We start from the raw sequence: 57,671 nt of genomic DNA on the forward strand, positions 1-57,671 counted from the left end.
AAAAAGAAGCAAAAAGAAAGCTTCAACAATAATAACAACCTATATTATTTGTTGAAGCTAATCTAAAGGCAATGACGCAAAGAGAACAGGTGGGTCCCACCTGTTTTGTCATCCCAATAACACAGTCTTTTTTCCTGATTCTTGATTCTTATATCTTGCTTCTCCTTTCTTGACTCTTGCCTCTCTACCCCCATCTTCATTCACCGGATAAACCCATACTTTTACCGATTTCCCACAGGCTGTCCACCTATATCACCTTGCCCCGCTTTGTATACCGCTGTACCTTTAGGGTATAATATTAATACTTAAAGCGATGAACAACAATATAGAAACTACCATTACCCCCAATAATAGCAAAACTGCTGCAGGGGTGATTTTACTGATCATTGGTGGTATACTATTGATCAGAGAATTTGACCTTTTCCTTTTCCCCGACTGGCTGTTTAGCTGGCCGATGTGGGTAGTGGCCTGGGGCGTATATATGGGTGCCAAATACAATTTCCGCAAAGCATCCTGGATCCTGATCACTATGGTGGGTGTGGCTTTCCTGCTCGACGAGAACATAACCGATGCCGACCGCATTGTTTGGCCGATAGCCATTATGGGTTTTGGCGCCTGGGTAGCGTTTAAGCCCCGTAAACACAAAGAGGAATTTTATTTTGAAAAGCCTAAGGATACTTTTCATTTCGATAAAACAACCGAACCGGAAGTCTAATTTTTCATAGTTAATAGTTTTGTTTCAATTCAGGAGGGAGTACCGGTTTGCGGGCTCCCTTTTGTTGTGGATGTTTTTTAGTATCAAGTAGTTAGTATCAAATATCACGACACCTTTACTTGTACCTGTTTGTAATCACCGGTTTAAGAAAGATTGTTTTTGGGGCTAAAGCCAGTAAATACTGCTATTATCCGCCCCATAAATGGGACGGCAATGAATAAAAAACAATTGGTTTTATCTTTCGTTTCCGTTGGTTAAAACCAACGGAAACAAAGTATCAATTATTGGCTTTAGCCTAACCTTTCATTCAGCCTTTATTTTATTTCTTCCCGATACCGGTGATTATAAACGAGCGCAAATTCCCCCTTCAAAGTCTTGATACTTGATACTAGCTACTTGATACCATACCGAATAACAATGTCCTCAAACTTTTTCACCGACAAAACCTACCCCTCTACCGATTTCTTTAAATATATCGCCAGTTTTTGTTTGGCACATGTATAATGTTACCTTAGTTTTGGATATGATTTAATTTGCACACAAATGAACAACGATATAGAACATACAACCAACCCCAATAAAGGAAAAGCGATGGCTGGGGTTATACTACTTGCCGTAGGAGGAGTGCTGCTCCTAAGGCAATTTGCCGATTTTTTAATTCCCGATTGGATATTCAGCTGGCCCATGTGGATCATAGCATGCGGGCTTTATTTTGGAGCTAAACATAACTTCAGGAAAGCATCCTGGAGCATCATGATCATTTTAGGGATCATCTTTTTATTAAATGATAATATTGGCAACGCCGACCGCGTAGTTTGGCCCATAGCCATCATCGGTTTTGGTATATGGCTTATTTTAAGGCGCGGCAGGCACGATGGATGGAAGGACGGGAAATGGGAAAAACAAGATGGTAAATGGAGTAAACAGTCTGCTAACTTTGATTTTGGCAAAACTGATCCCGGAGCCGATTACGCGATAAAAGATGGCGATGATATACCACCCAAAGATCCTAATAGCCCGCCATTTGGTTACCATAACGGAGATGACTACCTGGATGCTGTTTCTATTTTTGGCGGGGTTAACAAAACCATACTATCCAAAAACTTTAAAGGCGGCGAAATAGTGAACATTTTTGGCGGTGCCGAGCTTGACTTTACCCAGGCCGACATTAACGGCAGGGTTTATATAGATATTACCCAGGTATTCGGCGGCACCAAGATTATTGTGCCATCCAACTGGCAGGTGGTATCGGACCTGGCCGCGGTTTTTGCTGGGGTCGACGATAAACGTATCCGCAGTACCGCGTCACCTAATAACGATAAGATACTGGTACTTAAAGGAACCTCCATTTTTGCCGGAGTTGATATACGCAGCTATTAACACTTTAGTATCAAGTAGCCAGTATCAAGTATCACGACTTTATCATCAAAGTTTTAATTCGATCTTGATACTTGATACTGGCTATTTGATACCATTTAAAAATAATAATCACTAATTCACTAAATCAATAATTCAATAATTGTTTTCGAATGAACTGGTACGTAGCAAAATTAGTTTTCAGGGTGATCAGCGGTGATGGTGATCACCAGGCACAGTTTGATGAGCAGTTACGCCTTATCAATGCCGATAATGAACTGAGCGCCTTTGAAAAAGCAAATAAAATTGGGCATGCCAATCAGGATAGCTTTAAAAACATCGAAAAACAAACCGTTAAATGGCAGTTTATTGATGTGGCCGAATTAAACCAGATAGGTGAACTTACCGATGGCGCCGAACTGTATTATAACATACATGAAACACCCGATGCCGACCTGTACATTGCCTGGGCGCATCACAAATCGGCATTATTGGGAGTGAGAAACTAACTTAGGTGGTATCAAGTAATTAGTATCAAGTATCACGACAGAACCGGAGCTTTGATACTAAAAACCTGATACTAAACGTAAAACATAAAAACAATGATAATCCGTATCAAGTAGCTATATCAAGTATCACGACTTTGTTGTCAAAGTTTTAATTCGGTCTTGATACTTGATACTAACTACTTGATACTAAAAAATAAATAAGTTTTGGCACTACCTTCTATATCAGCTTCAAAATTATACGGCGCATTTATCGTTTGCGGTCTGGTTTGGGGCGGCCTGCAAACTTATATTGTGCATACTTTTGGTTTTTCGTGGTTCACAGCCTCAACAGATGGATTCCTGAGCGCCATACTGCTTTCGGGCGCCTGCTGGCTCATCAACAACAATTTACGTTACTATCAACCCGGTAAGGGCAGTTATATTAACCTGTTTATCTGGTGTGTGGCGCTGGCCGGTATTTGTACCCTGGGCTGCCGTTACCTGCTGCCCCTCATTAACACCGATAAGGTGTTTGTTAATTTTGTACAGCAATCCTTAACCATTCGCTTTTTTACCAATTTCCTGGCTATTGGCTGGATGGCCATGATCAGTTTGCTCTGGTATTCGCAGCTCGACCAGAAAGAAACCATGAAGCGCAAAACCGAGGCCGAACAACTGGCCCGTGATGCCGAATTGTATAATCTGCGCCAGCAATTGCAACCTCACTTTTTGTTCAACAGCCTTAACTCCATCAATGCGCTTATCGGCTTTAAACCCGATGAGGCCCGCCGGATGATACACCAACTGTCTGACTTTTTACGGGGTACGCTCAAAAAAGACGATCAGCAGCAGGTACCGCTGAGCGAAGAATTGGCGCACCTGAACCTATATCTGGATATTGAAAAAGTACGTTTTGGCCATCGCCTGCAAACTGAAATAAGCTGCGACGATAAATGCGGCACCGCCGTAATGCCCTCCATGTTGTTACAACCCCTGGTAGAGAATGCCATAAAATTTGGATTATATGATACCACAGGCGAAGTAACCGTGAGCATCCGTGGCGAAATTGAAGATAATTACCTGGTGCTGATGGTGCAAAACCCATACGACCCGCAAACCTCGCGCCCGCAAAAAGGTACCGGTTTTGGCTTGCGTGGAGTACAGCGCCGGCTTTATTTACTTTTTGCCCGTAACGATTTGATGGAAACTCATGGAAATGATAATATATTTACAACCATTATAAAAATACCACAGTTATGAGGCGAGCCTTAATTATTGACGATGAACCTTTAGCACGAATGGTTGTAAAGGAATATCTGCAAAATTTTAGTGAAATTGAACTGCTGCAGGAATGCGGCGATGGCTTTGAAGGATTAAAAGCCATACAGCAGTACCAGCCCGATCTGATCTTTCTGGATGTGCAGATGCCTAAAATAAATGGCTTTGAAATGCTGGAGCTGGTGGAGCAGCAACCGGCCGTAATATTCACTACCGCTTTTGACGAGTATGCCATAAAAGCTTTTGAGGCACACGCGGTAGATTACCTGTTGAAACCCTTTAATAAAGACCGTTTTAACAAGGCCGTCGAAAAATTTCTGGCCACGGCGCCCGAAAAACAAGTGCCCAAGCAAACCGAAGAATTGCTGGAAACCGCCGCGTCACAATCGCCGGCTCAAAATGAGCGTATTGTGGTAAAAACAGGTACCAAGGTAAAGATAATCCCGGTGGCCGATGTGGAATACCTGCAAGCCGATGACGATTATGTAAGCGTGTTTACCAAAGAAGGATCATACCTGAAAAACAAAACGATGAACTTTTTTGAAAAAACGCTGGATGCTCGCCAGTTTGTACGCGTACACCGCTCCTACATCATCGCCATACAACAGATCACCCGTATCGATCCATACGAAAAAGACGCCCACCTGGCCATCCTCAAATCGGGCGCCAAAATACCCGTAAGCAAAACCGGCTACGTAAAGCTGAAACAAGTGCTGGGCATATAAAACAGGATTGAAGGATTTTATAGGATTGACAAGATTTTTGTAGAGACGCATTACATGCGTCTTTTTTGTGGCACAAATTCCAATTCTCCCCAAGGAGTGAAACTCACACGCGTCAATTGTGAGGTACGACGAAGCAATCGCGAAGAACGCAAGAAGACCCGGTATAGCATGCGATCAATACTTTTTAAAGTTTTAAAAACACATCAAAATCACGTTAAAATTTGTTAAAAAGTGTTAAAATGAGGTTTTTTCGAATGGTTTTCGATCCGTTTAATGCCGTTTTCGGGCCGAAAAGTGTTAAAATTTAAGGTTTAAAAAGTTTTCAGCGGCAAGAAATTTTTAAATCCGGGCAACATTATTTCCTGGATAGCTCCATGTAACTATAAATATAGTTATATTTACTTTTGTCAAAACCGATTAAACCCGATGCCTAAATTATTACAATTGCTGTTGTTATCCCTCCTGGTAATAACAAGCCCAAAAACCGAGCTCCCCGATAGCAAACGCGCCAGCGATGTACGTACTGTGGTATGGCCCAGGCTGGAAAAGGAGTTGAAGAATAAAGGCCTAAAAGCGGGTTCTGCCGTTTACCTGCGCATATTCAAATACCAGGACGCGCTGGAGGTATGGCTAAAAACAGGCACGAAGTATACCCTGTTCAAAACTTATAATATCTGCTATTATTCTGGTGGAATAGGTACCAAAACCCGCTCGGGTGACGGCAAAAGTCCGGAAGGTTTTTATGCCATTGAACCCAAGCAACTTAACCCGGTGAGCAACTATCACCTGGCCATTAATATAGGCTATCCCAATAAGTTGGAACAGCTAAAAGGCTATACCGGCAACGCGGTGATGATCCATGGGCATTGCGCCTCCATTGGCTGCTATGCCATGACCGACCCGCGGATCGAAGAGATCTACACCCTCATCTACAAGGCATTTGAAGGAGGCCAGCAAAAGATCAACCTGGATATATACCCTTTCCGGATGAATAAAAACTATATGGATATTTTCGCCCAGCAGCCCTATATGCCATTCTGGAAAACCCTGAAACCCGGTTACGATCTGTTTGAAAAAAATCACATTCCAACCGATTATCATATCAAGGGGAAGGATTACGCGTTTTGAGGATGGAATCAAGAAATAAGAGTCAAGAATTAAGAGAAACTTCAAAGTTTTGTTCTTGTCTTGATTCTTGATTCTAATATCTTGACTCTTTTTACTCCATGAGCAGCACCATCAGGGCCTCTTCTACCCTATCCTCATCCAGTAATTGTTTGGCTTTCAGGTGCAGTTGCAGTTCGCGGGTCTGGTTATCGCCTATGGTGGCGTCCAGTAGTTCTTTTATAGCGGGGTCTTGTTTATATAGCTCTACGGCATCATCAGTGGGCAGGGCTTCCAGGTTACCCAATTGCCCCAGATTATTGCCTGTAAGTACCCTGGAATTGCGTATGGCATGCGGCAGGCTATCAACCCCTATACCTATTTTGGCATTGGGCTTGGCTACCTTAAACAGGTTGTCCTGGGTTATGCGGCAATACCAGTCGCCACCAAGACGGGCTACAAGGTCCATTTTGCCCTGGTCAATTTTACCATCAGTGTCTAAAACATGGTCTTTGATGTGGATGATCTTGATCTCGGCCAGTACCAGGTTACCTGCGCCAGGAGTATCACCCAAGGAAATCACCTGGTTTACTACACATTCCAGTTGCACCGGGGCTTCGGCCACACGGGGTGGTTTAACCAGTTCAGATGCTACAGGGGTTAAACCCGACTTTACAAACTCATTTACCCCTTTAGGGTACATCACGCTGGAGAGCGAAACCTGCTGTACCATATCATAATCAACAATATTGATCACGCATTCGGGTACCTCTAAAATATTTTGCAGCGTATGTTTGGTGATATTATCCCGTACACTGCGCGAGGGAGAAAACACACAAACCGGCGGATTGGTGCTGAATACGTTAAAAAAACTGAAAGGGCTCAGGTTAACGTTACCATCCTTATCCACCGTACTGGCCAAGCAAATTGGTCGTGGTGCAATAGCATGGTTCAGATAGTTTTGCAGTTGAAAAATAGAAAGCTCGCTTACTTTTAGTGATAGCATCAATATTTAACTTATTTCTTCAATCCCAATATCGAAAAATTGCTGTCGGCCTTTTTAATGATATTGCCTAACATGCCCAGGCCAGTGATCTCCATTTCTACCAGATCGCCGGCTTGCAGCCATTGGGGTTTATAATTGTCATCATTGAGCAGACCGGTTCCGTTCAGTTCCAGGAAACAGCCTGTACCCACTGTACCTGAACCTATTACATCGCCGGGTAACACATCGCAGCCATAGGCGCAACGTTCAATGATCTCGGCAAAGGTCCAGTCCATATCAGCCATATTACCGGCCGATACTTGTTTGCCGTTCACCGCGCAGGTCATTTGCAGGTTATAGTTATTACCAGTATGTCCGGATTTAGGTGCTGTTTTATATTGCTCTAATTCATCAGGCGTCACCAGCCAGGGACCGATCACAGTTGAAAAGTCCTTGCCCTTGGCCGGACCAAGATTGAGCAGCATCTCTTCCATTTGCAGGGTGCGGGCGCTCATATCGTTCATGATCATATAGCCGGCAATAAAGCTATCCGCATCGGCAGCTTTAATGTTACGGCCCTTTTTGTTAAGTACAACAGCTACTTCCAGCTCAAAATCGAGCTTGTTAAAATGGTCGGGCATGCACTCAATTTCGCCGGGGCCCTGTATGGCGTTATGGTTAGTGAAATAAAATATTGGGTATTGGTCAAATTCGGGTATCATATCCACCTTGCGGTTGCGGCGGGCGGCGGCTACATGCTGCCTGAAGGCATAACCATCGCGGCATGATGTTGGATGAGGCACAGGAGCTATCAGCTCAAAAAACAACTCCTCCTTAGCCTCCATTTTTCCCGAACTGATGGCCTCATGAACGCGGCGGGCATGATCCATCAGCTCATCGCCTCCCCACAAAAACTCATTCATATTGTCGGGGATCAACTTATCGCAGGAGTTCAGGTTATAAATATGCTTGTTTATAAAAATACCTAAATGCTCACGGTCTTCGGTTTTATAGGATACTAATTTCATAAATGGCGGAATTGGTTGAGCCAAAACTAAACAATTTTAGTTGATTGGGTGAGTGGTTTATAAGTGATTCTGTTAGATAATGGTTTTCTTTAACTCGTTCAACCACTCACCTATTAACTTATTCAACCATTCACTAAAACTATGCTTGCATATTAAAAATATTACTTCTAATTTCGTACTGACCATGTTAAGCGTACAAAAACATTTTCTATTTTCACTGGGCCTCACCAGCATGAGCGATGCATCATCGTTCAGGGATGCTATGCTGGCTAAAATAGTACTGGCTCAATACTAAAATATTTTTGGGATAAAGACTATCGGGGTAAGGATAAGTAAGGCATGTTCCTGCTTTCTTCACAGTCCAATAGTCCCCAAATCCTTATTCCTTGCCCTCAAGAAAACTATCCTGATATTTTAAACGTTTTATTGTTAACCAATTAAAACATCATGCCTTTATATCATACATTAGGAGCTATCCCGCATAAGCGGCATACACAGTTCCGCAAACCCGATGGTTCGTTATACGCCGAAGAGCTGGTATCAACCGAAGGTTTTTCGAGCCTTTATTCCCTGGTATATCATGCCTATCCGCCTACTATTGTAAAAACCCTGGGCGAGCCATACAGTGTTGAGCCCAAAATAGCGCGCGAAAAACACCTGAAACATACCAGCCTGGTCGGTTTTAATATAAAACCCGAGGATGATTACCTGCAAAGCCGCAAGCCGGTTCTGGTAAACAGCGATCTGCATATTTCACTGGCCGCACCACGAAAATCCATGACGGATTACTTTTACAAAAACAGCCAGGCCGATGAGGTAGTTTTTATACATGAAGGCTCTGGCACCCTGAAAACAGGCTTCGGCAATATCAAATTTGTATATGGCGATTACTTGGTGATACCCCGTGGTACCATCTATCAACTGGAATTTGATACATCCGATAACCGGCTGTTCATTGTAGAAAGCTTTAGCCCGATAAGGCCTCCTAAGCGTTATCGTAACCAATACGGACAATTGATGGAGCATTCGCCTTATTGTGAACGTGATATTAAACGCCCTGCCAATCTGGAGACACACGATGAAAAGGGTGACTTTAAAATCCTGATCAAAAAACAAGGTTTGATATATCCGTATATCTATGGCACCCACCCTTTTGATTTTATTGGTTGGGACGGTTTTCATTACCCATGGGCACTCTCTATACATGATTTTGAACCGATAACCGGTCGCCTGCATCAACCACCGCCTGTGCACCAAACCTTTGAGGGCAGCAACTTTGTGATATGCTCCTTTGTACCCCGCAAATTTGATTACCATCCACTGTCGATCCCTGCCCCTTATAACCATAGCAATGTGGATAGTGATGAGGTTTTATATTATGTAGACGGCGATTTTATGAGCCGCAAAAGCGTAGTAAAAGGGCAGATCACCCTGCATCCTGGTGGCATTCCGCATGGCCCTCACCCAGGTTCGGTCGAAAAATCAATTGGTAAAGAATCAACAGATGAACTGGCGGTAATGATAGACCCCTTCCGTCCACTAATGCTGACCGAAGACGCTATAAAAATTGAAGACGAAAATTATTACAAGAGCTGGCAAATGTGAGCAAAAAGCTGAAAGCCAAAGGCCAAAAGCAATCACTAATTCAGTAATCCACTAATTCAATAATTAAAAATGCAAACACAAACTTTAGATAAAAAACCAACCTCTACAGATTTTTTACCCCTTAACGGTACCGATCATGTGGAGTTTTATGTAGGTAATGCCAAACAGGCTGCCCATTATTATAAAACCGCTTTTGGTTTCCAAAACCTGGCCTACTCCGGCCCCGAAACCGGCGTGCGCGATAAGGCATCGTACGTATTACAGCAAGGTAAGATCAGGATAGTATTAACCACTCCCCTACACTCCAGCCACCCTATTGCCGAGCATATTAAAAAGCATGGCGATGGCGTAAAAGTGCTGGCTCTTTGGGTTGATGATGCTTACGATGCTTTTGAGCAAACCACTAAACGGGGCGCTGTGCCTTATCAACAACCGCAAACCCTTAAAGATGAACATGGTGAGGTACGCACCAGCGGTATCATGCTTTATGGCGAAACCGTTCATATGTTCATTGAGCGTAAAAACTATAATGGTTTGTTTTTACCTGGCTATCAAAAATTGGAGAACAACTATAACCCACCTACCGCTGGCCTTCTATATATTGATCATTGCGTTGGCAACGTTGGCTGGCATAAAATGAACGACTGGGTTAATTTTTATGAAGATGTTATGGGCTTCCGGAACATTTTAACTTTCGACGATAAAATGATCAGCACCGAATACTCTGCCCTTATGAGTAAGGTAATGAGCAATGGCAACGGCTATGTAAAGTTCCCAATCAATGAGCCTGCCGAGGGTAAAAAGAAATCGCAGATTGAGGAATACCTGGAATTTTATGAGGACGAGGGCGTTCAACACCTTGCCCTGGCTACTGACAATATAGTGTCTACCGTAACCGATCTGCAGAGCCGCGGTGTAGAATTCCTGACCGTACCTACTACCTACTATGATGAATTAACAGACCGTGTAGGCCATATTGACGAAGATCTGGAACCATTAAAAAAACTGGGTATCCTGGTTGACCGTGACGACGAAGGTTATCTGCTGCAGATATTCACAAAACCAATTGAAGACAGGCCTACCTTGTTTTTTGAGATCATACAGCGTAAAGGCGCCAAATCATTCGGTGCTGGTAATTTTAAGGCCTTATTTGAGGCTATTGAGCGTGAACAAGAGATAAGAGGGAACCTTTAATTAAAGGCAAGATTCTATCTAAAATATTCTATTAACTATTAGCGATGTTTTAATTTGAGCCGGGCAAATTGCCCGGCTTTTTTGCCTTGTGATTTTTTATATTTGATAGAACCTAAATACAACCATAAATGAAAAAGCTCATCCTCCTCTTCGCAATGATCACTTTCGGTATTAACTGTTTTGCACAGAATACCGTCAAACCTGTTTATGATGCCGCATTGGCTAAAAAGCTGGGTGCCGACCAATATGGCATGAAAAAATATGTACTTGCCTTTTTAAAAGAAGGTCCAACTCAACTGAAAGATTCGGCAGCACGGATGCAGTTGCAAATGGCCCATTTAAAAAATATTACCCGCTTAGCTGCCGAAGGCAAACTGGTAGTAGCAGGCCCATTTCTGGATGATCAGCCTATCCGGGGGATATTTATTTTTAATGTAGAAACCCTTGAAGAAGCTAAGAAACTAACCGAAACCGATCCTGCTATAAAGGCCGGCAGTTTAGTTATGGAATTACATCCTTTTTACTGTTCAGCAGCCTTAGTGGAAGTGGTGAATATTCATAGTAAACTGCAAAGCAAAAGCATAACCGATTGATACATGGCTGTTCATGAGATCATTGATTTTTTAAAAGACAAGGCTGATGCTCATTACCTGACAGGTATGCAACGTTACGGCATCGACAATACAAATGCTATTGGCGTTCGCCTGCCTGAATTGCGAAAGCTGGCCAAAACCATCAAAAAAGATCACCAACTGGCACTTGATCTTTGGGATACGGGTTTGCACGAGGCCCGTCTGCTGGCATCGTTAATTGACGATCCGGCCCAGGTTACAGAAGAACAGATCGATAACTGGACAAAGGATTTCTATTCCTGGGATCTGTGAGACCAGGTATGCGGTAACCTGTTTGATCGCACCCCTTTTGCCTTGAGCAAGGCCCTTGAGTTTAGCGCTCATGAAGCAGAATTTATAAAACGGGCAGGTTTTGTGCTTATGGCTGAACACGCAGTGCATAATAAAAAAGCTGGTAATGAACTATTTATAGCGTTAATGCCCATTATTGAACGTGAGGCCTGGGACAACCGCAATTTTGTAAAAAAAGCAGTGAACTGGGCGCTCAGGCAGATAGGGAAAAGGAACGAGGTTTTAAAAGTAATAGCCATACAAACAGCTCAAAATATTTTAAAACAAGATCACAAAGCAGCCAAATGGATAGCCTTAAACGCGCTTGCCGAATTAACAATCAGATAACGATAAGCTCTTATTGGCTTAAAAAACGGATTAAAAACAGGACATTTACACTAAAAACACCGGGTTTTAGTACTTTTTTTTCTGTGAAAATATAATTATTACCTCTTTTTTAAAAAAATCACGGGCCAAATCATAATTGTAATATCTTTTACAATTAAATATCGACTAACTATGTATAAAGTCCACTCAAATCGATTATTTCGAGCTATGAATGTGTCAAAATGACAATGTTTTAATACGATAAATTTTATTTTGTAATCACCAGTATTAGAGTTGTTTATATAATTCCAAATACTATATTTGAAATTCGGTGAGTTAAACTTTAGGATTACCCATCAGAAAAACGCACACAACCAACGGTTGTAATTTTCGTGATTTTAAATTATGGCACATAATTTTCTTATAGAGAGCATGTCGTTACCAAAAAAATGAGTAGGTATTAATTTATATGAGTTTTTCTGAGGATAGGTTTTCTGATGACAGCAGGCTGCATCTTGCTCAAATAATTGATAATATTAATGCAGGTATTTGGGAATATAATATTAACACGAGGGTCATTAAATGGTCGGCAGGTTTTTACAGTATTTTGGGGTACGAAGCCAATGAAATTGAATGCTCCAATCATATATTTTTTGATCATCTTTTATATCACCAGGACAAGGCTGTTTTTCTAAACGCTTTAAATGATCAAAGCGCTAACTCAGCAAAACCGATTCAGATAAGGTTACTCACTAAATCATCCGGATATCATTGGTTTGAAAGCACCATCAAAAAGCAATATGATAAAAACGGGCAAATTATATATGGCTCTATTATCAATATCAACCAATATAAACAAGCCGAGTTAAAAGCAACACGTAATGATCAGCATTACGGCGACACCATCCGGATAGCCAAGTTAGGCAGTTGGGAAATTGATGCAGCTACTCTTAATTTAACTTTATCCAAACAGATCTACGATATTTTTGAACTGCAAACCGAAATAAAACTCAGCATTGAAGAAGGGGTAAGTTTTTTTGAACCGCCCTATCGCCCCGTTATACAAAACGCCATTAATAACGCGCTGGAGTTTTGCCAGCCATATGATCTGGAACTGCTATTCAGAACAGCCAAAAATCATGTGATATGGGTACGCGCCAAAGGTGTGCCCATCATTAATGAATACGGCAAATGTGTTACCATAAGGGGCATTTTACAGGATATCGACAGCAATAAACGCAAAGGGCTGAGCCTGGAATCATCACTCAATTTACTGACTGATCAAAACAGGCGCCTGCAAAATTTCGCTTATATTGTGTCACATAACCTGCGGTCGCATACCGGTAATTTACAGTTCATGGTAAATCTGTATGAAGAAACAGAATTGGCGGAAGATCGTACGGAGATCTTCTCGCATATTAAATCGATCAGCAGCAGCTTAAACGCTACTATCGAGCATTTGAACGAAATTGTTAAGATACAAACCGAAATTACCAACGAAAGAAGTATCATTAGCTTTGAAGCTATTTTCAACAACATTCAGTTGGCTATAAAAAGCAATATAGAAGCGTTTAATGCCCGTATAGAATATGATTTTAGTCAGTGTCCGCAAATAAGTTATATACCGGCTTATATGGAAAGTATTTTGCAAAATCTGCTCACCAACGCCTTAAAATACAGTCATCCAGACAGGCAACCGCACATCATTTGCCATACGATGAAAGAGCGAAACCATATATACCTCATATTTGAAGATAATGGCATTGGGATAGATCTTGAGCGGTACGGCGATAAGGTATTTGGCATGTACAAAACATTTCATCAAAACCCCGACGCCAAAGGCATAGGATTGTTTATCACCCGCAACCAGATAGAAGCGCTTGGTGGTACCATTAAAATTGAAAGCACCGTAAATATTGGCACTAAATTTACCATTAAACTGGTATAACTTAGTACTGATAAATGATTATAGCCGCTCCCTCTGTTAATACCTGCATAATTGATAATAACCAAATTTACGCTTACGGATTAAAAAAACTACTCAGCATAAAAGACCTATGTAAGCAGGTTACACACTTTAACAATGGCAGTGAAGCAATTGCTCATTTAAAAGACCCTGGCAATACTCAGAATTTACCTGATATTATATTTCTGGATATCATTATGCCTGTAATGGATGGCTGGGAATTCATGAAAGAATTTGAGGAAATAAAGTCCCAACTGGGAAAAAAAATCTCCGTTTATATCCTCAGCTCCTCCATTGACTTACACGACATTGACCGCGCGAAAAATATTCCTTCTATTTCAGATTATATTTTTAAACCGGTGGATGTTAAGCAGCTGCAGGAAATTTTTAAAAATTTGCAGGGAATAGCAAGACAATAAAAAAATTAGTACAGGCACTCTTAAATTATACCTGTACCAATTAGGCATATTATTCAATATAGCTTTCCAATATTTTAAAGCCGCCGGTTGTTTCCAGCTCCACCCGATCGATGCTTTTAGGCAGCAAAATACATTCACCCATTTTTACTGAGTATACTTCGCCGTTGTATTTTATAGAGTAAGCTCCCTCCACACATACATGGATCACAAAAGAATCAAGCGCTGAGTAATCTTTTGAAGTACTATGTGTAAAATCGAGCAGGTTAGTTGTGAAATAAGGACAAGAAACCAGCTTTACGGTTTCATCCTTTTTAGGCTGATAGCTGGTTTTATATTCCGGGTAGTGTTTATAATCAATAGCAGCAAGGGCTTCCTGGGTATGCAGTTCCCTTTTATTGCCTTTATCGTCAACCCGGTCAAAATCATATATGCGGTAAGTAATGTCAGATGTCTGCTGAATTTCGGCAATCAATAAGCCCTTACCTATAGTGTGTACCCTGCCGGCCGGTAAAAAGAACACATCACCTGCTGTCACATCTTCCTTATTCAAAATATCGGTAAGGTGTCCGCTGTTAAATTTATCCAGGTAGATCTGCTCGTTAAGCTCCTGATTAAAGCCGGCTATCAGGGTTGAACCCGGGTCAGCTTCAATTACATACCACATCTCGGTTTTTCCAAATGAATTATGACGCTTTTTGGCCAGTTCATCATTTGGGTGTACCTGGATAGACAGATCTTCATTGGCATCAATAAATTTCACCAGCAAGGGGAATATATTACCAAAATGCGCGTAAACTTTTTTGCCTACCAGTTCGTCTTGATATTTCTCCAGCAAATCGGCCAATGATTCACCAGCCAATTCACCATCGGCCACTACAGATACATCAGATTTTACACCTGATATTTCCCACGTTTCACCACAGTTAGGTAAATCACCAAAATCTTTATGTAAATAGGTTTTGATCTTTTGACCACCCCATATTTTGTCTTTATAAATAGTTTTAAATTTTAATGGATATAATGCTGACATCGGTTTTATTTTTATAGCGCTAAGTTAGGAGTTAAAAAAAGAAACAGATAAACCGCTTCAGCTTTTTTACCAAAAAATTAATGGGCACAAAAAACCCGCTTTTTGAAGCGGGCTTTTTGTATGAGGTTTGAGTTAGGGATTATTTACCTAATTTAACTTTCAGGTTTTCGTCAATAGCAGCCAAAAACTCTTCGGTGTAAAGGTAATCTGTACCATGTTCAACTTTTGGTTTAATGGTGATAGCCAAATCCTTGGTCATTTTTCCACTTTCTACAGTTTCTATACAAACTTGCTCTAAAGTTTTACAAAAGTTTACCAGTTCCTGGTTGTTATCCAACAAACCACGGAACTCTAATCCTCTTGTCCATGCAAAGATAGATGCAATTGGATTAGTTGAAGTTGGTTTACCAGCCTGGTGTTCGCGATAGTGACGGGTTACCGTACCATGTGCAGCTTCGGCTTCCATAACAGTACCATCTGGTGTAACCAAAGTGGAGGTCATTAAACCTAATGAACCAAAACCTTGTGCTACGGTATCTGATTGTACGTCGCCATCATAATTCTTACAAGCCCATACAAAGTTGCCGTTCCATTTTAATGCAGATGCAACCATATCGTCAATCAGGCGGTGTTCATAAGTAATGCCTGCTTCCGCAAACTTTTGTTTATAATCCTGCTGATAGATCTCTTCAAAAATATCTTTAAAACGACCATCATATTTTTTCAGGATGGTATTTTTGGTTGATAAATATAAAGGCCAGCCTTTCATTAATGCCTGGTTAAAGCAGGCATGTGCAAATCCTTTAATAGACTCATCGGTATTATACATAGTTAAAGCTACACCATCGCCCTTAAAATTATACACTTCGTATGATTGCTCGGCGCCGCCATCTTCGGGAGTAAAAGTTACTGTAAGCTTTCCTTTTCCTTTGGTTAAAAAATCGGTAGCACGGTACTGATCGCCAAACGCATGACGACCGATACATATAGGTGCGGTCCAGTTAGGAACCAAACGCGGAACGTTAGCCATTACAATGGGCTCACGGAAAACGGTACCGTCTAAAATGTTACGGATAGTTCCATTTGGTGATTTCCACATTTGTTTTAAGCCAAACTCTTCTACACGGGCCTCATCAGGTGTAATAGTGGCGCATTTAATACCTACACCATATTTTAAGATAGCGTTAGCGGCATCAACGGTCACCTGATCATTAGTTTCATCACGATACTCGATACCCAGATCATAATATTTGATATCAAGGTCCAGATAAGGAATTATCAACCTGTCTTTGATAAATTTCCAGATAATTCGGGTCATTTCATCGCCATCCAGTTCAACTACCGGATTTTCTACTTTAATTTTTGACATACCTGATGTTGTTGTTTTTTTATTTTAATGGCTTCAAATATATTAAATAGACTTTACCATTTTCATTAATAATTAAATGAAATTTGATTTATTTGGGCCCGAATGGTTGTAATGGCAAGTTTCTTGTGTTGGCAGGGGCGGATACTATTTTTATGAAATTAAACGTTAATTAAATAAAAACAGATTGCCAGTTAATAGCCCCCTAATGTCTATTTATGACAAAACTGATATTAAAAACAGCTCTCACAATTACTTTATGCACCAGTGCATTTTTAGCAAAAGCTCAATTAGGTTACGACTATGCACAATATGATGTTGGCGTAGGCCTTGGTCTTAACTATCCCATCAGTACAGATGTAACCAAAGCTTTAAAGTATACCCCATCGGCTCAATTTAACTTCAATTACAACCATGGCCCGTTTGTAAACTATGTTTTTGAAGGACAATTTGGTAGCCTTAAAGCCGGTGATGTCAATCAGGGATATGGCCGTACGTTTGAAAATCATTTCTGGGCCTTTGCCTTAAGGGTGCAACTGCAAGCCGGTGAGTTAATGGATTACTCTAAAAGCCCAATGGCTAATGCCTTTAAAGGGTTTTACCTTTCAACCGGCATCGGATACCTGGTGAACCATGTAAAAAGGGGCGGAGAAAATGGTCTGCCGGCTGGTGTTCAACCAGCAGGCGATAATAATAGCCAAATACCTTTTATACCTTTAAGAATAGGTTATGAGATAAAACTATTTAACCAGTATAATGATCCCGGCATTAAGATAGATCTGGGCTATCAATACAACAGGGTAATGGACGATAATCTTGATGGATACAAAGCCGGGCGCCACAATGATATATTTACACAGTTTATTCTGGGTATAAAAGTAGGTATTGGGGGTGTAACATCTTACCGCAAACAGATATATTATTAATTACTCTTTTTGAATTTTGGCAAGGTTTTTTGGTATATTTAATCAAAGCAAAAACTGATGAACAATCAAAATATAAACCCCGGATTTAATGATGATTATGAAGACGATGACGCTTTAAACGATAACAGCGCCGATCGGGACAGAACATTAAAAGATGAGTTAGGCGAAACCATTGACAAAGAGGATCTTAATTACAACTCCGATGATAATAGCTTTGAATATGATGTAAAGAGCGACAATCCGGATTACGACCATCCCGATCCTTATAATACTTCTGTCAAAAACGGCAACGACATGAATTCAACTTATGACGAAGCCAATCCTTATGATGATACAGATGAGGAATATGCCGGTAAAAGATCGATTGAAACTGATGTTGATGATCTTGGCATGCACATTGATGATGGCGATATTGTAGAGGTTGACCCTACAGATTCTGCATTAGCACACACTCCGGAAGATGACCGTGATGATCTGGATGAAGAAGGGTATCCTAAAAATGATTCGGAATTTTTAAAATAAATTAGTGAGCGGTGAGTTGTAAGTTTCTCATAACTACTCCTCACTCACCGCTCACCACTAACTAATTCCCTAATCAAAATCAAGATTAAAGCGATTGCGTAGGTCGACGAGCTGAGGGTTACGGGCAGCCAGGTACTGAAATTTTTCTATTGCTGTATATGGCTTTCTTACTACCTCCTGCTCATCTACACGTGCATTTACTTCAATAGTAAAGTTTTTTAACCGGCCTCGCAGGTAATTGTGTAAAGCTGCTCTTTCTTCTTTAAATAAGTTTTCCTGCAGTTTGGTACCCACCACAATCTCAAATTCATAGGGTTTAAGCATCCGGGGGGCGTTGGCAATAAAAATGGTTACCAGGTTCTTTTTACCTTCTCCCTTAATCTTTGCGGCAAAATCACTCCAGCACTGCAAAAAGTTGTCCATGGTAAAATCTTCCCGGTCATCCCCCTTTAAGTAAGGATCTTCTTCATCGGCTTCTTCTTCAGCAGTTTTACCCGTATCTGTAAGCGAAGGTATTTTTATGGATAACGAACCCAAGCTTGGCGATGGTATAAATATTTTAGGCTTTTCTGCAGGTGCTTGCTCTTTTGCTTCTGTTACTTGCTTATTTTCAATGCTTTGAGGTTTCGAAGTATTATAAGACAAGGGCGTATCGCTTAATACTGCCGCCTCATTATTGATCCTATTATTTTGTACCGGTGGTACTACTGTTGCGGTATCAGGTTTTTTTTTTAATGACCCGTCTTCTGCGGATGTTGCTGTAAGCGGTGAGGCTACCATACTAAATGCCGAGGGCAAATGGCACATTTTAAGCAATGCAAGCTCAACCTGGAGCCGCTGGTTTTTACTTAGCTTATAATTAATATCGCACTGGTTGGCAATATTCATAGCCGAAAGCAGAAACGATACCGGGCTGCTTTGTGATTGCTGCAGGTATTTATTTTTAATGCCCTCGCTTACTTCAAGTAATTTTAAGGTGGATTGATCTTTAGTCACCAGCAAATTGCGAAAATGTTCGCACAGCCCCGCTATAAAATGCGCACCATCAAATCCCCGGGATAATATTTCGTCAAAAAACAGCAGCACTTTACCTGTGTCTTCTTGTAGTAAGCTGTCGGTTATGTTAAAATAATAATCGTAATCAAGTATGTTCAGGTTATCAATTACCGAGCGGTAAGTAACCTTGCCACCAGAAAAGCTGACGATCTGGTCAAACATCGAGAGCGCATCACGCAAACCGCCATCGGCTTTTTGTGCTATAATGTGCAAACCATCAGGTTCATAGCTGATATTCTCTTTGCCCGCTATTGATGCCAGATGGCTGGCCATATCATCAACCCTGATACGATTAAAATCAAAGATCTGACAGCGGGAAAGTATGGTGGGCAGAATTTTATGCTTTTCGGTAGTGGCCAGTATAAATATGGCGTAGTGTGGTGGTTCTTCCAGCGTTTTCAAAAACGCGTTAAAAGCCGCCTGCGACAGCATGTGCACCTCATCAATAATATAAACTTTATACCGGGCTGCCTGTGGTGGTATGCGTACCTGGTCAATCAAACTCCTGATATCGTCAACCGAATTGTTTGACGCGGCATCCAGCTCATGTACGTTAAAGGAGTTACCATTCTCAAATGCCTTACATGAAGCACACTCACCGCAAGCCTCGCCGTTAGGCTGTAAATTGGTACAGTTGATAGTTTTGGCCAGGATACGCGCGCAGGTAGTTTTGCCTACGCCACGTGGCCCGCAGAATAAAAATGCCTGAGCCAGCTGATTATTTCTAATAGCGTTTTTAAGTGTGTTGGTTATATGTTGCTGACCAACAACAGTTTCAAAAGTAGCCGGGCGGTATTTACGAGCCGAAACAATAAAATTATCCACAGCTACGAAGTTAGCAAGAAAATGCCTGAAGTTAAAGTATCGATGAAATGATTATGTAATTAAACTACGCTACCCTATTCGTCATCATCGTCGGGTTGAGGGTAATCATCCTCCGGATCTGGTTCGCCCAAATCGTCATCTACCTGAATTTCATGCAGATCGTCCAATTGATTGTCCAGATCATCGTCTTCATCATTCCAGTCGCTTTCAAACTCGTCATCCTCCCCACCGGGAGCTAACATGGTGATGTTATTATCCGGCAATACTGCTTCTTGATATTCAGGGTTTACAAATTGCATAATGAATATTTAAGGGTGAAATAACCTATGTAAAGATAAGTTTTCAAAATCATGCTTTCACTGTGATCTATAAAATATCAATGCTTAAAATTTCCTTTACCTTATAGTAGCCTTTTGCCTGCGGAAGGTAAACCTCTAATTCCTGCCAGGTTATTTTTAACTTTTTCCCGATAAGCCCCGCTGCACCACCGATAAATCGCTCTGAATTAGGAAATTGCCTTAACCAAAGGAATGACCTTTCACTTTTGCCTGTTTCGGTTATAATAACGTAATTGAAGCCTTTTACATCTATCCGCTTAAATGTGCCAGTTATTGACCGATCTTCTTCTACTTCTTTGCTATTCATTTTTACAGCCAGCTTCAAAAAGTAATCACATTTTTGCTTCACAAGATTTTTGGCCAGATCAATACCTACTGCACGCATGGCACTTTGATCTGTCATATCTACCTTTCTTTCGGCAGCAAGGTCAGGTAACAAATCAGCATGGGCCATTACGCATTCAGTATAAGCCTTTACTGCCTCTTCTTTAGTACTTATTTTTGAAATATCAAGCCTGGCCAGGCTCTTGCAAAGACTATCGGTCATTCGCTGCTCAACCGGCCCGGGAGTTGCCATTTGCGCATTAACAGCGCCGCACATTATCATAAAAATAATGGTGAAAAGGAGTAGGTTTTTTTTCATGTGATATATTTTTGTCAAATATAAATGTTGACTGCTTATTTTATGGATTAAACAATTTAATTTTTGAGTCGTAATTACTTGATAAATACAGATAATATTTCTACATTTGCAGCCCCGCAATAGTGGGTGTAATTAATTAAAAATCAAAGTATAATAATGCAACAGTACGAAATCGTGATCGTTCTAACCCCGTTGTTATCAGAAGAAGTTGCTAAAGAGGCTAATGCCAAATTTAGCAAGATCTTAACTGATGGCGGAGCCGAAATTGTCCAGGAGGATAATTGGGGTTTGAGAAAATTAGCGTACCCTATTCAGAAAAAAACTACAGGGTACTATCACTTAACTGAATTTAAGGCTCCAGGTGATTTAATTAACAAATTGGAGGTAGAGTTAAGGCGCGATGAGCGTGTTTTGCGTTTCCTGACCATTGCTTTGGACAAACATGCCATTGCTTACAATGACAAAAAACGCAGCGGTGCTTTTAACAAGAAACCAGCAGCTAAAGCGGAGGAAACAAACTAATGGCTAACGAACAAATTAAATACGTTACCGCTCCAAAGGTGGAGGATAACCGTAAAAAATACTGCCGTTTCAAAAAGAATGGTATTAAGTATATTGATTACAAAGACGCAAACTTTTTATTAAAGTTCATTAACGATCAGGGTAAAGTGTTACCACGTCGTTTAACCGGTACTTCATTAAAATTCCAGCGTAAAGTGGCTCAAGCCGTTAAACGCGCACGCCACATTGGTTTATTACCTTACGTTACAGATTCATTAAAATAATAGGAGATTCAGAAAATGGAAGTTATTTTAAAACAAGATGTAAAAAACCTGGGTGATAAAGACGATGTTGTAAACGTTAAACCAGGTTATGGCCGTAACTACCTTTTACCAAAAGGCTACGCCATATTAGCTACTGAAAGCGCTCGCAAAGTTTTAGCTGAAAACTTGAAACAAGCTCAGTTTAAACAAGAAAAAATCCGCAAGGATGCCGACGCGATAGCTGCCCGTTTAGAAGGCGTTAAATTAAACATTGGCGCTAAAGCCGGTGAAAGCGGTAAAATTTTCGGTGCCATCAACACTATCCAAATTGCTGATGCATTGAAAAAAGAAGGCTTTGAAGTTGACCGTCGTCGTATTACTTTTGATCAGGAGCCTAAGTTTGTTGGTGATTACATCGCAAACCTAAACCTGCATAAAGAAGTAAAAGTACAGGTTCCTTTCTCAGTAGTAGCTGAGTAATTTATATTTCGGAATTCGGAGTTTTGATTTCGGATTTTGAACTTAATTGTAGAATTTTAGAGGGTGTTTTGCATTGGCAAAACACCCTCTTTGTTTTATAGAATTTATCATCAATAGTGAAACGCACCTCCGCCTCATCCTCAAAAAAAAGCTCCAGATCAAAGTCGTGGTTTTCAAAGCTAAAAAACAATGGAATTGCCCGGCTTTTATTCAGAGTCATCAAGCTTGCCTTTTTACTTTTTGTAGGATTGAGCCTTTTAGGTGTGCTCTTTTACCGCTTTGTAAACCCACCCTTTACCTGGCTCATGATAGAGCGCGGCTTTCAGCGTAAAGCCGCCGGCAAGGATTGGAAGATGGACAAACAGTGGAAAGATTTTGATGATATCTCCGATAATATGAAGCGGGCAGCCGTGGCAGCCGAAGATCAAAGCTTCCTGGAGCATCACGGTTTTGATTTCCGGGCCATTGAAAAGGCTATTGAAAAAAACGCGCACAGCAAAAAGCTCATCGGCGGTAGCACCATATCGCAGCAGGTAGCCAAGAATGTTTTTTTATGGGATGGCCGCTCCTTATTACGCAAAGGCTTCGAAGCTTACTTTACGGTATTGATCGAGACTTTCTGGAGCAAAAAACGCATCATGGAAGTTTACCTCAATGAGATTGAAATGGGCGACGGTATTTATGGCATAGAGGCCGCCTCACAAGCTTATTTTCATAAATCGGCAGCAGCTTTAACCAAGCATGAAGCAGCTGCCATAGCGGTTATATTTCCGAGTCCGCTCAGATGGTCGGCCACCAACCCTACCCGTTATTTAAGACACAGACAATACCTCATCATGAAAAATATGCGCAGGTTAGGTCCGTTGGATTTTTAGAATATTCTATAACGATACAGTTTAATGTTTGAAAAAATAGACTTTAAGAGATCGATTGCAAAGCATAAAAAGTGCAAACCATATAAACCACTTTTGATCCTACTTATACTTCCAATTTCTTGATTTACCTTCACTCATCCACTCTGCGGCTGTTTCGAGTCTTTTTTGCCGGGTAGCCTCTGTTTTGGCTTCACTGATCCATTCTACGTATTCCTTTTTGTTGGAATAACTAAAATCATAAAACACCTGTACAGCTTTAGGATAAGCAGCTAAAAAATCAATAAAATAATCGGGGATCACTAATTCGGCTTTTTCGGAAGGAGTTTTTTTCGGAGCGGCCTTTTTTATGCCTTTTTCGTTTAATTCGATTCCCTGCAATACATAGGCCATTAATGTTTCCTTTGCAGGCAGATCGGCGATATCCGCAATACGACCAAAGCTACCTGCGGCAGCATCATCGGTATCCTTTAAATCCCCCTTCATCAACGACCATCGCCAGAAACCGAAGGCACAGTGCTGCTTAAAGGCCGCCATTTGACATACCGGTCCTTTATAATCAAAAAAGGGCATCCCCCATTTTATGCCTTCAGTGACCAGGGGTGATGCTTCGTGGACCACTTGTCTGATGTATTCCAATATAGGTTTGGCAAACGCTGCAGATTTGTCGATATAAATATCTACCCGGTTATCATATTGTTCCATAATTAAATTTATGCAAACAACCCAACTTTAGCAATAGCGCTATTGATTAACCAGATCGCGAAAAAGCTGTATATGCCAGCTATTTTTAAATGGCACCTCCCATTTACTTTCCAGTTCACCTACATTTTGCACCATGTTGTTATAAACAATGGTTTCGGTATTTATCTTCCCTTGCTTCAAAAGGTCTTCAAAAGCATGCCGTGGTAATGAAAGCACCTCTCCGCCCTCCCGATAAGCCAGGTTAAACCTGTCGAACAAATTGATGTGATAATGCTGCTCCAGGTGCTTCATAAAATGAACAGATTTATCGATAGAGCAGCCGCTGGCGCCCGCCTGGCTTTCATCAACTATTAAAATCAAAAAGCGGGTATACCTGATCTCGGCCCGGGCTTTTAACTGGCTGTTATGGGCTGTCCAGCCGATGGTAAAATCATCCAGTTCCTGCTGTATCTGCTCTACTTCAGGATCAGTTAATTTCCGGTCCGACTGATATATCCAAACTCTTGAGTGTTGAGAAAATTCCATTTACAAAAATATCAATTTATTAACTTCGGGTTACATTTTGTTGTCATGAAAAAATCACTTCAGCTGCAAACAAAAAAGATTTTAGTATTCACCCTCATTTTATTGGCCGGATGGCTAAATTATAGCTTCAGGCCACAAACAGACGACCAGGAATGGCTCAGTTGGAGCAATAAATGCCTTACAGAATCATATAATCCGCCGCCTGATGTTAAATTAAAAAAGTGGGAACTTACCCTTACCAACGATTATTTTTTGCGTCTCAGAAAAACTTATCAACATGGTAAACAGGAATATTTTTCCTTCAATTTACACCGTTTAAACCAGGTACAATACCAGGGAGATGAGCAAACAGGCACGCTGGAATTAAGTACCAACGCTGATGATATTATCGTGCAAACTTATGAAGACCCAAAGGGAGATATCGACTCCATGTCAACCGTTCTTGATCTTCCTGTAAGAAACATGAGTGCCGCCCGATTGGACAGCTTAAAAAATGCGCTGAGCTATTTTAAGGCCAAAGCTTTATAAACCATTGGCCCTCACAGTGATCTCGGCAATATCCAGCACCTGTATCTCCTGTTCTTTATCCTGATGCTTTACACCATCGGTTAGCATGGTCATGCAAAACGGACAGGCAGCGGCTACAACCTGGGCCTTCGCTTCCAGGATATCTGTCATGCGTTCCATGTTGATCTCTTTTTTGCCGGGCTCCGGTTCTTTAAACATTTGGCCGCCACCAGCACCACAGCATAATCCATTTGACTTGCAGCGTTTCAATTCAACTAATTCAGTATCTAATATTTCAAGAGCCGCACGCGGTGCCTCATAAACATTATTACCCCGGCCCAGATAGCAGGGATCATGAAAGCTGATCCGTTTGCCCTTAAAACTTTCCCCGCCCTCGGCACGCAGCTTTCCTTCGTCGATCAATTGCTGGATAAGCTGTGAATGATGGATCACTTCGTAATTGCCACCTAAGCCTGGATATTCATTTTTGATGGTATTGAAACAATGTGGACAGCCAGTCACTATTTTTTTTATATTATAGCCATCGAGCACTTGTATGTTGGTCATGGCCAGCATCTGAAACAAAAACTCATTACCGGCACGTTTGGCAGGATCACCTGTACAGCTTTCTTCGGTTCCTAAAACCGCGTATTTAATACCCACATGTTGTAATATTTTACAAATATCACGGGTTATCTTTTGTGCTCTTTCGTCAAAACTACCGGCACAGCCAACCCAGAACAATATCTCGGGCTCTTGTCCTTGTGCAGCCATATCGGCCATGGTAGGTATTTTTTGATCCATCATTGATGATTTTCCTCAGTTAATCAAGTGATTCACCGATCTCTGTTATAAATTCGTTTATACTACTATAATTTTTAAAGCTAATTGCTGAGTTAATGGCATTCAATTGATTTAGAATATCAAGTGCAACATTTAAAGCCTCACTTTCTACTCCAAACATATTAGCATCCCAATTAACACCAGCCAAAGTTTCTTCATCCGCCATGCCTACGCACCAGCTTTCTAAAAACTCCGCCAACGGAATTTCAACAGGTACGTAACCTTTCCACTCATCACGAGCACAAATTTTAGCATAAGCCCTATCTGACCAAAATGGAATTACATCCACTTCTTCACTATCATTTGAATAAGAGTTGGCCCATCCATCTTTACTCTTCAAGCCCCATACCAGCTTTGAAGCTGCCGCTCTTTCTATAAATAGCTTATATTTTGACTCAATCGTTGCTTGATCTTGTAACATCCTTATTATCTATTATAAATCCCCAACTTAATCACCCTCTGCCCAATTAAACCTATCAGCCTGGCTATATTTCCATGGAGCCCCGTTATTTTCTACATTGCTAAACATATTGTTGAGACTGGCCGGGGCCTGTGATTCTTCCATTACGATATAGCGGCGCATTTCAGTAATGATCTCCAGCGGATTAATATTTACCGGGCAAGCATCCACACAGGCATTACAGGTGGTACATGCCCAAAGCTCTTCGCGGGTAATATAGTTATCCAGTAATGCTTTACCGTCATCATGGTCTTTTCCATGCTTATCCAGGTTGTTGCCCACCTCAGTAAGCCTGTCGCGCGTATCCATCATAATTTTCCGGGGCGATAACAGTTTCCCGGTAATATTAGCCGGGCATACTGAGGTACACCTGCCACACTCTGTACAAGTATAAGCTTCCATCAAATTTTTCCAGCTCAGGTCGGTAACGTCTTTAGCGCCGAAACGTGCAGGTTCACCCGTATTTTCAGGAACAAAAGAGGGATCAAGCATGGCTTTCACCTCATTGGTAACGGATGCCATATTGGTAAACTTTCCTTTATTGTTCAGATTAGAGTAATAGGTATTTGGGAAAGCCAACAGGATATGAAAATGCTTGGAATAAGGCAAATAATTTAAAAATGCCAATATCCCTATGATATGAAACCACCAGCATACACGCTCAACAATAACCAAAGCAGCAGCTCCATCGGGTAATAATGGAGCAATTAATGAACTTACCGGAAAACTTCCTGCTGTAACGTAATGGCTAAAATGCAATAACTGTAATTTGTAATCGGCCGCATTCATGGTTAAAAAAGCGCTCATCAACAAGATCTCGGTGATGAGGATATAATTGGCATCAGACCGGGGCCATTTGGTCATCTCGGTGCCTGTAAAGCGTTTTAAATGGACAATGTTACGCCTGCACAGGAAAACAATGCAGGCGGTGAGCACTAACACCGCCAATACCTCAAAACCTCCTATTAAAAAACCATATAAGCCCCCTAATGGGTGCGAAAATATACGATGCGATCCGAATACTCCATCGATCATGATCTCCAGCACTTCCAGATTAATGATCACAAAACCGATATAAATAAAAAAGTGCATAACGGCAGCAACCGGACGTTTTACCATTTTGGTTTGTCCAAGAGCTACCTTTGCCATTACTTTCCAGCGCTCAGCTGGCTGATCAGATCGGTCAGTATCTTTCCCCAGCAGTATGTTACGTCTTATTTTAGCTGCATTTTTTGCAAAAAAGTAAATGGCAACCCCTAATATGATAATAAATATAACTTGTGCAATCATTATGCGTGCATAGTATTTTATTCAAAGTTAATTGAATTGTTGAAAGAGAAAAATGTTTTAGGATTGAAAAATATCTTTAAAGCTAAGTAACTGATTAGCTGGCAAATTGTTTAATTTCAAAAATCGATCTAAACTTTCAAGGGAATATTTTTAAACTTTTTTCAAAAAAAACTTTTCAAACATAAAAAAAAAGCTACATTTGCACTCCCCAAACGGAGGTATCATAGCTCAGTCGGTAGAGCAAAGGACTGAAAATCCTTGTGTCGCTGGTTCGATCCCAGCTGATACCACAAAAAAGAGTATCAACTCGTATCAAAACCCTGTAAATCGTTGATTTACAGGGTTTTTTCGTTTAACCCCAAACGCAAAACTACCCAAAACAACGCAGCATATCTGATACCTATTCCGTAACCTGTTTTTGATCTTTAGCTTTGAGGTATTGAAAAGTGGTGTAATTATCTGTAATACAAGTAATTAAGCCGCATCGAAATAGCATAAAATCCGGGCAGTTTTGCGCCATTTTTATACCTCAAATCTGTTCAAAATGTGCCATAAATTATCAATTAAACGCAAAGGATATGAGAACAGTAAACACTTTCGGCCTGCAATTCCTGATCAGACCGGACAAATTAAAAGACGGAAAGGCCCCCATTTACGCACGAATTACCGTAAACCGGGAGATCATTCACCTCGGACTGAAACAGTACATTGAACCCCGCTCCTGGGATATCCGACGTGGATTTGGCAAAGGCAGCAGGGAAGAAGTACGCGCCCTGAACAATTATTTAGAAGATGTCCGCACTGAAATTGGCGAGTGCTACCGGGAATTACAGCTTAAAAAGCTGCCCATAACCGCGGAGGCTATTAAAAACACTTTTTTACGTACGGAGGAAGTTGAGCATACCTTAAGTCACCTTTTTGCGTACCACAATAAGACCGCTGTCCACCAGCTTTCGCCAAATACACTCAGTCATTATGAAACGTCTCAAAAGTATTTAAGGTCGTTTATAAAAGACCAGTACCATAAAAACGATCTGCATATCAAGGACGTCAATTTTAAGTTCCTGACGGACTTTGAGGTCTATCTCCGGAGCTTAAAACCCAAAAACCATCAAAAACCAATTGGCAATACCGGCGCTATGACGCATCTGATCCGATTGAAAAAAATGGTCAACATGGCCAGCAATATGGAATGGATTAGTACCAGCCCGTTCAAAAGTTACAAGATCAAGATTAAGCATGAGGAAAGGGCGCATCTGACTAAGGAGGATTTATTGAAAATCGAGAAAAAAGTTTTCGATCTGTACCGACTGGAATTTGTCAGGGACATTTTTGTGTTTTGCTGTTATACCGGCCTGGCTTACGTGGATGCCATGAACTTATCGCAAGAGCAGATAGTTAAAGGCATAGACGGAGAATGGTGGATCAAAACCTATCGGCAAAAAACTAAAACACCGGTCAATACTCCCCTACTCCCCAAAGCCTCGGCAATTATACTTAAATATCAAAGTGATCACAGGGCCGTGTCCAACAATAAATTATTTCCTGTTATCTCCAACCAAAAAATGAATAGCTACCTGAAGGAAATCGCCTACTTATGTGAGATCAAAAAAAACTTAACTTTTCACATGGCCAGGCATACTTTCGCCACAACGGTCACTCTTTCTAATGGACTACCCATTGAAACCGTGAGTAAAATACTTGGGCATACGAAGATGGGAACAACTCAGATCTACGCACGTGTAATTGAACAGAAAATAAGTGAGGATATGGCCGTGTTAAAGAAAAGATTAACAACTATGGATACGGGAAGGTAAACAATACCATTTATGGAATCGCATTTTGCGGTACCTCAAATAACTAATATTAGAAACTAAAATAATCATAAAAATGAAGAAGAATCAAATTAACCAGCTTTTCCAGTCTGTAAAAGAGCTGATCGAAAGATCCCAAAATCAGATTGTAAGAAATATTAATTCAACTATGGTCTTCACCTATTTCCAGATCGGAAAGATGATCGTTGAAGATGAGCAAAATGGCAAAGAACGTGCGAACTATGCTAACGAAACATTGAAGAAACTAAGTGAATCTTTGACAAAGGATTTTGGCAGAGGGTATTCAGTTGACAATCTGCAAAATATGCGCGCTTTTTTTATCGAATACAGAAATTACGAGACAGTGTCTAGTATTTCTGTATCTCCAGCTCCAAATTCCGAGACAGTGCATCGGAATTTACCGAGAACCTTTAATTTAAGCTGGTCGCATTATGTACAGCTCTTAAAGATCAAGGATAAAAACGAACGAGAATTCTATGAAATTGAAACCGCAAACGGCAATTGGTCAGTTCGGGAATTACAACGACAATTTAGCACCTCATTATATGAACGATTGGCATTAAGCAGAAACAAAGAAGAAATCAAACAACTTGCAGAAAGAGGGCAGGTAATGGAAAAATCCACCGACACCTTAAAAAGCCCTCTCGTTCTGGAGTTCCTTGATTTACGCGAAGATAATCGCTATTCAGAAAATGACCTGGAGACTGCGATCATTAACAAGTTAGAACATTTTATGCTGGAATTGGGAAAAGGTTTTTCGTTTGAAGGAAGACAGCGACGTATCACATTAGAGGGGGACCATTTCTATGTTGATCTGGTCTTTTATAATAGGCTACTCAAATGTTTTGTATTATTCGATTTAAAAATTGGAAAGTTAACTCACCAGGATATCGGACAAATGCAGATGTATGTTAATTATTATGACCGAAAAATTAAACTTCCAGAAGAGAAACCGACGTTAGGGATCATTCTTTGTAAGCAGGATAATAAATCTGTCGTGGAATTTACACTTCCATTAGGTAATGATCAAATATTCAGCAAAGAATATAAGCTCTATCTGCCAAGTAAGGAGGATTTGAAAAAACAATTGGAATAGCCAGTTATTCTAATTGTGCAAGTGCCACTTGCACAATTACCAACAGATGATAAGTGTGGACGTCCTTGGGCAAAAAGGCCTCGACAAAGATGCCTTAAAATGTGTGAAGAAAACATTGGTATGGCCGTGGCCACAAAAGCCGTGTATGGAGGAAAAAAGCACAGGAGCCATGGCCCACGCCAATGTAACAGCGGTACCGAAGCACATGTTGCCCGGGCTTTTTAACCTGAAACCCCATCAATACCTTTTAGAATTAGTAGCAAATGTTCACAAAAGAAAGAGTTCTTTGGGAGTACCAGTACTCTTTAATGATAGTTAATTTACAGGCATGATATTGAATCAAGTTAATATTGAACCCTGAACTAAGCTAATCCAAGGGTGTTTAGGAATTTCAATTGCTCCTGAAAATGGTTCGAATTATGTCCGGTCAGGGTACTAACTGAACGAACATCACAGTCGTTTGGTATTCATTTTAAGAATAATCAGTGATACTGATCCCCGACAGCACGAGTGTTCTGATCGCATTGACAGCTCATTCAGAGCGCAGACTTTTAACCGGATTGGCCAATGCCGCTTTGACGGCCTGCACACTTACGGTAAGCAAGGCAATAATCAGGGCAGCCGCTGCAGCCAAGGCAAACATCCACCAGCTGATACCGATCCGGTAAACAAAGCCCTGCAACCACCGACTCATAGCCCACCAGGCAAGCGGCGTGGCGATCACGAAGGCGATGACCACCAGCTTCAAAAAATCTTTGGACAATAGCCGCACGATACCGGATACGCTTGCACCCAGGACCTTGCGGATACCAATTTCCTTATTGCGCTGTTCCGCGCTGAAGGCCGTTAAGCCGAACAAACCCAGACAGGAAATTAAAATAGCGATCAGCGTGAACGAATTGATGATCTGCGACAACACGGTATCACTTTCATAAGCGCTTTGCATCCGGTCGTTCATGAAGGTATAGACAAAAGGGGTCTGCGGTAAATTTTCATGCCACACCTGCCCTATGTCCGCTAAGCATTTAGCGTAATCCCTGGTATTCGTATTCACGATCAGCTTATCGACTTCACCAGCTTTCGGCGAATATATGATCATGAACGGGGCAATATTATCATGCAAGGATTTGTAATTAAAGTCTTTTACCACGCCGGCGATTTGGAATTTGCGGTCGCCATCAGAGAACAGCGTGGTTCCAATGGTCTTGTCGGGGGCAAGGCTCAATCGTTTGGCCAGGGTCTCGTTGATCAGCACTTTTCCCGAATCACCCGCCATCAGGTCGCGACCTGCAGCCAGCCTGAGCCCCATCGTTTTGACAAAATGCTCATCGGTATATAGGTTTTGCTGATCGACAGCGTCAGCCGGGTTCATTCCGGATAAATACACACCCCAATCAAAATAATGTTCCGCGCCAAAAGTATTGCTGGCCCGTGAGATCGATCTCACGCCGGCCAATTGCTGCAAGCCGGCTGCCAGGGCGTTCATTTTGCTTTTGGTATCGTTGGTGTGAAACGTGAGAATGATCTGCTGGTCTTTGTCAAAACCCAGGTCGCGGTTTTTGATATAATTTAACTGGCTGTAAATGATGACCACTCCCGTGATGAGGATGATCGAGATGACGAACTGGAAGATCACCAGCGAGCGCCTCAATACCTGCGTGGAAAACTGGCTGGTAAAATCCCCTTTGATTACCTTAATGGCTTTAAAGGCCGACATATAAAATGCCGGGTAACTGCCGGCGGCCAGGCCGGTGATCACTATCAACCCGCCCAGCATCAGCCATAAGCGCGGATCGTTAAAAAACAACAATTGAATGTTCGCCTGGGTGATCCGGTTCAGATAAGGTAACGCCAGCCACAACAGCGGCAAAGCGATGATTACGCCGATAAACGACAACAAAAAAGATTCGCCTAAAAACTGGGTGATCAGGTCATATTTTCCGGCGCCGATCACTTTTCTGACGCCCACTTCTTTTGCACGCCCGGAGGCCCTGGCCGTTGACAGGTTCATGAAGTTGATACAGGCAATAAGCTGGATCAACACCGCTATCAGGATCAGTACATACAAAAAGGACGCACTCACGATCTTCCCGCTTTCGGCGTCATAACCTGATGTCGTATGAATGGAGGACAGCGGCTGCAGGTGCAGGGATTTACTCATCCCGGAACTTTTCAGCTGGTCCGCTCCGTATTTGTTGAGGAAGGCAGGCAGCTTTTTTTCAAAAGCAATAACGTTAGCGTCCGCGCGAAATTTCACATACGACTCTGTAAAGTTATTTCCCGCCCAGGAATTGTTCGTCAGGATGCCGCCGCCGTAGCCATTTTTGTTCAGGCGTATAAAAAGGTTTGCCGCAATTTGTGATTTCCCGGCACTCTGATCTACCACGCCGGTTACTTTAAAAATGTTCTTACCATCCTGGTCGTCGATCGTAATAATCTTACCCACGGGGTCAGCGCTTCCGAAAAGCTTGTCTGCCACTGGTTTTAACAAAACGATACTGTTGACATCTGTGAAGGCATTTACCGGTGACCCATGGGTAAAATGATAGGTAAAAACGTCGAAAAAGGTGGAATCGACCATAATCGCACCCTCTTCATAAAAGGCCTTGTCTTTATAGCTGACCAGGTGTTCGCTGATGCCCAGCGTAGGTATGACGCGGGTATATTGTAACACCTCCGGAAAATCACTTTTCATAGCCGGCGCGATCGGGGGAGAAGCGGTGGCCATATTGCTGACATCGCCGGTATGCGCGATGGAGGTGGTCACCCTGTAAATAGTGTTGGCACCCTTATGATGTTTGTCATAACTATACTGATCTTGCACATACAGCAGAATATACATACAGCATAAAGTACCTGCCGCCAGGCCGGTAATATTAAGCAGGCTGAAAAAGCGGTTTTTTAGTAAAAAGCGCAGCGAGACTTTGAGGTAATTTTTGAACATATAAGTGCGGTTTAATTTCCCAGGAGACCAATGCGGAATGGCTTCCTGTCGTAAAATTAACGGTCCGGACAAAGCTGCGGGTCTCAATTTATAAATTGGGAGCTCTTTTTCCAGGTTGCCTTTATAGTCGGCCGGGCTTTTGCCGGTCATGTCCTTGAAAATGCGGTAAAATGTACTTTTAGAATTGAAACCGGAATCAAAGCCAATGCCGGCAAGGTTCAACCGATCATATGCCGGGTCTTGCATTTTCCGTATGACTGCTGCCACACGGTAGGCATTGATGAAATCTGGGAAACTCTTTTTTAGCCCGGCATTAATGATGCGGGATAGTTCATGTGCGCTGAGGTCAAGCTTTTCAGCCAGGGATGTTAAAGTAAGTTCCGGGTCCTGGTAATAGTGACCGTTTTTCATCATCTGCTTCAGCCAGATCCCTTTTTGCCACGATTCCGTTCCGGGCAACGGTCTTAAAGCCACCCGCCCGGCCACCCGGACTTCCGGCCGTAACTGCACTGCGGCGGCGATCGCTATGATCATGATCGCTGAAAGCAGATATAAAGACACATCAACGGACAGGTCAAAATAACCGGCAACTGTGCAAGCCAGCCACAAGCACCACCACAGCGCAATGGCGCCTAATAAACGCCGCAGCCAGCGATATTCCAGGCGGGACCGGTCCATCATTACCGGCGGCAGCCGCCGGAAGTAATTTTGTAAGAGCTGATATGACCCGTACAAATAGCTGATGGCTGCTCCCCATACAAGCAAAACTATGAGCAGGCTGCATTGCTGTAAGGCCGGGATGCAGGCGGCCAACTCTCCTATTAAAAGTGGGCTAAAGTGCAGCAGGTCTTTCCGCCTGAACGGGTATTCCTGACTAATCGTTTTTCGAACATAAAAATAAATGAGCGGCCCTGCCAGAAGCAGCACAGGATCTGTGCTGTAACCGGGAAAATACACCGGCAGCCGGATATCAATGATTAACAAGCGGAAGATCCACCAGATCATAGTGAGCAGCGCAAGCGCAAGCAATCGGTTAGCGGAGAAACGGTTATTTTTGGACAACGCTAATAAGGCAGCAAAGGTCAAACCAACAAATAACATTCCGCAAAGCAGCAAATCATACAGGGTAATATGGAGTGTATCTAAATTCAAGTAGTTTGATCGCATCAATCGCTGTTCCAAATTCATAAGCTTTTAAATATCAGTATATTATGGATACTTGAAAGAGAGTAGTGTAACATAAGCGAACGGAGAGATGTCCGGTTTTGGTTGGTTATGAGCCGTCCTGAAATAGCTATACAGATTGGGTAAACCTATCATGAAAAGTATTCCCTGGGTAATAAGTTGAGAACAATATCCGTATCCCATTGCTTGATGAGTTGAGGTCCGCTATATTCGTTTATCCCAGAGAATCGTATAATCTGTGACCCTGATGTTGAAAAATCCTATTCCAAGGAAACAAAGCATTGTTTATTTTTAGAGCTATGAAATTTAAACGCGGACAAACGGTGATCTTATTGACGATGGACGGGAAGTCCGCTAACGGCAAGGCTGTCGTGGAACATTCGGATGAGCAGAATGAATGGTATACTGTACTGTATTACCAGACCGATTCGGGGCCGCCTGAGCTGATTGAGCGAGTTACCGAAGGCCGCTTATTGACAGTCAGGGATATCGAAGTCCTTTAATATAGCCGGCTTCTTGATGCCTTTTATTGACCAACAACGAAGAGACCGGGGATGACAGCGTCAAAAAATTCAAAGGAGTTCACGTTTTGCACGATCTGGAATCGTCCGGAAATGAGATGGAAAACACACGTTGCCCATGAAAAAAGAAACTGCCTTCCGGCTACCGTTGCCGAACCTGGCACCTGCAGGGCCAGGTTTATTTCTCACGGATCGTTCGTTGAGCGGGGGAAGGAACAACATGGATTCATTCTGAATTCTTATGACGAGGTAACAACTGATTTAAGCGATTGGGTGAAATTATCCTGTTTTATATGGAGTGTCTGGCGGCTATGAACAGGTTTGCGGACTTCAAGCACCCGGTCAATAATTAACTTGAGCAAAATCTTTATGTGACCGCCGGCGGTATGTACAGCAACACGTACCTGCAAGGACGTAGAACTGATTATTGCAGACCGCATCCTGTTTCGCCGACTATCCCTACCAGCACCGTCCCGGAAGGGATGCGCGCAATTTCCTGGAACAAACCCCGCTAAGCGAGGCTGATAAAGCCAAATTCTCGCATGGAAACTGGGAACTATTGACGTCAAATAGCTGCTTACTTTAAACTTTGGCGTAATATGCCTGCAACTCTTTCAGGCGTTGGACCTGCCCCGGACGGGGGTTGATAAAAGGACGCGTTTTTTTGATGAGCGCGATAGCATCTTCAACGTTAAGGCCGGTCTTTAACAGATAGGCGATCGTCATCGTCGGGCCGCGGCCCAAGCCCTGGCGGCAGTGTATGTAAACCTTGCCTCCGCCTTTGATTTCAGCATCGGCAAAGTCCGCGCCTTTAATCAGCATATCCATCGCAGGCGGGCTGTTGTCCGGGGTTGGCAGATGCAGGTAATGAAACCCTTCATATTGTGCCTTGGTGTAAACTGAGTGCACGCGCATATTGATGATCCCCGTAATGCCGAGCGCTTTCATCTTACGAAGGCCGACCCGGTTGTACTGGCTGCCTAAAAACAGATCAGCCGTGATCTGGCAGCGCTTTAAACGGGGCATACCAAATATCACCCGGTAAATGTTGTCATAATAGTACTGGAGAAAGAGACCGGCACTCTTCAGATGACTTTTGATCATGCTTAGCATATCATTCGGCTTTTTCCTTTGGGATGAGCATTTTGAGTGAAGCGGGGATAATGGTTATTTTTAGTTGCTTTGCTTTCATCTCCTTGTCATCGCAAATAAACGATTGCTTTTTAGCCATGCTGATAGTCATCTTTTTGGCCGTCCAATGCTCCAGCACATTGCTTTTTTGCTGAAGTAAGGTCGTTCCGGCTATTTTGAGCAAGGATGACAAGTTATTTTCCTTCAGCAGAATAATGTCCAGTTTGCCGTCGAAAATGCTGATCCCCGGCTGTAGGGCAAAATCACCGACACCCATATGACCGGAGTTTGTTATGGTCAGGCTTACGCCCTTTGCCGACACTTTTTCACCATCTATGTTTAATTCATAATTCACCGGTTCCGCTGTCACCGCTGTCTTAACTGCGGTGACCCCATAAGCAAGCTGGCCGACTTTGTTCTTGAGTTCCCGGTCAGCGCCGGTCACCATGTCTGCCATGATACCCAGGTTAACGCGTAATAAAAAGGGCATTCCGTTTACGTTACCCATATCAACTTTTTTGATCTTCCCGTCAGGCAGCGCACGAAGTGCCTCGAGCGGATCCAGGGAAACGCCGAATTCCCTCGCCATCACGTTCGCCGTACCACCCGGGATGATCGCCATAGGCAGATTGCTGCCCTGTAAGGCAGCGGCTACTTCGGTGACACAGCCATCGCCCCCATATACGGCGATAAGGTCTGTTCTGCCAAAAAGTTTACGCGCCAGCTCACCTGCATTGTTGTTCTTTTTTGTAACGGAAATGTCCCAATCCAGCTTACGTTCAGTCATAGCCCTGTTGATATAAGACAGTATTGGCTCTTCCTTACCGGATGCCGGATTGATGATAAAATGAATGTGTTTTATTTTCACTGGAACTTTCTTGTAGCAGCAACAACCACTCGGCCTGAATGTTTAACCAGAATTTCAAATTAACATTAGGTTCATTTACTGTTAGAACAGGTTATCTATCCAAATCCTTCAGCCAGCGGCGAGATTGGATTTATCCATTATCGAAAAAATACTTGTTCCGGTCATTTTTTGTCTGCTATATTCGAAAAGGTTTTCAGCAGCAGGGTCCCAATTGGTGATCATAAAATCAAGATCATGGCAAATCACTGCGTCAAATAACCCTTCGAAAATAGACTTGAATGTGAATTGCTCTTGCTGGGCATTAGTTTGCATGAATTGTTCGTTTGACTTCCGGTCATACGCTTGCCAAAAGGACGAATGAGTGGCCGATATAGGTAAACAACGTCAAATATACCTAATAGTTTTATTATTGTACTGTTCTGGAACACATGCGATATGTAATAGTCCCCTTTATTTATGTGCAGGATACCATTTAAAGAATTATTTTTTATCCACACCCCGGCCGGTCTTGTGCTGCAGTTCCTCGATCCTTTTGGAAGCCTCTGCCTTTGACAAGGTCTCATCGAAAGTTTCACCCGCCTCAGCCGACAGCGTTTCGAGGTAAGAGTGTTGCGCCCCGGTCATCGGCTCATCACCGGTTTTCCAATCCTCGGGATCTTTGACCATATTGGAACCTTTGATATCGGCGGTGGTATTTTCATCGAATAGTTTTTCTTCCTGATCGTTGCTTTTCATAATCTTACTAATTTATTTGGTAACGAGTTGCCTGAAGATTTGTTTTGAAACAGCGCTATAGCACTGAATCCGATTCAAATTAAACAGGGGAGCATCACTTTCCTGCTGAAACCATTCATTGCGATCAGGACCTGCATATGATCTGTATATTACCGCTATTGCCCGTACAGCGAAAGTGGGCCCCGTACACACCAAGTTAAGAGCGCAATATATTTGATACCTAAGCACGCAGGTACATTTGTGCGGGATCTCATGTATTTTTCCCCCCGCGAAATACACCTTATATATATTTACAACTTGTCGACCTTGGCAGTCTGCTTCAAAATCTTTTGATCAGTTTAACCCTTTAAAAACCATAAAAGCAATTTCGGTGTTATTAAGAATAACATTATTCCGGTAAATTTCCGTTCCCTTTATTTATACTACACAATCAGACAATGTGAAAGCTTTAATGAAGATTTGAGGTCTAATTACTTTGCATTGATTATGATTAGACTAGTGAAGTGTTATCCTAAACACATTAAAACTATTGATTATCTTTATAAGATCATTATTAAAACGGGAATCCGGCTAAAATCCTAATTGACTGCAGCATATAAATTAGACTTTAACTGCGTTTGTTAATCAACAATATAAAAGCTAACCACAGACATCAGCTATGCAAAATATTTTTAAGATTTGCTGTATCATCTTGATTGCATTAACTACTTCAGCGGTAAACCAGGAATGTTTTGCACAGGTTAAAAACAAAAAAAACCATAGGTCACTGAGGGACTCATTACGGGAAAGGGTATTGCACAGAGATTCTGTTATCCGTTCCTTCAAGCACTCCAATAGCTCCATCAACAATCTGCTGGCTAAAATTGAAGATTACACGACCTCTTACGTCGAAACCAACAATGATCTCTCCCGCGGATTCGACACGTTGGAGATAAGTCAGCGCCTGCCACCTTTAGAAAAGCGAATGTCGTTAATGCGTAATACGATCAATAAATCGACTACATTAGGCAACTTGGTTACTATCCGTGGTATGATTGATCATTTGAAAGATCAGATGAACCAATGGGAGGATCAGGTGACCGTTTATAATAACGAGTTAGATGATATTCATACTAAAGTGTCAGATTTTAAATCGGATACGGGCTTGCGCACTATTCCTGCTGACAGCGGTTTAAGGGAAAGATGCTTTATTGAAGTTCAATCGTTGGAACGGAAATGGAACGCCTTAGATAATAGTGTCCAAAGATCAATCATCAGGATTGGCGTTTTGGAAAACAGGATTTCTGCTTTGTCTATTTTATTGATAGATCTGGATGATAGGATCGATCTGAAGATACATGAATTTACTTTAAAATCGATGACTAATGAATATGGCTTTATCTGGGATAGGAAAAAGGCACATGCATTAGACAGATTAGACTCAACACTTGTAAAAACTGCACGTTTGAATGCGCTATTATACAGCTATTTTTTAACGAGTAAATCAAATTGGGGAGGACACCTAGCCAGCCTGTTAACATTAATTGTTTTTTTTGCCTGGATATATCATTGCAGGCGAAAGGTGATGCGTAATCATGAAGAGTATAACGTTATTTTTGATCAGATACCTTACATAGCTAAGCATCCTTATTTATCCACATTGATGGTTATTAGTATACTGTCACCATATTTTTATGATCATCCAATGCAAGTATTCGCGCATACGATGCTGCTGATCATGATGGGAAGTATGGGTATACTGATAAAAGAAAACTGGCCTATCCCTTTATTCAAATTTTGGAGGATATTGTTTATTGCAGCAATTATCTTTTGCCTGAGTAGTTTACTGGTAACAATCGCTTATGAAGACAGAATCATCTTGCTCTTGATATCTGGCGTAATAATTTACCAGTCAATTAAATTATTACGGCAAAGTAAAATATCCCAGGATACATACCCAATGTATCTATCGTTGATATTAAAAATATTTATTGTACTAAACTGTGTTTCCATTTTGCTAAACCTAACGGGAAGGTTCAGTTTGGCCAAAATAGTAGAAATTAGCGCAACTTTAAATATCTGCCTGGCCACAGGGTTTTATTTGTTAGTGCAGATATTAATGGAAAGTTTGTTTCTACAGTTGGAAGTTAATAAAAGTTCAGATCAGCATCCTATAACCTCTTACCTTGATTTTAAAACACTTCAAAAGAAATCCAAGGGGTTCCTGGTTAAAATTACGGCGATATTATGGTTGGTAGCATTAGCCAAGAACCTCACCATCGATGACTATTTATATGATCAGGGCAATGATTTTCTGAATCACCCCTATAAGATCAGCAGTACTGCTTTTACCTTTAGAAGCGTGTTGATTTTCATCATCGTGATCTGGACTTCCGGTCTTATTGCACGAGTGATCAGCTATTTTTATGATTTTGCCGGGCAGCAAACCAAACTTACACCTCAGGCAAAGAGAACCCGGTCATCTATACTACTCATCAGGTTAACTGTATTTGTGGTTGGTTTTTTTGTGGCCATAACTGCAGCAGGAATTCCTATGGACAGGGTAACCATAGTTATAGGCGCTTTGGGTGTCGGTATTGGATTCGGGTTACAGAATATTGTTAATAATCTTGTATCTGGCGTGATACTGGCTTTTGAAAAACCGGTTCAAGTGGGTGATATCATTGAAGTAAGCGGAAAATCAGGCACTATCAAAGAGATAGGGATCAGATCAAGTAAAATAGAATGTGGTGATGGATCAGAGCTCATCATTCCCAATGGAGATCTGATATCTCAGCATGTTATAAATTGGACCTTAACCAACAATCACCGCCGGGTGGAGCTCCTTATCCGTGTGGCTTACGGCACAGATGTGGAAAAGGTAGAAAATATCCTGAATGCGATTGTTCAGAACCATGAGGATATCATGAAAACGCCAGCCGCCTCTGTTTTTCTATATAATTTTAGTGATACCGCAATAGAATTCCGGACTTTGTTTTGGACTGCGGATATTTCCAAATGGCTAAGCTTAAAAAGTAGCGTCATGCGTGCCATATATGTGGCATTTGAACAAGAAAAGATAGAGATTCCACAAGGACAGTTACAGGTATTATTCCCCGAAAGTGGGATTCAATCTCATGCTAATGTTACGCCCAATTCAAATGATCGCCCCGATCCGACTAAATGAAATCACAATTAAAATAGTTTTTTGCAAGCGCTGATATATTACCCGGTTTTGCCTTGCAACTTAGTATAAGTGAAACCAATTAGATCAGCGTACCGGAGCGTCATTGGCTATCAGCACATTTAAATTTGCTGGTAGTAATCATGCATTAACCATAAATTATCGACTAAAACACGGTTAGCAATAGTGATAATAGCATCCTGACCACACAGGTTAAATACACTGAGACTATACCACAACTCCCACAGGTGGCGGCATGGCTGTTTATGAAACAACCATGCCGTTTTACTGGACCATAGGTGATCTCGCGGCTTACCTGCCAAACGCCGTCTTTCTTCTGCTAGATTTGCATAAATTTATAGGTAAACGACCGTAGCTGGCCGTTTTCTATATGAGAGAATGTGTGCTGCCCGGTCTCAATAGCGCCGTAATCCTTGATCGGGTACACTTCCATTGTCCTGCAATTAATTTATGGATCAAAACGTTATTCATTTTAAACAGATCACCGAAAGCCTGTTTTGTCTGATGCCTTGTTTAATAGCGATTGCCAAAAACTGAATTCTTGGCGTACGGGCAGATCACGGTTCAGCGCCGGTAGTATGTACTTAATTTACTATTTTAAGTCCCAACATTTAATGCTAACTAAGAGAATAAAGCGTATATTTATTCATATAACTTCAAGCCGATTTATTAAATAAATGCTAACAAAAACTTCCGGAGCCGAAGACTATAGTATCCTGGATACCGGTGATGAAAAAGATTTCAATGACCTGACTACCTTGGCTTCCGCCATTTGTCAAACGCCTATTGCGCTTATTAACCTGTTTGACGAAAAAAGGCAGTCTGTTAAATCACTGATCGTTTCAAACATTGCAAAAAGCGCCCTGGAGCAATCTTTTAGTGTGCCTGACATCAGTGCTGAACAGGATATCCTTATTGTGGAAGATGCGGCCAGCGATGAACGTTTTTTGCCCCAGCCTTACATTAACGAAAAAGATAAGATCACGTTCTTTGCCGGTGTACCATTAGTTAATGACGACGGCGTAATGCTGGGTTCGCTAAGCGTGATCGACCGACAACAAAAAAGCCTGACCCCTGAGCAGATCAACGCTTTAAAGATCATCGCTAAACAAGTGGTCGACAAACTGGAGCTTCGCAAAAAAGCCATCGTTTCTGAAGACACCATCCGCGAGTTGCGCTATTCCAATCTCTTTATGCAGAAATTCAATGCGATGGCCGCACATGATATCAAAAATCCCATGAGCAGCATTTTATTAAGTGCTCAATCCTTGAAGTTCCGGCTTCAAAGATTACAGGATGCTGATTGTGAAAGGTTAGCGGATCTTAATATCTCTTCAACGAAACGTTTAATGACTCTGCTTGATGATATGTTGGCCTATTCCAAATCGCCGTCATTGCTGCTCACGAAAAAAGTAAAGATCGATCTGCATGAACTGCTGATGGCGGTGGTCGGTATGGTCAGCATCCCTGAAAACTTCACCGTAATATTACCTGAAGAGAAACATTCCTTATATATATCCAGCGTCGCCGTACAGCAAATATTCATCAACCTGCTGACTAATGCCATTCGTTATAATGACAAAGCTCAGGGCCGGCTGCAAATCAGGTTCCGGGAGGACGATGATTATCTTTACTTCGAAGCGGAAGATAATGGCATTGGTATCGATAAAGCCTACCACGAAAAGATCTTTAATAACAGCTTTACGCTTAAAATAGCGGACCGTTTTGAAAAGAAGGGATCGGGAATTGGCCTTTCGACAGTTAAAGAATTGATTAAGGCCTTGAATGGTAAGATCGTGGTTAAGTCGGTGCCCGGTAATGGAGCGACTTTTTATTTAAATTTGAGTAAGAAGTAATTAGCTTTTTTGCCCGACTATTTCACGAACTTTTTCCATCAGCACTTCTAAATCGAAGGGTTTGCTAATAAATCCATCGGCGCCGCAAGCTTTACTCAGGGCGGGCAAATTAAACTCGGCCGACAGCAAGACCACGGGGAAGCAACGTGTAGCTGAGTGGGATTTTAACTGACTGCAGATCAGAGCGCCATTCTGCCCGGGTTCCTTGAGCCGGATATCCATCAAGATCAGATCAGGCAGAATCTCCAGCAGATGCCGGCAAGCGCTTCCATCTTCACAACCCATAACCTCGTAGCCTTCTTCTCTAAGAATGTAACTTAAAAGTTCTAATATATCGGGATCATCTTCAATAACCAGTATTTTTTTCCGCATTATCAGGTATCAGCAAGTATCTGCCGCCTAATTGCAATAAGCCGGCCGTTATTATTGATTAACACCGTTTTTTAATATATATAGGCAAAAAGGTTATCAAATATAATTACCAGCCAATGCCACCGCTTACATACCCTACGGATTAAGCCGCAGCCTACAGTTTGTTTTCATTAAAGGTCAGCTGCCATTAGTCATCGTTTTTGCCCTTGACCTCGGGTTGCACTTATATCTTTTAAATACTGTACTTTTACACTGATATTGATAAGCAGTAAGGATGACCAATACTTCTGAGAACCAACCCGTAGCCGATCCTGACGAACCATTCTTAACACTTGATTTGACCAAGATGGCGCTTGATTCGGCCAATGTCGGGATCTGGATACTGGATGCCGTTTCCAGGAAGTTCCTGCCCTCCAACCGGTCAAAAATATTGTTTGGGTTTTTGCCGGAAGAACAAGTATCATTCGATGATGCCTTGTTAAAAGTTGCAGGTAAAAATCGACGTAGGGTGTTGGCGGCTGTAGAGAAGGCTATTAAATCCCGGGGCAACCTATATGTTGAATGCCCCCTGAACATGCTGACAGAAAAAAAGCATCGCTGGTTGAGTATTATCGGGGGGTTCAGCACCTCGGATCTAAACAATAATTACTTTTCCGGAATAGTAGTCGATATCACTGAGCAAAAACAAAATGATCTGCGCCGGAGCAGGTTTATCGGCATCGTCAGTCATGAGCTTAAAACCCCCCTGACCACTTTAAAAGCCTATGTTCAAATGCTGAACAACTGGGCTAAAAAACAAAAAGATAATTTTTCAATCGGGGCGCTGTCCAAAGTAGAAAAACAGGTCAGAAAAATGCTTAACATGATCAACAGCCTGCTGAACTTATCCGGTGCCGAAGCGGGAAAGATCCACCTGACGAAACAAACATTCAGCCTGAATGAACTCCTCAACGAAGTGATGGAAGAAACCCTTTTTATCACCGCGAGTCACCAGATTAGCATGACGCCCTGCGAAACTATCCTGATCAATGCCGACCGTGATAAAATAGAACAGGTGCTTGTTAACCTGCTTAGTAATGCCGCTAAGTACTCGGACGCCGGAACATCAATAGAAATCGCCTGCGCTTTGGACGACCATGAGATTAAGGTAAGTATCCGTGATCAGGGTCTGGGCATCTCCCCGCAAAATATTGAAAAGCTTTTTCTTCCCCATTACCGGGTGGAAAGCAAGGAAACCGAAAAGATCGATGGTTTTGGGATCGGTCTTTATTTGTGTTCCGAGATCATTAACCAGCACAATGGCAGGATTTGGGTTGATAGCGAAATTGGTAAGGGTAGCACGTTCAATTTTTCCCTGCCGGTTTAAAAAACTTTAGCCGGTATAATATTTAAGCCGACCAGTACTTTTGTTTACCAGATAAATCGCCGACCAGTATGCATCATAGCTACGCAAAGCGCCATAATTTAATTTCCCGTTAAACCATTCCATCATAAAGAAAATAAACCAGGTAATCTGATTACCTTCCGTACTTATTAAAATAATTACAATGCAAAAAGAAGGAACAGTGAAATTTTTCAATGACCAAAAAGGTTTTGGATTCATTTCACAAAGCGAGGACAGAAGCGATATTTTTGTTCACGCATAGGCTCATTGACGAAATCCGAGAAAACGACCGAGTAGAGAATGATGTAGAAGAAGGCAGAAAAGGCCTTAATGCGATCAATGTTAAAGTAATCTAATACGTAACTATAAATTATCGTAAAAGCATCCGCCTTTCGGATGCTTTTTTTATTTAAGCTGTTACCGTAAAACAAATAACGGATTCCTTCGTTTAATATATAATCCTTCGGGATATCAAGCACCTGCTGTTTTTGGCCCGACACTCCACGAACGTTTACTGGATTTGACAAACGCCTTAACTATTTAGCGTGCGTCCTTCCCAGCCAATTCCAGGCCAACAGTGAACCGTTACCCTCTCTGTTTACTACCGACTAACTCATTTATCCAGGCTATGTTATGCCCGGAGAACTTCTAATACTAATTAATTCATTTAATGTTAATCATCATTTCATTCTTTATTGCCCACTGGTTCCTCTCGCTGTTCTTTCAGACTTTCTTCCAGCATCGCTATGCCTCGCACCGCATGTTCACTACGAATAAGTTCTGGGAACGCGTATTCTATTTGCTGGCCTACGTTTTTGAAGGCGCTTCGTTTTTAAACCCCCGCGCTTATGCGCTGATGCACCGGGCGCATCATGCTTACAGCGATACCGAACAGGATCCGCATTCGCCGCATTTCTTTGTTGATGTTTACCAGATGATGAAGGCTACGATCATCACTTTTCGTGATTACGTGAACCGTACCAAAGATCCGGAGGCGCAGTTTCCGGGACATTACCCGGAATGGCCCCTGATCGACCGGATAGGCTCATCCATGCTATCAAGATTGTTATTCGGTGCGGCTTACACCACGTTTTATATCTTTTTCGCGCCCTATTGGTGGCTGTTCTTATTACTGCCGGTCCACTTTATGATGGGGCCGATCCACGGCGCGATCGTTAACTGGTGCGGTCATAAGTACGGCTATACTAACTTCGATAACAAGGACAAATCCAAGAATACTACGCCATTCGACTTCCTGATGCTGGGGGAATTGTTCCAGAACAATCACCACAGGCACCCCAACAGCGCCAACTTTGGCAAGCGCTGGTTCGAGATCGACCCGGTGTACCCGGTCATGAAAATCATGCACTGGCTGCGGATCATCAAACTAAAGAAAGCTTATTAATCTTAAAAATCAAACATAAATTACAAAAACATGAGTAAAGACAAAGGCAGTAAAAATGTCAAGAAAGCACCCGCCACCGATGGTAAAAAGGCCACATCCGACTATCAGGCCGGTAAGAAAACGGTGTCGAAAGACGATGCATCTATCAACAAAAAGAAATAATATGAGCGATCAAACGATTGAATCCCAGGCAAAGATATATGTCTATGACCTGCATAACTGCGCCCGCGAATTTGGCTTTAAAGCCGATGAGAAATGGGAAGTGAGTATGGTAACAAGCCAGGAAAAAGCCGATCTGGAAAACAAATACTTTCCGACCCTTTCCGCTAAAATATTGCCTGAAATGCTCGCCGGAATGCTGAGCGCTGTCAAAGTTAAGTTAAGCCAGCAACTGGCCGCCTTTGAAAAAGCCGTAGATATTTCTCTGGTCAGGCAACAGCATTTACAGTACCTGGTCGCGTATAACCCTAACCGGCTGCGCCGGTAAATCATCGCACAATAAAAAATGAATAGATACCCTTTTCGAATCATGTATTGCAAACGCTTTCCTACGGCTGGAAGGACGAACGCGGGATTTATTACCAGCCCTACCGTGACCGTAGGCGTTTAAACCACTCCGTATGAAAAACCTGATCATCATTTGCCTGTGCCTGCTTCCCGCCGCTTTATTTGCCCAGGATGCCTCCAACATGATCCCCAAACAAAGCGCGGTGAAGGACACCGCCCGGCAAACAGACCTGATCGATATAGCAAAACAGCTGTTTAAAATTAGTCCGCAAAAACCGAGGATACAGCGGGAAAAGAAAATCTATTTTTCGATCCTGCCTGTTCCGGGAACCGTACCGGGCGGCGCCGGCCGTGCACTGATCACCAGTACGACAGCCGGTACCTACCTCGGGCCACAAAGTACGACCAATTTATCGAGCGCAACATTTGCACCTTATTGGAACCTGCATAGCCGGTTCGGCCTGCCGCTGCGCTCCAGCATCTGGCTGAAGGACAATACCTGGAACATACAGGGCGATATCCGGTTCTTGGTTTACCCCCAGTATACATGGGGCTTAGGCGGCAGTCATGCTTATAACGATAAGACTTTGGTCAATTATAATTATATCCGTTTTTACCAGAGTGCGCTTAAGCGCATAACCCCTTATTTCTTTGCCGGTGGAGGCTATAACCTGGATTATCATACCAACATTAAAAGTGATGATCCCACCGTTGACCTGAAGCAGTTTACCGGCTACTCCTACGGCACCAATGGTAATTCCGTTTCTTCCGGAGTCAGCTTGAACCTATTATATGACACAAGGAATAATTCGATCAATCCCCTGCCGGGCGCTTATGCCAATGTGGTTTACCGGATCAACCCGACTTTTTTGGGAAGCGATGATAACTGGAGTTCTTTATATGTAGATGTCCGAAAATATATTTCCTTAAACCCGGCTAATAAAAACCAGCAGAATACGCTTGCTTTCTGGTCTTACCTCTGGACGGTCTTGGGAAGCAATGCGCCTTACCTTGACCTGCCAAGTATCGGCTGGGATCCGTATAACCGCTCAGGTGAAGGTATTGATCAAAATCGCTACCGGGGGAAATCGCTGTTTTACTTCGAGAGTGAATACCGGCGCGATATTACCACCAACGGACTCCTGGGCTTCGTGGTTTTTGCCGACGTAAATACGGTAAGCGGTTCCGGCTTCCTGTTTAAATCCTGGCATCCTGCGGCTGGTACAGGGCTGCGGGTAAAATTCAACAAAGGCTCTAATACCAACATCGGGATTGATTATGCCGGAAGCAAAGGCTACAGCGCCATTATTTTTAATATCGGTGAATCTTTTTAAGTCAAAGTTTTCGACTTAGCTGGATCAAATCGTGCACTTTCTATGTGAGCACTACATCAAAGGGTCTATATACCTTTGTGAGACACCCATTAGCGGTTCACAAAAATGGCTTTAGTGGTCCCCAAATGAACCCTTCTTCGGCCGAATGCTTTATAAATAAGCTGCTATTACTTAAGTTCTTTAACATACTTAACGATGTCCTGACCATGAAAACCCCATTGCCCAATCGCATGTTGGCCAGCCAGGACATTTACGGTATTTTGGGCATGCAATACCGCTGTAAGTAACAGAAGCAAAGTCGCTAACATCAGTGAGTGGATTTTTTTGACGGCCGATTTGTAATAAGACATATGATCTTGTTTAATATAAAATGTTAGAATAAGGTATATTATTTTGACTTCAAGCTTCCCCATCTATGCCTTCAGATTTTCAATCAATTGGATTATCAAAAACTCAATCGGCTTTTTAAGTCTCCTGGCAGATAGGCTTGTTTTGTCTATCGCCATCTAACAACGATACTGCATTCACCTCTTATTTTATCAACCACACTTTGGTAATGTTCCCACTTGCCCAAAATTTTCATCAAACAAAGCAGCAGCTCCTATCAATGGTGCATTTTCATCCAGTTGGGCCAACTTAATGGATAAGAAATCGAAATGTTGGATAACGTAGGGCAGAAAGTGTTCAGAAGCTTTAGCAATGTTGCCGCAAATAACCAAAGCCTGCGGATTAAGTTGTTCAACGGGAGCTGAAAGCACATCAATCATATTGACCGCAAATTCTTTAAAAACAGCTCGTACAACAACACTTTTCGGCGCCAGCTCCGAAAGTTCTTTTACACCATCACTTAGCGAAATCCCTGTTAGATCTCGATAACGTTTTAAAAACCAGCGCGTTGAAAGATAATTGTCCGCAATGCTTTCCTTAAACGGATTGGAGCCAAGATTTATATTTTTAATAATGGTCTTTCCGCCATAAGCCGAACCAAAGCCTGTTCCGAGTGTGACGCCGAGCACCCGCTGAGGGCCTTGTCCGGCGCCCATCAATACTTCACCTGCGATTGTAGATTCCGCATCGTTTCTAAACCTGATCAAATGCGGCTCAAGATTTAAAAAACGGGCAAAATATCCTCTAATATCCATATCGTAAAGAGCTTCATACTTATTAAACCCCCTTATGCGAGATATGCCATTTTTATAGTCGAAAGGACCTGGCATGGCTACGCTTAATCCTGAAATCAATAGCCCGGGATTCATTTTTAATACCTCTAAAAATGCGTGCTCCCACGAGGACAATATATCTTTTGCCGGACCTTTGCTAAACACATCCATCCTGACGATACTTTGAGGTAGTATCACGCGGGTCACCAGATCGCAGATACCTACTGTAATATGTGAACCACCGATGTCTGCGGTAAGAATATATGGTGATGATAAATTATTTTTTTGCATAAAACTTATTCCTATAATTATTTGACCACTATCTGCCTCTCCTCCTGTAATCTTGTCCTTGGCAAAACTCATTATTAGCAGGCCGATTAAATGAAATTGCTCGCTGTAGTATTTATCTATGTTAGTAGTTTTATTAGACTCTATTTAGTAATCACACATCTGATGATTTGAATATGGGATTCCTCCCTTCAATTGCATTGTAACTATTGGTTTAATAAAAATGCGGTCTAAAGCAGCGTCCATTTCTCGGAGATATGTTTTCAATATCACAACTGCCTTATTCTGATATTGCGAAACGAAACTGCCGCCCCATGATCTTGTAAGGCAATATGTCCTTTTGGATAGGTTGCATAAGCTTTCCATGTTTTATATTTACTGGTCTTTAGCATATTACGCCACAGCGCATTTCCAACTTGCGTTTCAACAACTTTTTGGCCATTGAGCCAAAAGGTTAGATGATTGTTCAATTTACGAATCATCACAGAATTCCACTCGCCGGCTGGTTTAGCGGGATGTGCAGGCGCAATCAAGTCATACAACGACCCGGCTAAATGATTAGCTTGCTTATTGTCTTCTGCTCCTTTATTATCTAATATTTGCATTTCGATGCCTGTCAAATAAGTATAAACGTATGCAGTATCCTCATGTACATTAAAAATAATACCGCTGTTGCCCCCCTCTGGTATTTTCCAATCCAGCTTTAATTCAAAATTTGTGTATTCCTTATTAGTGATCAGGTCGCCTCGTCCTTGCGATTTGGTATCTAAATGTAGTATGCCGTCACTAACGCCCCAAGCGCCAGCATCTTTCTTTAAATAAACGTGCCAACCATGGGTGTTTTCGCCATTAAAAAGTAATTCCCAGCCTTGTTGCTGCTCTTTAGCATTTAATGCGTTTTTAATTTGCGCTGATAGCGAATGGTGTATTGCGATTAATGTCAAAGCAATTGATAAGAGTTTTTTCATATTCGGGTTTTAAGAAAGTTATTTAGAGATTATCGTAATTAAATTGGTTATATTAACATTGATGCAAGATGCAGTACAAAAATCATTTCCTCCCGCTCTCGTTATTTTATGACCTAACTATTTAGGGTAAATCCAACCATGGACAAAATGCTCTGTTCAAGACTTTGACCCTTTTTTATTAAATAGCTCATTAGTTGTCAGGGCGGATCTGCACTATGTTGCTTATTTGTATGTATATATCGAAAATCCATTTACTTTCCTGGATGCCGAACACGGATATAAATAAGAGAATTTTGTATTTTGTTCTGACCATTAATCCTTACCTGTTTGACCAGTATTTTTCTATTTCTTCTAATGTTTTACCCTTTGTTTCAGGGATAATCTTCCATATAAATAAAAATGAAAGGACCGAAAAACCCGTAAATAGCCAAAATGTATAAGCGCCCCCTAATAGCTTTAAGAAAGCTGGAAAAACCAGGGAAACTGCAAAAGTTGAAAGCCAAAGTGTAAGAATGGCAACTGAAATAGCCTTTGCCCGCACACGGGTCGGGAAAATTTCGGCAACCACAACAAAAGTCAAAGGCCCAAGGGAAATACCGAAGAAAGAGATATAACCTAAAATGGATAACACTACCCAATACCCTTTTGTCATATCCATATAAAAGAAGATTCCAATTAAACCAAGGAAGATTGCCATTCCTGCTGAACCGATCATCAGCATTAACTTTCTCCCCAGCTTATCTACGTACAGAATAGCAACAACAGTTGCAAGTATATTGACAATACCGATCACGATTGTTTGCAACAAGGCCGATTTAACACCATCTCCGGTTGCCTTAAATATTTCAGGGGCGTAATACATAATAGCATTTATTCCGGTAATCTGTGAAAAAAAAGCTAACGCTATACCGATGAAAGTTACGATGCGTAAACCCGGCTTCCACAGATCAGAAAATGAGCCTGTTTCACCATGTACTGATACCTTGATCGCCTCTAACTCTGCGGCTGCCTGCTCGGGTCTGTTCAGCTTATTTAAAACAACGGCCGCTTCCTCCCAACGCGACTTTTGGGCCAGCCAACGGGGGCTTTCAGGCACAAAGAGCAGTAATAAAATAAAAATAACGGAGGGGATAATTCCGGAACCGAACATATAACGCCACCCTACATCAATTGTCCATGATTCATTATTTAACGAAGCGATATAAGCATTTACAAAAAAAATCATTAAAATACCAGTCACTATCCCTAACTGGTTAATAGCAATAAGACGCCCTCTTATTGCTGGAGGGGCGATCTCAGAAATGTACATTGATACCACCATAGAAGCAATACCGATTCCAAGACCTCCAATCAGTCTAAAAAAAACGAAATAATATAAGTCCAATGGGATAATTATACCAAGAGAAGAAACCGCAAAAAGTATCCCGGAAATTATCAATACTTTTTTTCTCCCTATCCGGTCAGACATAACCCCGCCTATCCCGGCCCCTATAACACAACCGATCAAAGCACAGGAAGCAATCCAACCCATCATCGCCGGTGACAATTGATATTTTTGCTGTATAAATCCAATGGCCCCGGCAATAACTGCGGTATCGTAGCCGAATAGTAAGCCGCCTATAGCCGCAACAAAAGTACACCGGTATACATAATTTGAATGTTTCATATCTAAGTCTTATAAGTGCGAACAGGCCTTTTCCCTTTTTTGAAATACAGGAATTACCCTGGCTGGTTAAAAATTTATCAGGTGCGTTAAAAAGTATAAATGGTTGTGTTTAAAAAACTAAAGTATCATCGTATAGTTCCTTAACATCAACTTTGGGTACATGCCTTGTTAAAGCTTTCAATTCTTTGTCCCCGTCAAATAAAAGGGGAAAGAAACGGCTATCCAGTAATTCATCCTGCACCATGGCTGGAAAATGCGCTAACTCTTCCATCCTGTCATAGCCAGCGATATTACCCAATGTACGATGATCCATGGCATTAAGCACAACTGCTCTTCTGGGTCTTTCTGAATAATTTGAGTAAGATCCGTGCATCATTAATGGATGATGAAAACTTGCATACCCTTTTGGCAGCTCATTAGCCACCCTTTTTTCAAAGATGCCTAACTGTTCTTCATTTAAAATTTCCGTCACCGCATTCATATCTCCTGTTAATCCGGTAATAGGCAGTAAACCCCATTTGTGACTTCCCGGCACAAAATAAAGGCATCCATTTTCTTTTGTAGCGTCATCCAGGCCTATCCAGCAAGTGAGATGATGCATAGGCTTAGTAAAAGTCCAGTAAGAAAAGTCCTGGTGCCAGGCTACAACCCCGCCATGTTTGGCAGGCTTGCAAAATAGCTGATCGTGAAATAGCCTGAAAGACTGCCCGAGCAGTTGATACGCAGCCATGCGGTATGCCGGGGACCAAATTAAATCATGAAATCCCCGGGTTACCCTCCATGCACCAATGGCATGAAACAATACTTTTTCAGGATCTTCAGATTCATTAGTTTCATAATGATAAAACAATTCTTTTTCTTCAGCAGTTAAAGACTGCAGTCTTACAAGTTCGTCATTCAGTATGCTTACCTGCTCTTCGGTCATGATCTTAATACCGTTAACAAATCCATTGGTGGAAAAAGACTGAATTTGCTCTTCGGTTAGCATGTATTGCTCCCAATCTTTTGCATTCTTCGGTTGTTCAAACATCCTGCTGATAGGGTGACTGTAGCTTGCAAGATCGTTAGATAATGTAGTTTTTAAATCTTTCATAATTGCTCATTAAAAAAAATCAAAGTTTTCATGATATGTTCCTCCCAATACGGCCAGTCGTGAGAACCAGCGAATTCGTAATAGGCATGCGGAATATGATGTGTTAACATTTGTTGATGCAATACCCTGTTATGTTCTAGTAAAGGATCTGACGTACCACAATCAAATCGGATCATTGGAAGTATATTTCTGTACTTGAGCATCGTATCGAACACCGAAAGTTCGGTTGAATTCTCCTCCAATAAACCGGTTAGATCATCCCCGGAAAAATCACTCAGTTGTCTGGCATCCGTCATAGAAGACAAACCCGAGACGGCTCTTATCCGGTTTCCATATTTTGCACCAAGCCTTAAGGCGCCATATCCGCCCATGGAAAGACCGGCGATAAATAATGCTGAGCGACTGCTCGTTTCTTTTATAGATTGGGTAACAGCGTTGATAACGTCAGAGATGATCCATTCTTCAAAATCCTGATCCTTATGCCGCATGTATCCACTGCCATGTCCCCATAAGCCATCTGAAGGCATAACCAGTACCATAGGCTTTAGCAGCCCTTCATTAATGCCCGCCATTGCCTTAAGATGCACACCCGCAAAGTGAGTCCAGGCCCAATGGCTGGCATAAACTCCGTGCAAAAGCAAAACAATTGGCAAACTTTCATAGTCGTGGCCAGGCGGCACAAATACTGATATATCGCCCCTTCCTTTTAAATTTTCACTTATTACAGTTATTTGTCTGAGGTTGTCACGCTCAAACCTTGGATCCGAAATGGCAATATCACTTGATGCTCCCATATTAAAATACGATTACTCCTTTAGCGATTGTACCTGCATGCATGTCCTCAAACGCGTTGGCCAAGTCTTCCAACGCATAAGTCCTGGTAACCATTTCGTCAAGCAACAGTCTTTTGTTCTTGTATAAATTCAGCAGTATAGGAAAATCTACCTGTGGCCTGCTCTTTCCATAAAGCGGGTTGAGGTAAACCTTATCCCACTGAAATAATTTCATATCAAAAGGGATCGTATCATCTATACCGCTAACCTGAACTGCCATACCGGCATTTCGAATAAATTTTAACGGAGCCGCACCCAAAGCAGGAATCGCGGTACATTCAAAAGCATAATCTGCCCCGCGGCCATCTGTTATGGCAAACACCTCCTTCACGGCCTCTTTTAGTTCAGTATCATCTTTCGATGGTTGTACGAAATGAGTGGCGCCAAAGAGCTTAGCCATTTCTAAACGTGAAGAATTAATGTCAACCGCAATAATTTTGTCTGCACCGGCTATTCTGGCCCCCTGGATAACATTTAATCCCACCCCTCCTGTACCCTGTACTACAACAGAAGAACCAGGTTTAACCCCGGCTACATTAACCGCAGAACCGTAGCCGGTAATAACACCACAACTAATGATACTTGCTGAAGCAAAGGGGATCTCAATATCATATTTAACTACTGCCTGTTCTTTAACAACGGTATAAGTGGAGAGCGTACCCAGGTTAAAGGAACGCCTGATACCCTTATTTTTATACAAGGTTCGCTCTAAAGGAACATGCCCTTTAGACATTATTGACCCGTAGTATTGATCGCCGGAAATTACCGGAGAATTATTTTCACAAATATTCTGGTTACTATGAATACATTGAAAACATACTCCGCAAGGCATCCCCCAATTCAAAATAACTTTATCACCTGGTCGTACAGATTGCACATTTTTCCCAACCGCTTCCACAATTCCAGCGCCTTCGTGACCAAGGATAAGTGGTGCTTTCCAACTTAATGAATCAAAATCGGTGTGACAAAGCCCGGCCGCCATTAATTCCACTAACACCTCACCCTCTTCGGGAGCGTTCACCTGAATTTTCTCAATAGAAAATTTCTCACCAGGCATTGATATCGCCGCTTTGGCGTACAAACTACTTCTCATATTTTCAGATTATTTATAAAAAAACAGTAACTGCTTATCCTTAAAAGGATGATAGCTGCGTAATTTCATTATATTGATTCTTTGTCCTGACATGGCGATCTGCGATATTGTAATTTCATGATAAAACACTTAAATAAAATAATGCGCAGCTGTTGATAGACCGTTTCAATTCAATAAAATAGAAGTCGGTGCGTAAGCCTGAATATCAACATCAATCTTTCCATCTTCAATATTGAAAGCATTTCCAATTTTTTGACCGCGCAGATCACAAAACTGAGCTGTCTTAAATATCGTGTGTTCTGGTAACGTAATTATACATCTTCCTGATTTCCCCGCTTGTTCCCACAATCTTAAAATAATTCCGTCCCCGTCGGGGTTGTTACCGAACGCTGTCACCATTATACCCTTTTGTGATAATTGAACGCCCGTTGCTGAGACAGGGAGCGAACCCCCACTATCATTTACCAATGCTGACAAAAGAGGGTTGCGATTTTCTTCAGAGGGAGTTATGAGGGATGCTTCATTATCAAAATTACTTGCAGCCCACAGATAAACCTTTGCTGACCATGAGCCTTCAACCCATTCAGTGAAATTGGTACTCCATAGATTATTGTAAAGATTTATAAATACGTTAGCATCTTTCGGAACGAAATGGTCTGAAAATTTCCAAAGTCCGGGTCTCCCCAGACTAATACCGGGAGCATCAGGAGAAGAAAGAGCAAATCCGCCACCAGTCCCATTTATTATCGCCATACCTGAATTGAGGAAGCAATAATCAAAATTACTGCCTTTGATGAAATCTTTAGCAGGATCGACAACCCCGCCAAGCCGCCCTAACTTAAATATTGGCGTACTAACATTGAATGGGAAGCTTAACCACCCGGCTTCTGGCCATGCGTCAGCAGGTTTTGCATTAATACTCCATGTTAATTCTGCATTCGGTGTATTAGTGTATAAAGTCACTGTGATGCTGTAATTGTGTGCAAGACTTGGTGTTGCGGAAAACAGCATCGTCGCACTTACCGAAATGGGGGTTTGAGAGAATATTATTTTTGCGTTCCTCCCACTTTCCCTCATGTGCGGCTCGTTTGTTAAATTTGGCCTGCCTAGTTCTGCGTCTGCCCATTCATGTCCTGCTTTGACATACGTTTTAACGTAATCATCAGCATCCTTTTTGCTAAAACGTTCATATACATATTGACCAAACCCATATTTGCTTTTTTGGTCAATCATTTCTTTGCCCGAAATTTTATCGATGAGAGAGCTTAAAGTACCTCTTGTAGTATCAAATTGTATTCTTAAATATTTATTCTCAATAATTTTAAAGGCTTTGTTAACTGACAGATCCTTCACGGTATTTAATTGACCATCATTCAGCAAAATGTAATTGCGGTACCCTGAGGGTGGCATATCATGTGCAAAAAATTGAATCTGGTTTTTTTGGTTTGAAACTGGTATTATTTCTCCGGTTATAACATCTTTTACAGCATTGCAGGGATTCCAATAACTGCTTTCTTTAATGGTAACAATACCACTACGCTTCCAGGGCAGCGGATTATAAACAAATATTCTCTTACCCTTAATCTGTACTTCCTGAGCAATTTCTCTTAATTGGCGGTTGAGTGAGGGGCTGACAATTTTTTCAGCATCAAACACGCGGTCACTTTTTTCTTTCCAGGATTTTTCAATATCGTCGTACGCACCATTAGCCCGTTGCATTTGAAATTCATTGCCATAAGACCACGTACCGTTGCTTCCGTGACTCAATGCCATTCCGAAGGTATGTTCGTCAAACAGTAAGTTATTGGTATAAGCATCTGATAGTATCCCGGAGATATTGTACCCTTTTTTTGTCCATAAATTATGTAGCGTATTTAATGATTGTAATGCGAATAAATTGGTACTAACTTTCCTGGAATCCTTCACTTCCCGCGGCATTGACATGAAGCCATGTATCCATGTATCAGGCATATCCCCGCGCACTACTGGCAATTTAGGATTCTCCTTAATTATGGCATCATAGAAGTCCGATATCCTGCCAATTTTCACCTTGGCATAAGGCGCATATTTGCTAAGCTCTGCAAGATACTTATTAACATCTTCCGGAGATGGTGGCCCTGAATTGTCATTTGTCTGCATTATCGCCAACCAAGTTTTATATGGCCAGTTATCAGGTGGAAGCAAAGATGTCCCGTAGTATTTAGGCGAGTACATTGTCATTAATTTTGAGTTGTCCGGTCCCTGCCACCAGAAAAGAAGCGGTACATCAGGCGATTGTGATGCAGGATTGCACCCTATATGAAGTATTTTCACCCCAGCATGAGTTAACAGTGTCGGTAATATCCATGAGTGACTGGGAACATCCGACATTTTTGCATCGTATGGCAATGGCAATCCATAGTTTCTTGAAATTGAAGAAGATATATTTAGGCCGCGGACAAGCATCTCTGGATCACTTGACTCCGTTTGTAAACTAAATGGCAATGCATGAATCACAAAATGACCATCTTTTAAAGCGCGCTCAACTTGTAATTTTACTGCCGGCAAACTTTGCGTCAACATTTTACTCATAGGCCAGCCAGACACGGTCCACACAAATTGTTTTTCTGGTGGCACTTCTTTGTTTTTTTCAATCACATCAAAAGCATTCTGCATCATAGAAGTACTGTACTTTTGAACTACAGCTTCAGCAAAATCAGTATACCCGATATCAAAATGCGTCTTAAATACCAGAATAATTTCCCTTATTGACGTATCTACTTTGGTTTGTGCAAATGAGGATGTAACGATTGAAAATGACATCAACAAGAAACCCAAGGCTTTTTTTCTCATATAATTATTTTTATTAAAAAGATATATCTACTTAAAATTTTTATTTGCCCGTTCTTAAAATAAAGCTTTATGGTGGGTTTAGTTATTTAACAATTTTTTTGGGGATAAAGCAATCCCGGCTATGCCGGGATTGCCAT

At 41.8% G+C, this 57,671-nt stretch carries 53 protein-coding genes, 1 tRNA gene and 2 pseudogenes; 31 read left to right on the forward strand and 25 right to left on the reverse strand.

All coding sequences use genetic code 11. The annotated features are described in order from the left end of the window. The first annotated feature begins 313 nt into the window (after positions 1-313). The 6 genes from AB6735_RS11745 to AB6735_RS11770 all read left to right on the forward strand — a co-directional run bounded on the left by AB6735_RS11745 (position 314) and on the right by AB6735_RS11770 (position 5,690). Positions 314-715 carry a LiaI-LiaF-like domain-containing protein gene (locus tag AB6735_RS11745; RefSeq protein ID WP_370996120.1) on the forward strand — a complete coding sequence of 134 codons (402 nt, stop codon included), beginning with the start codon at positions 314-316 and terminating at the stop codon, positions 713-715. A gap of 543 nt (positions 716-1,258) precedes the next feature. Continuing rightward, positions 1,259-2,095, forward strand: a complete 837-nt coding sequence (locus tag AB6735_RS11750; protein WP_370996122.1) for a LiaI-LiaF-like domain-containing protein — start codon at positions 1,259-1,261, stop codon at positions 2,093-2,095. 149 nt (positions 2,096-2,244) lie between these two features. Continuing rightward, complete coding sequence (locus AB6735_RS11755; protein WP_370996123.1) at positions 2,245-2,580, forward strand: DUF4288 domain-containing protein; 336 nt, start codon at positions 2,245-2,247, stop codon at positions 2,578-2,580. 204 nt (positions 2,581-2,784) lie between these two features. Continuing rightward, positions 2,785-3,819: a sensor histidine kinase gene (locus AB6735_RS11760; RefSeq protein WP_370996124.1), complete on the forward strand. Its 1,035-nt coding sequence runs from the start codon at positions 2,785-2,787 to the stop codon at positions 3,817-3,819. Continuing rightward, positions 3,816-4,562, forward strand: coding sequence for a LytR/AlgR family response regulator transcription factor (locus AB6735_RS11765; RefSeq protein WP_370996125.1), 747 nt, complete (start codon positions 3,816-3,818; stop codon positions 4,560-4,562). The genes AB6735_RS11760 and AB6735_RS11765 overlap by 4 nt, the downstream gene beginning before the upstream one ends. 426 nt (positions 4,563-4,988) lie before the next feature. Continuing rightward, complete coding sequence (locus AB6735_RS11770) at positions 4,989-5,690, forward strand: L,D-transpeptidase family protein (RefSeq protein ID WP_370996126.1); 702 nt, start codon at positions 4,989-4,991, stop codon at positions 5,688-5,690. A 91-nt stretch (positions 5,691-5,781) separates the two neighbouring features. Here AB6735_RS11770 and AB6735_RS11775 read toward each other — a convergent pair whose 3' ends face one another. Both AB6735_RS11775 and AB6735_RS11780 read right to left on the reverse strand, forming a co-directional pair. After that, positions 5,782-6,672, reverse strand: a complete 891-nt coding sequence (locus AB6735_RS11775; RefSeq protein ID WP_370996127.1) for a flavin reductase family protein — start codon at positions 6,670-6,672, stop codon at positions 5,782-5,784. A gap of 11 nt (positions 6,673-6,683) precedes the next feature. Beyond that, positions 6,684-7,679 carry a fumarylacetoacetate hydrolase family protein gene (locus AB6735_RS11780; RefSeq protein WP_370996129.1) on the reverse strand — a complete coding sequence of 332 codons (996 nt, stop codon included), beginning with the start codon at positions 7,677-7,679 and terminating at the stop codon, positions 6,684-6,686. A gap of 447 nt (positions 7,680-8,126) precedes the next feature. On the opposite strand from AB6735_RS11780, the gene AB6735_RS11785 reads away from it, so the two are divergent. The 6 genes and pseudogenes from AB6735_RS11785 (at position 8,127) to AB6735_RS11810 (ending at position 14,092) form a co-directional block, all read left to right on the forward strand. Beyond that, positions 8,127-9,284: a homogentisate 1,2-dioxygenase gene (locus tag AB6735_RS11785; RefSeq protein ID WP_370996130.1), complete on the forward strand. Its 1,158-nt coding sequence runs from the start codon at positions 8,127-8,129 to the stop codon at positions 9,282-9,284. 69 nt (positions 9,285-9,353) lie between these two features. After that, the gene (hppD, locus tag AB6735_RS11790; RefSeq protein WP_370996131.1) at positions 9,354-10,478 is read left to right on the forward strand and encodes a 4-hydroxyphenylpyruvate dioxygenase; all 1,125 of its coding nucleotides are present in this window, start codon (positions 9,354-9,356) and stop codon (positions 10,476-10,478) included. A gap of 128 nt (positions 10,479-10,606) precedes the next feature. Beyond that, a complete protein-coding gene (locus AB6735_RS11795) occupies positions 10,607-11,071 on the forward strand; it encodes a YciI family protein (protein ID WP_370996132.1) in 465 nt (154 codons plus the stop codon). A 3-nt stretch (positions 11,072-11,074) separates the two neighbouring features. Continuing rightward, a pseudogene (locus AB6735_RS11800) lies at positions 11,075-11,728 on the forward strand (DNA alkylation repair protein). Between the two features lie 448 nt (positions 11,729-12,176). Further along, on the forward strand, positions 12,177-13,655 hold the full coding sequence (locus AB6735_RS11805; protein ID WP_370996133.1) for a PAS domain-containing protein: 1,479 nt from the start codon (positions 12,177-12,179) through the stop codon (positions 13,653-13,655). Between the two features lie 14 nt (positions 13,656-13,669). Beyond that, positions 13,670-14,092, forward strand: a complete 423-nt coding sequence (locus tag AB6735_RS11810; RefSeq protein WP_370996134.1) for a response regulator — start codon at positions 13,670-13,672, stop codon at positions 14,090-14,092. A 49-nt stretch (positions 14,093-14,141) separates the two neighbouring features. On the opposite strand, the gene AB6735_RS11815 is transcribed toward AB6735_RS11810, so the two are convergent. After that, positions 14,142-15,122, reverse strand: coding sequence for a type I phosphomannose isomerase catalytic subunit (locus AB6735_RS11815; protein ID WP_370996135.1), 981 nt, complete (start codon positions 15,120-15,122; stop codon positions 14,142-14,144). Positions 15,123-15,261: 139 nt separating this feature from the next. Then, positions 15,262-16,491, reverse strand: coding sequence for an NADP-dependent isocitrate dehydrogenase (locus AB6735_RS11820; protein ID WP_370996136.1), 1,230 nt, complete (start codon positions 16,489-16,491; stop codon positions 15,262-15,264). A 215-nt stretch (positions 16,492-16,706) separates the two neighbouring features. Between AB6735_RS11820 and AB6735_RS11825 the strand changes: the two genes are divergently transcribed. Next, positions 16,707-17,414 carry a hypothetical protein gene (locus tag AB6735_RS11825; protein WP_370996137.1) on the forward strand — a complete coding sequence of 236 codons (708 nt, stop codon included), beginning with the start codon at positions 16,707-16,709 and terminating at the stop codon, positions 17,412-17,414. Between the two features lie 57 nt (positions 17,415-17,471). Next, entirely contained in the window at positions 17,472-17,936 is a 465-nt protein-coding gene (locus AB6735_RS11830; RefSeq protein ID WP_370996138.1) for a hypothetical protein, read from the forward strand. A gap of 69 nt (positions 17,937-18,005) precedes the next feature. On the opposite strand, the gene AB6735_RS11835 is transcribed toward AB6735_RS11830, so the two are convergent. The 3 genes from AB6735_RS11835 to AB6735_RS11845 all read right to left on the reverse strand — a co-directional run bounded on the left by AB6735_RS11835 (position 18,006) and on the right by AB6735_RS11845 (position 20,798). Next, the gene (locus AB6735_RS11835) at positions 18,006-19,817 is read right to left on the reverse strand and encodes a DNA polymerase III subunit gamma/tau (RefSeq protein WP_370996139.1); all 1,812 of its coding nucleotides are present in this window, start codon (positions 19,815-19,817) and stop codon (positions 18,006-18,008) included. Positions 19,818-19,891: 74 nt separating this feature from the next. Next, positions 19,892-20,116 (reverse strand): hypothetical protein, encoded by a 225-nt coding sequence (locus AB6735_RS11840; protein WP_370996140.1) that lies wholly within the window; start codon positions 20,114-20,116, stop codon positions 19,892-19,894. A gap of 67 nt (positions 20,117-20,183) precedes the next feature. Continuing rightward, positions 20,184-20,798 carry a hypothetical protein gene (locus tag AB6735_RS11845; protein WP_370996141.1) on the reverse strand — a complete coding sequence of 205 codons (615 nt, stop codon included), beginning with the start codon at positions 20,796-20,798 and terminating at the stop codon, positions 20,184-20,186. 156 nt (positions 20,799-20,954) lie between these two features. Between AB6735_RS11845 and rpsF the strand changes: the two genes are divergently transcribed. From rpsF to mtgA, 4 genes are all read left to right on the forward strand, one after another. Continuing rightward, positions 20,955-21,320, forward strand: coding sequence for a 30S ribosomal protein S6 (gene rpsF, locus AB6735_RS11850; RefSeq protein ID WP_370996142.1), 366 nt, complete (start codon positions 20,955-20,957; stop codon positions 21,318-21,320). Beyond that, entirely contained in the window at positions 21,320-21,583 is a 264-nt protein-coding gene (gene rpsR, locus AB6735_RS11855; RefSeq protein ID WP_022833472.1) for a 30S ribosomal protein S18, read from the forward strand. Before rpsF ends, rpsR begins: the two co-directional genes overlap by 1 nt. Before the next feature lie 15 nt (positions 21,584-21,598). Beyond that, a complete protein-coding gene (gene rplI / locus AB6735_RS11860) occupies positions 21,599-22,042 on the forward strand; it encodes a 50S ribosomal protein L9 (protein WP_370996143.1) in 444 nt (147 codons plus the stop codon). Positions 22,043-22,236: 194 nt separating this feature from the next. Continuing rightward, positions 22,237-22,917, forward strand: a complete 681-nt coding sequence (gene mtgA, locus AB6735_RS11865) for a monofunctional biosynthetic peptidoglycan transglycosylase (RefSeq protein ID WP_370996204.1) — start codon at positions 22,237-22,239, stop codon at positions 22,915-22,917. Between the two features lie 99 nt (positions 22,918-23,016). On the opposite strand, the gene AB6735_RS11870 is transcribed toward mtgA, so the two are convergent. Together AB6735_RS11870 and AB6735_RS11875 are read right to left on the reverse strand one after the other, a co-directional pair. Then, on the reverse strand, positions 23,017-23,619 hold the full coding sequence (locus AB6735_RS11870) for a YdeI family protein (protein WP_370996144.1): 603 nt from the start codon (positions 23,617-23,619) through the stop codon (positions 23,017-23,019). A 39-nt stretch (positions 23,620-23,658) separates the two neighbouring features. Beyond that, the gene (locus AB6735_RS11875) at positions 23,659-24,144 is read right to left on the reverse strand and encodes an ABC transporter ATPase (protein WP_370996145.1); all 486 of its coding nucleotides are present in this window, start codon (positions 24,142-24,144) and stop codon (positions 23,659-23,661) included. A 45-nt stretch (positions 24,145-24,189) separates the two neighbouring features. Between AB6735_RS11875 and AB6735_RS11880 the strand changes: the two genes are divergently transcribed. Continuing rightward, positions 24,190-24,672 carry a hypothetical protein gene (locus AB6735_RS11880; RefSeq protein ID WP_370996146.1) on the forward strand — a complete coding sequence of 161 codons (483 nt, stop codon included), beginning with the start codon at positions 24,190-24,192 and terminating at the stop codon, positions 24,670-24,672. Here the strand turns inward: AB6735_RS11880 and AB6735_RS11885 are convergent. From AB6735_RS11885 to AB6735_RS11895, 3 genes are read right to left on the reverse strand one after another with little or no spacing between them, the layout of a single operon-like run. Next, entirely contained in the window at positions 24,667-25,455 is a 789-nt protein-coding gene (locus AB6735_RS11885; RefSeq protein ID WP_370996205.1) for a (Fe-S)-binding protein, read from the reverse strand. The genes AB6735_RS11880 and AB6735_RS11885 overlap by 6 nt on opposite strands. A 19-nt stretch (positions 25,456-25,474) precedes the next feature. Continuing rightward, the gene (locus AB6735_RS11890) at positions 25,475-25,915 is read right to left on the reverse strand and encodes a DUF2750 domain-containing protein (protein WP_370996147.1); all 441 of its coding nucleotides are present in this window, start codon (positions 25,913-25,915) and stop codon (positions 25,475-25,477) included. A 27-nt stretch (positions 25,916-25,942) separates the two neighbouring features. Further along, positions 25,943-27,244, reverse strand: coding sequence for a 4Fe-4S dicluster domain-containing protein (locus tag AB6735_RS11895; RefSeq protein ID WP_370996148.1), 1,302 nt, complete (start codon positions 27,242-27,244; stop codon positions 25,943-25,945). 217 nt (positions 27,245-27,461) lie between these two features. Between AB6735_RS11895 and AB6735_RS11900 the strand changes: the two genes are divergently transcribed. The 3 genes from AB6735_RS11900 (at position 27,462) to AB6735_RS11910 (ending at position 30,175) form a co-directional block, all read left to right on the forward strand. Next, a tRNA-Phe gene (locus tag AB6735_RS11900) sits at positions 27,462-27,534 on the forward strand. A gap of 288 nt (positions 27,535-27,822) precedes the next feature. Continuing rightward, positions 27,823-29,061, forward strand: a complete 1,239-nt coding sequence (locus tag AB6735_RS11905) for a site-specific integrase (protein WP_370996149.1) — start codon at positions 27,823-27,825, stop codon at positions 29,059-29,061. A 73-nt stretch (positions 29,062-29,134) separates the two neighbouring features. After that, positions 29,135-30,175: a YhcG family protein gene (locus AB6735_RS11910; protein ID WP_370996150.1), complete on the forward strand. Its 1,041-nt coding sequence runs from the start codon at positions 29,135-29,137 to the stop codon at positions 30,173-30,175. Positions 30,176-30,707: 532 nt separating this feature from the next. On the opposite strand, the gene AB6735_RS11915 is transcribed toward AB6735_RS11910, so the two are convergent. Beyond that, on the reverse strand, positions 30,708-34,307 hold the full coding sequence (locus tag AB6735_RS11915; RefSeq protein WP_370996151.1) for an ABC transporter permease: 3,600 nt from the start codon (positions 34,305-34,307) through the stop codon (positions 30,708-30,710). A 335-nt stretch (positions 34,308-34,642) separates the two neighbouring features. Here AB6735_RS11915 and AB6735_RS11920 point away from each other — a divergent pair, with 335 nt between their 5' ends. Continuing rightward, the gene (locus AB6735_RS11920) at positions 34,643-34,807 is read left to right on the forward strand and encodes a hypothetical protein (protein WP_370996152.1); all 165 of its coding nucleotides are present in this window, start codon (positions 34,643-34,645) and stop codon (positions 34,805-34,807) included. A 600-nt stretch (positions 34,808-35,407) separates the two neighbouring features. Here AB6735_RS11920 and AB6735_RS11925 read toward each other — a convergent pair. From AB6735_RS11925 to AB6735_RS11940, 4 genes are all read right to left on the reverse strand, one after another. Then, a complete protein-coding gene (locus AB6735_RS11925; protein WP_370996153.1) occupies positions 35,408-35,929 on the reverse strand; it encodes a dual specificity protein phosphatase family protein in 522 nt (173 codons plus the stop codon). Between the two features lie 10 nt (positions 35,930-35,939). Beyond that, positions 35,940-36,824, reverse strand: coding sequence for a diacylglycerol kinase family protein (locus AB6735_RS11930; protein WP_370996154.1), 885 nt, complete (start codon positions 36,822-36,824; stop codon positions 35,940-35,942). Between the two features lie 108 nt (positions 36,825-36,932). After that, complete coding sequence (locus tag AB6735_RS11935; RefSeq protein WP_370996155.1) at positions 36,933-37,136, reverse strand: PAS domain S-box protein; 204 nt, start codon at positions 37,134-37,136, stop codon at positions 36,933-36,935. Between the two features lie 168 nt (positions 37,137-37,304). Further along, positions 37,305-37,559 (reverse strand): DUF3072 domain-containing protein, encoded by a 255-nt coding sequence (locus AB6735_RS11940; RefSeq protein WP_370996156.1) that lies wholly within the window; start codon positions 37,557-37,559, stop codon positions 37,305-37,307. Between the two features lie 658 nt (positions 37,560-38,217). Between AB6735_RS11940 and AB6735_RS11945 the strand changes: the two genes are divergently transcribed. Together AB6735_RS11945 and AB6735_RS11950 are read left to right on the forward strand one after the other, a co-directional pair. Then, positions 38,218-40,725 carry a mechanosensitive ion channel family protein gene (locus AB6735_RS11945; RefSeq protein WP_370996157.1) on the forward strand — a complete coding sequence of 836 codons (2,508 nt, stop codon included), beginning with the start codon at positions 38,218-38,220 and terminating at the stop codon, positions 40,723-40,725. A gap of 695 nt (positions 40,726-41,420) precedes the next feature. Next, positions 41,421-42,599, forward strand: a complete 1,179-nt coding sequence (locus tag AB6735_RS11950; RefSeq protein ID WP_370996158.1) for an ATP-binding protein — start codon at positions 41,421-41,423, stop codon at positions 42,597-42,599. Here AB6735_RS11950 and AB6735_RS11955 read toward each other — a convergent pair whose 3' ends face one another. Continuing rightward, complete coding sequence (locus AB6735_RS11955; RefSeq protein ID WP_370996159.1) at positions 42,600-42,971, reverse strand: two-component system response regulator; 372 nt, start codon at positions 42,969-42,971, stop codon at positions 42,600-42,602. 274 nt (positions 42,972-43,245) lie between these two features. Here AB6735_RS11955 and AB6735_RS11960 point away from each other — a divergent pair, with 274 nt between their 5' ends. From AB6735_RS11960 to AB6735_RS11985, 6 genes and pseudogenes are all read left to right on the forward strand, one after another. Next, on the forward strand, positions 43,246-44,337 hold the full coding sequence (locus AB6735_RS11960) for an ATP-binding protein (RefSeq protein WP_370996160.1): 1,092 nt from the start codon (positions 43,246-43,248) through the stop codon (positions 44,335-44,337). Positions 44,338-44,518: 181 nt separating this feature from the next. Further along, positions 44,519-44,711: pseudogene (locus AB6735_RS11965) on the forward strand (cold-shock protein). Positions 44,712-45,025: 314 nt separating this feature from the next. Further along, positions 45,026-45,760, forward strand: a complete 735-nt coding sequence (locus tag AB6735_RS11970; protein ID WP_370996161.1) for an acyl-CoA desaturase — start codon at positions 45,026-45,028, stop codon at positions 45,758-45,760. 30 nt (positions 45,761-45,790) lie between these two features. Then, entirely contained in the window at positions 45,791-45,922 is a 132-nt protein-coding gene (locus AB6735_RS11975; RefSeq protein WP_370996162.1) for a hypothetical protein, read from the forward strand. Between the two features lies 1 nt (position 45,923). Next, the gene (locus tag AB6735_RS11980; protein ID WP_370996163.1) at positions 45,924-46,247 is read left to right on the forward strand and encodes a hypothetical protein; all 324 of its coding nucleotides are present in this window, start codon (positions 45,924-45,926) and stop codon (positions 46,245-46,247) included. A 133-nt stretch (positions 46,248-46,380) separates the two neighbouring features. Beyond that, positions 46,381-47,601, forward strand: coding sequence for a BamA/TamA family outer membrane protein (locus AB6735_RS11985; protein ID WP_370996164.1), 1,221 nt, complete (start codon positions 46,381-46,383; stop codon positions 47,599-47,601). Between the two features lie 539 nt (positions 47,602-48,140). On the opposite strand, the gene AB6735_RS11990 is transcribed toward AB6735_RS11985, so the two are convergent. The 7 genes from AB6735_RS11990 to AB6735_RS12020 form a co-directional block, all read right to left on the reverse strand. Next, complete coding sequence (locus tag AB6735_RS11990; RefSeq protein WP_370996165.1) at positions 48,141-49,124, reverse strand: ROK family protein; 984 nt, start codon at positions 49,122-49,124, stop codon at positions 48,141-48,143. Positions 49,125-49,318: 194 nt separating this feature from the next. Next, positions 49,319-50,017, reverse strand: coding sequence for a DUF1080 domain-containing protein (locus tag AB6735_RS11995; RefSeq protein ID WP_370996166.1), 699 nt, complete (start codon positions 50,015-50,017; stop codon positions 49,319-49,321). Positions 50,018-50,336: 319 nt separating this feature from the next. Then, complete coding sequence (locus tag AB6735_RS12000) at positions 50,337-51,683, reverse strand: sugar porter family MFS transporter (protein ID WP_370996167.1); 1,347 nt, start codon at positions 51,681-51,683, stop codon at positions 50,337-50,339. A gap of 109 nt (positions 51,684-51,792) precedes the next feature. Beyond that, positions 51,793-52,776, reverse strand: a complete 984-nt coding sequence (locus AB6735_RS12005) for a phytanoyl-CoA dioxygenase family protein (protein WP_370996168.1) — start codon at positions 52,774-52,776, stop codon at positions 51,793-51,795. Beyond that, entirely contained in the window at positions 52,773-53,570 is a 798-nt protein-coding gene (locus tag AB6735_RS12010; protein WP_370996169.1) for an alpha/beta hydrolase, read from the reverse strand. The genes AB6735_RS12005 and AB6735_RS12010 overlap by 4 nt, the downstream gene beginning before the upstream one ends. A 1-nt stretch (position 53,571) precedes the next feature. Further along, the gene (locus tag AB6735_RS12015; protein ID WP_370996170.1) at positions 53,572-54,702 is read right to left on the reverse strand and encodes a zinc-binding dehydrogenase; all 1,131 of its coding nucleotides are present in this window, start codon (positions 54,700-54,702) and stop codon (positions 53,572-53,574) included. Between the two features lie 165 nt (positions 54,703-54,867). After that, positions 54,868-57,534, reverse strand: coding sequence for a hypothetical protein (locus tag AB6735_RS12020; protein ID WP_370996171.1), 2,667 nt, complete (start codon positions 57,532-57,534; stop codon positions 54,868-54,870). Positions 57,535-57,671: the final 137 nt, after the last annotated feature.

Origin of the sequence: Mucilaginibacter sp. RCC_168, from assembly GCF_041355315.1 — a bacterium.
Classification (GTDB): Bacteria; Bacteroidota; Bacteroidia; order Sphingobacteriales; family Sphingobacteriaceae; genus Mucilaginibacter.

What these genes read in the sequence shown, in the direction of transcription:
- AB6735_RS11815 (WP_370996135.1), bottom strand. Translation starts at nt 15,122, where the DNA reads ATGTCAGCATTATATCCATTAAAATTTAAAACTATTTATAAAGACAAA.
- rplI (WP_370996143.1), top strand. Translation starts at nt 21,599, where the DNA reads ATGGAAGTTATTTTAAAACAAGATGTAAAAAACCTGGGTGATAAAGAC.
- AB6735_RS11910 (WP_370996150.1), top strand. Translation starts at nt 29,135, where the DNA reads ATGAAGAAGAATCAAATTAACCAGCTTTTCCAGTCTGTAAAAGAGCTG.
- AB6735_RS11945 (WP_370996157.1), top strand. Translation starts at nt 38,218, where the DNA reads ATGCAAAATATTTTTAAGATTTGCTGTATCATCTTGATTGCATTAACT.
- AB6735_RS12020 (WP_370996171.1), bottom strand. Translation starts at nt 57,534, where the DNA reads ATGAGAAAAAAAGCCTTGGGTTTCTTGTTGATGTCATTTTCAATCGTT.
- AB6735_RS11885 (WP_370996205.1), bottom strand. Translation starts at nt 25,455, where the DNA reads ATGGATCAAAAAATACCTACCATGGCCGATATGGCTGCACAAGGACAA.
- AB6735_RS11905 (WP_370996149.1), top strand. Translation starts at nt 27,823, where the DNA reads ATGAGAACAGTAAACACTTTCGGCCTGCAATTCCTGATCAGACCGGAC.
- AB6735_RS11830 (WP_370996138.1), top strand. Translation starts at nt 17,472, where the DNA reads ATGAACAATCAAAATATAAACCCCGGATTTAATGATGATTATGAAGAC.
- AB6735_RS11845 (WP_370996141.1), bottom strand. Translation starts at nt 20,798, where the DNA reads ATGAAAAAAAACCTACTCCTTTTCACCATTATTTTTATGATAATGTGC.
- AB6735_RS11820 (WP_370996136.1), bottom strand. Translation starts at nt 16,491, where the DNA reads ATGTCAAAAATTAAAGTAGAAAATCCGGTAGTTGAACTGGATGGCGAT.
- AB6735_RS11970 (WP_370996161.1), top strand. Translation starts at nt 45,026, where the DNA reads ATGTTAATCATCATTTCATTCTTTATTGCCCACTGGTTCCTCTCGCTG.
- AB6735_RS11870 (WP_370996144.1), bottom strand. Translation starts at nt 23,619, where the DNA reads ATGGAACAATATGATAACCGGGTAGATATTTATATCGACAAATCTGCA.
- rpsR (WP_022833472.1), top strand. Translation starts at nt 21,320, where the DNA reads ATGGCTAACGAACAAATTAAATACGTTACCGCTCCAAAGGTGGAGGAT.
- AB6735_RS11960 (WP_370996160.1), top strand. Translation starts at nt 43,246, where the DNA reads ATGACCAATACTTCTGAGAACCAACCCGTAGCCGATCCTGACGAACCA.
- AB6735_RS11795 (WP_370996132.1), top strand. Translation starts at nt 10,607, where the DNA reads ATGAAAAAGCTCATCCTCCTCTTCGCAATGATCACTTTCGGTATTAAC.
- AB6735_RS11955 (WP_370996159.1), bottom strand. Translation starts at nt 42,971, where the DNA reads ATGCGGAAAAAAATACTGGTTATTGAAGATGATCCCGATATATTAGAA.
- AB6735_RS11780 (WP_370996129.1), bottom strand. Translation starts at nt 7,679, where the DNA reads ATGAAATTAGTATCCTATAAAACCGAAGACCGTGAGCATTTAGGTATT.
- AB6735_RS11935 (WP_370996155.1), bottom strand. Translation starts at nt 37,136, where the DNA reads ATGCAAACTAATGCCCAGCAAGAGCAATTCACATTCAAGTCTATTTTC.
- AB6735_RS11745 (WP_370996120.1), top strand. Translation starts at nt 314, where the DNA reads ATGAACAACAATATAGAAACTACCATTACCCCCAATAATAGCAAAACT.
- AB6735_RS12000 (WP_370996167.1), bottom strand. Translation starts at nt 51,683, where the DNA reads ATGAAACATTCAAATTATGTATACCGGTGTACTTTTGTTGCGGCTATA.
- AB6735_RS11925 (WP_370996153.1), bottom strand. Translation starts at nt 35,929, where the DNA reads ATGATCAAAAGTCATCTGAAGAGTGCCGGTCTCTTTCTCCAGTACTAT.
- AB6735_RS11940 (WP_370996156.1), bottom strand. Translation starts at nt 37,559, where the DNA reads ATGAAAAGCAACGATCAGGAAGAAAAACTATTCGATGAAAATACCACC.
- AB6735_RS11995 (WP_370996166.1), bottom strand. Translation starts at nt 50,017, where the DNA reads ATGAAAAAACTCTTATCAATTGCTTTGACATTAATCGCAATACACCAT.
- AB6735_RS11840 (WP_370996140.1), bottom strand. Translation starts at nt 20,116, where the DNA reads ATGCAATTTGTAAACCCTGAATATCAAGAAGCAGTATTGCCGGATAAT.
- AB6735_RS11915 (WP_370996151.1), bottom strand. Translation starts at nt 34,307, where the DNA reads ATGAATTTGGAACAGCGATTGATGCGATCAAACTACTTGAATTTAGAT.
- AB6735_RS11875 (WP_370996145.1), bottom strand. Translation starts at nt 24,144, where the DNA reads ATGGAATTTTCTCAACACTCAAGAGTTTGGATATATCAGTCGGACCGG.
- AB6735_RS11785 (WP_370996130.1), top strand. Translation starts at nt 8,127, where the DNA reads ATGCCTTTATATCATACATTAGGAGCTATCCCGCATAAGCGGCATACA.
- AB6735_RS11775 (WP_370996127.1), bottom strand. Translation starts at nt 6,672, where the DNA reads ATGCTATCACTAAAAGTAAGCGAGCTTTCTATTTTTCAACTGCAAAAC.
- AB6735_RS11920 (WP_370996152.1), top strand. Translation starts at nt 34,643, where the DNA reads ATGGACGGGAAGTCCGCTAACGGCAAGGCTGTCGTGGAACATTCGGAT.
- hppD (WP_370996131.1), top strand. Translation starts at nt 9,354, where the DNA reads ATGCAAACACAAACTTTAGATAAAAAACCAACCTCTACAGATTTTTTA.
- AB6735_RS11810 (WP_370996134.1), top strand. Translation starts at nt 13,670, where the DNA reads ATGATTATAGCCGCTCCCTCTGTTAATACCTGCATAATTGATAATAAC.
- AB6735_RS12010 (WP_370996169.1), bottom strand. Translation starts at nt 53,570, where the DNA reads ATGGGAGCATCAAGTGATATTGCCATTTCGGATCCAAGGTTTGAGCGT.
- AB6735_RS11770 (WP_370996126.1), top strand. Translation starts at nt 4,989, where the DNA reads ATGCCTAAATTATTACAATTGCTGTTGTTATCCCTCCTGGTAATAACA.
- AB6735_RS11825 (WP_370996137.1), top strand. Translation starts at nt 16,707, where the DNA reads ATGACAAAACTGATATTAAAAACAGCTCTCACAATTACTTTATGCACC.
- AB6735_RS11980 (WP_370996163.1), top strand. Translation starts at nt 45,924, where the DNA reads ATGAGCGATCAAACGATTGAATCCCAGGCAAAGATATATGTCTATGAC.
- AB6735_RS11880 (WP_370996146.1), top strand. Translation starts at nt 24,190, where the DNA reads ATGAAAAAATCACTTCAGCTGCAAACAAAAAAGATTTTAGTATTCACC.
- AB6735_RS11750 (WP_370996122.1), top strand. Translation starts at nt 1,259, where the DNA reads ATGAACAACGATATAGAACATACAACCAACCCCAATAAAGGAAAAGCG.
- AB6735_RS11950 (WP_370996158.1), top strand. Translation starts at nt 41,421, where the DNA reads ATGCTAACAAAAACTTCCGGAGCCGAAGACTATAGTATCCTGGATACC.
- AB6735_RS11805 (WP_370996133.1), top strand. Translation starts at nt 12,177, where the DNA reads ATGAGTTTTTCTGAGGATAGGTTTTCTGATGACAGCAGGCTGCATCTT.
- AB6735_RS11765 (WP_370996125.1), top strand. Translation starts at nt 3,816, where the DNA reads ATGAGGCGAGCCTTAATTATTGACGATGAACCTTTAGCACGAATGGTT.
- AB6735_RS12005 (WP_370996168.1), bottom strand. Translation starts at nt 52,776, where the DNA reads ATGAAAGATTTAAAAACTACATTATCTAACGATCTTGCAAGCTACAGT.
- AB6735_RS11985 (WP_370996164.1), top strand. Translation starts at nt 46,381, where the DNA reads ATGAAAAACCTGATCATCATTTGCCTGTGCCTGCTTCCCGCCGCTTTA.
- AB6735_RS11890 (WP_370996147.1), bottom strand. Translation starts at nt 25,915, where the DNA reads ATGTTACAAGATCAAGCAACGATTGAGTCAAAATATAAGCTATTTATA.
- AB6735_RS12015 (WP_370996170.1), bottom strand. Translation starts at nt 54,702, where the DNA reads ATGAGAAGTAGTTTGTACGCCAAAGCGGCGATATCAATGCCTGGTGAG.
- AB6735_RS11755 (WP_370996123.1), top strand. Translation starts at nt 2,245, where the DNA reads ATGAACTGGTACGTAGCAAAATTAGTTTTCAGGGTGATCAGCGGTGAT.
- rpsF (WP_370996142.1), top strand. Translation starts at nt 20,955, where the DNA reads ATGCAACAGTACGAAATCGTGATCGTTCTAACCCCGTTGTTATCAGAA.
- AB6735_RS11990 (WP_370996165.1), bottom strand. Translation starts at nt 49,124, where the DNA reads ATGAGTTTTGCCAAGGACAAGATTACAGGAGGAGAGGCAGATAGTGGT.
- AB6735_RS11975 (WP_370996162.1), top strand. Translation starts at nt 45,791, where the DNA reads ATGAGTAAAGACAAAGGCAGTAAAAATGTCAAGAAAGCACCCGCCACC.
- AB6735_RS11895 (WP_370996148.1), bottom strand. Translation starts at nt 27,244, where the DNA reads ATGATTGCACAAGTTATATTTATTATCATATTAGGGGTTGCCATTTAC.